General features: G+C 70.7%; 49 protein-coding genes and 1 other RNA gene (1 of these 50 running past the window's edge). 16 read left to right on the forward strand and 34 right to left on the reverse strand.

Going from position 1 to position 57,008, the window contains the following annotated elements; translation table 11 throughout:
- Window positions 1-183: 183 nt before the first annotated feature.
- The 5 genes from ADK54_RS20940 to ADK54_RS20960 all read right to left on the reverse strand — a co-directional run bounded on the left by ADK54_RS20940 (window position 184) and on the right by ADK54_RS20960 (window position 4,396).
- Window positions 184-1,026: a carbohydrate ABC transporter permease gene (locus ADK54_RS20940; protein WP_053727197.1), complete on the reverse strand. Its 843-nt coding sequence runs from the start codon at window positions 1,024-1,026 to the stop codon at window positions 184-186.
- Window positions 1,023-1,973: a carbohydrate ABC transporter permease gene (locus ADK54_RS20945; protein WP_420717343.1), complete on the reverse strand. Its 951-nt coding sequence runs from the start codon at window positions 1,971-1,973 to the stop codon at window positions 1,023-1,025. The genes ADK54_RS20940 and ADK54_RS20945 overlap by 4 nt, the downstream gene beginning before the upstream one ends.
- Window positions 1,970-3,286, reverse strand: coding sequence for an extracellular solute-binding protein (locus ADK54_RS20950; protein ID WP_053727198.1), 1,317 nt, complete (start codon window positions 3,284-3,286; stop codon window positions 1,970-1,972). Before ADK54_RS20950 ends, ADK54_RS20945 begins: the two co-directional genes overlap by 4 nt.
- 206 nt (window positions 3,287-3,492) lie before the next feature.
- Complete coding sequence (locus tag ADK54_RS20955) at window positions 3,493-3,780, reverse strand: DUF3039 domain-containing protein (RefSeq protein ID WP_078966510.1); 288 nt, start codon at window positions 3,778-3,780, stop codon at window positions 3,493-3,495.
- A gap of 55 nt (window positions 3,781-3,835) precedes the next feature.
- Window positions 3,836-4,396, reverse strand: a complete 561-nt coding sequence (locus tag ADK54_RS20960) for a YqgE/AlgH family protein (RefSeq protein WP_053727200.1) — start codon at window positions 4,394-4,396, stop codon at window positions 3,836-3,838.
- Window positions 4,397-4,690: 294 nt separating this feature from the next.
- Here ADK54_RS20960 and murA point away from each other — a divergent pair, with 294 nt between their 5' ends.
- Window positions 4,691-6,031 (forward strand): UDP-N-acetylglucosamine 1-carboxyvinyltransferase, encoded by a 1,341-nt coding sequence (gene murA, locus ADK54_RS20965; protein WP_053727201.1) that lies wholly within the window; start codon window positions 4,691-4,693, stop codon window positions 6,029-6,031.
- Window positions 6,032-6,194: 163 nt separating this feature from the next.
- Here the strand turns inward: murA and ADK54_RS20970 are convergent, their stop codons facing one another.
- From ADK54_RS20970 to ADK54_RS21015, 10 genes are all read right to left on the reverse strand, one after another.
- On the reverse strand, window positions 6,195-6,476 hold the full coding sequence (locus ADK54_RS20970) for an HU family DNA-binding protein (RefSeq protein WP_003968811.1): 282 nt from the start codon (window positions 6,474-6,476) through the stop codon (window positions 6,195-6,197).
- Window positions 6,477-6,849: 373 nt separating this feature from the next.
- Window positions 6,850-8,283 carry an NAD-dependent malic enzyme gene (locus ADK54_RS20975; RefSeq protein ID WP_053727202.1) on the reverse strand — a complete coding sequence of 478 codons (1,434 nt, stop codon included), beginning with the start codon at window positions 8,281-8,283 and terminating at the stop codon, window positions 6,850-6,852.
- 395 nt (window positions 8,284-8,678) lie between these two features.
- Window positions 8,679-11,072, reverse strand: a complete 2,394-nt coding sequence (locus tag ADK54_RS20980; RefSeq protein WP_053727203.1) for a HelD family protein — start codon at window positions 11,070-11,072, stop codon at window positions 8,679-8,681.
- Window positions 11,073-11,189: 117 nt separating this feature from the next.
- Window positions 11,190-11,951 (reverse strand): anti-sigma factor family protein, encoded by a 762-nt coding sequence (locus tag ADK54_RS20985; protein ID WP_053727204.1) that lies wholly within the window; start codon window positions 11,949-11,951, stop codon window positions 11,190-11,192.
- Complete coding sequence (locus ADK54_RS20990; RefSeq protein ID WP_078966511.1) at window positions 11,948-12,535, reverse strand: sigma-70 family RNA polymerase sigma factor; 588 nt, start codon at window positions 12,533-12,535, stop codon at window positions 11,948-11,950. The genes ADK54_RS20985 and ADK54_RS20990 overlap by 4 nt, the downstream gene beginning before the upstream one ends.
- Before the next feature lie 92 nt (window positions 12,536-12,627).
- On the reverse strand, window positions 12,628-13,188 hold the full coding sequence (locus ADK54_RS20995; RefSeq protein WP_053727206.1) for a CGNR zinc finger domain-containing protein: 561 nt from the start codon (window positions 13,186-13,188) through the stop codon (window positions 12,628-12,630).
- A 161-nt stretch (window positions 13,189-13,349) separates the two neighbouring features.
- Complete coding sequence (locus tag ADK54_RS21000; RefSeq protein ID WP_053727207.1) at window positions 13,350-13,706, reverse strand: hypothetical protein; 357 nt, start codon at window positions 13,704-13,706, stop codon at window positions 13,350-13,352.
- 402 nt (window positions 13,707-14,108) lie between these two features.
- Window positions 14,109-14,408: a hypothetical protein gene (locus tag ADK54_RS21005; RefSeq protein WP_053727208.1), complete on the reverse strand. Its 300-nt coding sequence runs from the start codon at window positions 14,406-14,408 to the stop codon at window positions 14,109-14,111.
- A 368-nt stretch (window positions 14,409-14,776) separates the two neighbouring features.
- Complete coding sequence (locus tag ADK54_RS21010; RefSeq protein WP_053727209.1) at window positions 14,777-15,124, reverse strand: hypothetical protein; 348 nt, start codon at window positions 15,122-15,124, stop codon at window positions 14,777-14,779.
- A gap of 270 nt (window positions 15,125-15,394) precedes the next feature.
- Entirely contained in the window at window positions 15,395-15,637 is a 243-nt protein-coding gene (locus ADK54_RS21015) for a hypothetical protein (RefSeq protein ID WP_053727210.1), read from the reverse strand.
- A 345-nt stretch (window positions 15,638-15,982) separates the two neighbouring features.
- On the opposite strand from ADK54_RS21015, the gene ADK54_RS21020 reads away from it, so the two are divergent.
- The gene (locus ADK54_RS21020) at window positions 15,983-17,407 is read left to right on the forward strand and encodes a condensation domain-containing protein (protein ID WP_053727211.1); all 1,425 of its coding nucleotides are present in this window, start codon (window positions 15,983-15,985) and stop codon (window positions 17,405-17,407) included.
- A 200-nt stretch (window positions 17,408-17,607) separates the two neighbouring features.
- On the opposite strand, the gene ADK54_RS21025 is transcribed toward ADK54_RS21020, so the two are convergent.
- From ADK54_RS21025 to ADK54_RS21035, 3 genes are all read right to left on the reverse strand, one after another.
- Window positions 17,608-17,901, reverse strand: a complete 294-nt coding sequence (locus ADK54_RS21025) for a hypothetical protein (RefSeq protein WP_053727212.1) — start codon at window positions 17,899-17,901, stop codon at window positions 17,608-17,610.
- 713 nt (window positions 17,902-18,614) lie between these two features.
- Entirely contained in the window at window positions 18,615-18,896 is a 282-nt protein-coding gene (locus ADK54_RS21030) for a hypothetical protein (protein WP_053727213.1), read from the reverse strand.
- Window positions 18,897-19,187: 291 nt separating this feature from the next.
- Window positions 19,188-19,661: a hypothetical protein gene (locus tag ADK54_RS21035; RefSeq protein ID WP_053727214.1), complete on the reverse strand. Its 474-nt coding sequence runs from the start codon at window positions 19,659-19,661 to the stop codon at window positions 19,188-19,190.
- 535 nt (window positions 19,662-20,196) lie between these two features.
- Between ADK54_RS21035 and ADK54_RS45015 the strand changes: the two genes are divergently transcribed.
- The 3 genes from ADK54_RS45015 to ADK54_RS21050 all read left to right on the forward strand — a co-directional run bounded on the left by ADK54_RS45015 (window position 20,197) and on the right by ADK54_RS21050 (window position 22,902).
- Complete coding sequence (locus tag ADK54_RS45015; RefSeq protein ID WP_053727215.1) at window positions 20,197-20,925, forward strand: hypothetical protein; 729 nt, start codon at window positions 20,197-20,199, stop codon at window positions 20,923-20,925.
- A 73-nt stretch (window positions 20,926-20,998) separates the two neighbouring features.
- Window positions 20,999-21,280, forward strand: coding sequence for a hypothetical protein (locus tag ADK54_RS21045; RefSeq protein WP_053727216.1), 282 nt, complete (start codon window positions 20,999-21,001; stop codon window positions 21,278-21,280).
- Between the two features lie 938 nt (window positions 21,281-22,218).
- Window positions 22,219-22,902, forward strand: a complete 684-nt coding sequence (locus ADK54_RS21050) for a DUF2637 domain-containing protein (RefSeq protein ID WP_053727217.1) — start codon at window positions 22,219-22,221, stop codon at window positions 22,900-22,902.
- Between the two features lie 78 nt (window positions 22,903-22,980).
- Here ADK54_RS21050 and ADK54_RS21055 read toward each other — a convergent pair whose 3' ends face one another.
- The 6 genes from ADK54_RS21055 to ADK54_RS21080 form a co-directional block, all read right to left on the reverse strand.
- Entirely contained in the window at window positions 22,981-24,144 is a 1,164-nt protein-coding gene (locus tag ADK54_RS21055) for a uroporphyrinogen-III synthase (RefSeq protein WP_053727218.1), read from the reverse strand.
- A 103-nt stretch (window positions 24,145-24,247) separates the two neighbouring features.
- A complete protein-coding gene (locus tag ADK54_RS21060; RefSeq protein WP_053727219.1) occupies window positions 24,248-25,585 on the reverse strand; it encodes an MFS transporter in 1,338 nt (445 codons plus the stop codon).
- 143 nt (window positions 25,586-25,728) lie between these two features.
- Window positions 25,729-26,886 carry an acyltransferase family protein gene (locus tag ADK54_RS21065; RefSeq protein WP_053727220.1) on the reverse strand — a complete coding sequence of 386 codons (1,158 nt, stop codon included), beginning with the start codon at window positions 26,884-26,886 and terminating at the stop codon, window positions 25,729-25,731.
- Complete coding sequence (locus ADK54_RS21070; RefSeq protein WP_053727261.1) at window positions 26,883-28,988, reverse strand: bifunctional polysaccharide deacetylase/glycosyltransferase family 2 protein; 2,106 nt, start codon at window positions 28,986-28,988, stop codon at window positions 26,883-26,885. The genes ADK54_RS21065 and ADK54_RS21070 overlap by 4 nt, the downstream gene beginning before the upstream one ends.
- A gap of 276 nt (window positions 28,989-29,264) precedes the next feature.
- Entirely contained in the window at window positions 29,265-30,023 is a 759-nt protein-coding gene (locus tag ADK54_RS21075; protein ID WP_159047856.1) for a hypothetical protein, read from the reverse strand.
- 154 nt (window positions 30,024-30,177) lie between these two features.
- Entirely contained in the window at window positions 30,178-31,188 is a 1,011-nt protein-coding gene (locus ADK54_RS21080; RefSeq protein WP_053727222.1) for a LysR family transcriptional regulator, read from the reverse strand.
- 103 nt (window positions 31,189-31,291) lie between these two features.
- Between ADK54_RS21080 and ADK54_RS21085 the strand changes: the two genes are divergently transcribed.
- Both ADK54_RS21085 and ADK54_RS21090 read left to right on the forward strand, forming a co-directional pair.
- A complete protein-coding gene (locus ADK54_RS21085) occupies window positions 31,292-32,518 on the forward strand; it encodes an MFS transporter (RefSeq protein WP_053727223.1) in 1,227 nt (408 codons plus the stop codon).
- Window positions 32,519-32,572: 54 nt separating this feature from the next.
- A complete protein-coding gene (locus ADK54_RS21090) occupies window positions 32,573-32,992 on the forward strand; it encodes a hypothetical protein (RefSeq protein ID WP_053727224.1) in 420 nt (139 codons plus the stop codon).
- 63 nt (window positions 32,993-33,055) lie between these two features.
- Here ADK54_RS21090 and ssrA read toward each other — a convergent pair.
- The 5 genes from ssrA to ftsE form a co-directional block, all read right to left on the reverse strand.
- Window positions 33,056-33,425: a transfer-messenger RNA gene (ssrA, locus tag ADK54_RS42690) on the reverse strand.
- Window positions 33,426-33,529: 104 nt separating this feature from the next.
- Window positions 33,530-34,042, reverse strand: a complete 513-nt coding sequence (gene smpB / locus ADK54_RS21095; RefSeq protein ID WP_053727225.1) for an SsrA-binding protein SmpB — start codon at window positions 34,040-34,042, stop codon at window positions 33,530-33,532.
- A 34-nt stretch (window positions 34,043-34,076) separates the two neighbouring features.
- Complete coding sequence (locus ADK54_RS21100) at window positions 34,077-35,273, reverse strand: S41 family peptidase (protein ID WP_053727226.1); 1,197 nt, start codon at window positions 35,271-35,273, stop codon at window positions 34,077-34,079.
- Window positions 35,274-35,365: 92 nt separating this feature from the next.
- A complete protein-coding gene (ftsX, locus tag ADK54_RS21105; RefSeq protein ID WP_053727227.1) occupies window positions 35,366-36,283 on the reverse strand; it encodes a permease-like cell division protein FtsX in 918 nt (305 codons plus the stop codon).
- 46 nt (window positions 36,284-36,329) lie between these two features.
- Window positions 36,330-37,019 carry a cell division ATP-binding protein FtsE gene (gene ftsE, locus ADK54_RS21110; protein ID WP_053727228.1) on the reverse strand — a complete coding sequence of 230 codons (690 nt, stop codon included), beginning with the start codon at window positions 37,017-37,019 and terminating at the stop codon, window positions 36,330-36,332.
- Window positions 37,020-37,283: 264 nt separating this feature from the next.
- Here ftsE and ADK54_RS21115 point away from each other — a divergent pair, with 264 nt between their 5' ends.
- Window positions 37,284-37,475: a hypothetical protein gene (locus ADK54_RS21115; protein ID WP_053727229.1), complete on the forward strand. Its 192-nt coding sequence runs from the start codon at window positions 37,284-37,286 to the stop codon at window positions 37,473-37,475.
- A 74-nt stretch (window positions 37,476-37,549) separates the two neighbouring features.
- On the opposite strand, the gene ADK54_RS43660 is transcribed toward ADK54_RS21115, so the two are convergent.
- From ADK54_RS43660 to ADK54_RS21135, 4 genes are all read right to left on the reverse strand, one after another.
- The gene (locus ADK54_RS43660) at window positions 37,550-38,509 is read right to left on the reverse strand and encodes a hypothetical protein (RefSeq protein ID WP_078966514.1); all 960 of its coding nucleotides are present in this window, start codon (window positions 38,507-38,509) and stop codon (window positions 37,550-37,552) included.
- 439 nt (window positions 38,510-38,948) lie between these two features.
- Window positions 38,949-40,055: a peptide chain release factor 2 gene (prfB, locus tag ADK54_RS21125; protein ID WP_053727231.1), complete on the reverse strand. Its 1,107-nt coding sequence runs from the start codon at window positions 40,053-40,055 to the stop codon at window positions 38,949-38,951.
- 59 nt (window positions 40,056-40,114) lie between these two features.
- Window positions 40,115-41,359, reverse strand: coding sequence for a serine/threonine-protein kinase (locus ADK54_RS21130; RefSeq protein ID WP_053727232.1), 1,245 nt, complete (start codon window positions 41,357-41,359; stop codon window positions 40,115-40,117).
- Between the two features lie 142 nt (window positions 41,360-41,501).
- Window positions 41,502-43,172, reverse strand: coding sequence for a serine/threonine-protein kinase (locus ADK54_RS21135; protein ID WP_053727233.1), 1,671 nt, complete (start codon window positions 43,170-43,172; stop codon window positions 41,502-41,504).
- A gap of 396 nt (window positions 43,173-43,568) precedes the next feature.
- Between ADK54_RS21135 and ADK54_RS21140 the strand changes: the two genes are divergently transcribed.
- From ADK54_RS21140 to ADK54_RS21160, 5 genes are all read left to right on the forward strand, one after another.
- Window positions 43,569-46,655, forward strand: coding sequence for an FtsK/SpoIIIE domain-containing protein (locus ADK54_RS21140; protein ID WP_053727234.1), 3,087 nt, complete (start codon window positions 43,569-43,571; stop codon window positions 46,653-46,655).
- Between the two features lie 232 nt (window positions 46,656-46,887).
- Complete coding sequence (locus ADK54_RS21145; RefSeq protein ID WP_053727235.1) at window positions 46,888-48,285, forward strand: ABC transporter substrate-binding protein; 1,398 nt, start codon at window positions 46,888-46,890, stop codon at window positions 48,283-48,285.
- Window positions 48,286-48,292: 7 nt separating this feature from the next.
- A complete protein-coding gene (locus ADK54_RS21150; RefSeq protein ID WP_053727236.1) occupies window positions 48,293-49,645 on the forward strand; it encodes a carbohydrate ABC transporter permease in 1,353 nt (450 codons plus the stop codon).
- 132 nt (window positions 49,646-49,777) lie between these two features.
- Window positions 49,778-50,659: a carbohydrate ABC transporter permease gene (locus ADK54_RS21155; RefSeq protein ID WP_053727237.1), complete on the forward strand. Its 882-nt coding sequence runs from the start codon at window positions 49,778-49,780 to the stop codon at window positions 50,657-50,659.
- Between the two features lie 179 nt (window positions 50,660-50,838).
- The gene (locus ADK54_RS21160; RefSeq protein WP_053727238.1) at window positions 50,839-53,082 is read left to right on the forward strand and encodes a bifunctional glycosyltransferase/CDP-glycerol:glycerophosphate glycerophosphotransferase; all 2,244 of its coding nucleotides are present in this window, start codon (window positions 50,839-50,841) and stop codon (window positions 53,080-53,082) included.
- Window positions 53,083-53,270: 188 nt separating this feature from the next.
- Here ADK54_RS21160 and ADK54_RS21165 read toward each other — a convergent pair whose 3' ends face one another.
- The gene (locus ADK54_RS21165; protein ID WP_053727239.1) at window positions 53,271-53,903 is read right to left on the reverse strand and encodes a TetR/AcrR family transcriptional regulator; all 633 of its coding nucleotides are present in this window, start codon (window positions 53,901-53,903) and stop codon (window positions 53,271-53,273) included.
- Window positions 53,904-54,107: 204 nt separating this feature from the next.
- Here ADK54_RS21165 and ADK54_RS21170 point away from each other — a divergent pair, with 204 nt between their 5' ends.
- The 3 genes from ADK54_RS21170 to ADK54_RS21180 form a co-directional block, all read left to right on the forward strand.
- Window positions 54,108-55,007, forward strand: coding sequence for an ABC transporter permease (locus tag ADK54_RS21170; RefSeq protein WP_053727262.1), 900 nt, complete (start codon window positions 54,108-54,110; stop codon window positions 55,005-55,007).
- A 40-nt stretch (window positions 55,008-55,047) separates the two neighbouring features.
- Complete coding sequence (locus tag ADK54_RS21175) at window positions 55,048-55,836, forward strand: ABC transporter ATP-binding protein (RefSeq protein ID WP_053727263.1); 789 nt, start codon at window positions 55,048-55,050, stop codon at window positions 55,834-55,836.
- A 171-nt stretch (window positions 55,837-56,007) separates the two neighbouring features.
- On the forward strand, window positions 56,008-57,008 hold the 5' portion of the coding sequence (locus ADK54_RS21180; RefSeq protein ID WP_053727240.1) for a glycosyltransferase 87 family protein. It continues 274 nt past the right edge of the window; only the first 1,001 of its 1,275 coding nucleotides appear in the window; its start codon is at window positions 56,008-56,010; its stop codon lies beyond the right edge, outside the window.

A 57,008-nucleotide genomic window follows, 5' to 3' on the forward strand; every position in this document is an offset into this window, starting at 1 on the left:
GCAGGGGACGGAGTCCCCGCAAGGGGGTCTGGGGCGAAGCCCCAGGGGCCAGCCCTTCCAACGCTGGGCAACGGGCGGGCGGGGGGGCAAACCCCCCGGGGGCTGGGGCGCAGCCCCCAGGGGGCCAGCCCTTCCAACCCCGGGTAACGGGCGGGCGGGTGGGCAACCCCGCTGAGCCAAGCCTCACTTGACCGCACCCCCCACCCCCGAAACCAACCGCCGCTGCACCAGCACGAAGAACACAAGCACCGGCAGAGTCATCACCGTCGAGGCCGCCATGATCCCGCCCCAGTCGTTCTCGTCCGGCTTGAAGAAGACCAGCAGCGCCATCGGCAGCGTGGACTGCGACGTGTCGCTGATGATGAACGACTTCGCGAACAGGAAGTCGTTCCACGCGGCGATGAACGAAAAAACGCTCGTCGCCACCAACCCCGGAAACACCAGCGGAAACAGAACCTGCCAAAGGAACCGCGTGCGGCTGGCCCCGTCCAGCGCCGCCGCCTCCTCCAGCGCCACCGGCACCCCCTTCACGAACCCCCGCAGCATCCAGATCGCGAAGGGCAGCGAGAAGGCCAGGTGCGGCAGGATCAGCGAGCCAAGGGTGTTGAGCTGGCCCAGGTCCCGCATCAGGAAGAACAGCGGGATCGTCAGCGCCTCGACCGGCACCATCTGCGCCACCAGGAACATGATCAGCAGCGTGGTGCGGAACTTGAACCGGAAGCGCGTCACCGCCGTCGCCGCCAGGAAGGCGATCAGGGCCGAGAGCAGCACCACCGAGCCCGCCACCACCAGGCTGTTGAGGAAGTACCGCCCGAAGTCCCGCTGTGTGAAGACGCGGCGGAATGAGTCGAGGGAGGGGGACAGCGTCCACGGCTTGGGGTGCGCCGACTGCACCTCCCCCGCCGGTTTGAAGGCGGAGAGCACCATCCAGTAGAGGGGGAAGGCGACCACCACCGCCGCCACCAGCGCGATCCCCTCGGCAACCAGCCGCCCCGGGCGGCGGACACGGACACGTACGAGATTCACAGCTCCTCCCTCCGGCCCCGCAGCACCCGCAGGTACACCAGCGTCGCCGCGAGCAGGATCAGCAGCATCACCACGCCGATCGCCGAGCCGAGGCTGTACTGCGAGGAAGCGAACGCCTTCTGGTACGCGTACACGTTCAGGACCAGGTTCTGGCCCGCGATCCCGCCCCCGTTCGTCATGACGTAGATCTGCGTGAAGACCTTGAAGTCCCAGATGACGGACTGGATCGTGACGACCGTGAGGATCGGCCGCAGCATCGGGACCATGACGGACCGCCAGATCCGCCACTGCGACGCCCCGTCCAGCGCGGCCGCCTCCAGGACCTCGCCCGGGATCGCGCGGATCCCGGCGTACACCGTGACCATCACGAACGGGAAGGAGCACCACACCACTTCGAGCAGCACGAGCAGGAACGCGCTGTAGCGGCCGTACGTCCACGAGTGGTCGCCGAGGCCCAGGACCCGGTTGACCGGGCCGAAGTCCGGGTCGAACAGGAACATCCACACCGTCGAGCCGGTGATCGCGGGCGTCGCCCACGCGCCGAGCGCGGCCAGCATCAGCGCGAGCCGGGGCAGCGCCCGTACCCGCGTGAGCAGCACGGCCAGCGCGCAGCCCACCGCGAGGGTGCTCAGGACGCATGCCGCCGCGAAGACGACCGTGGCGAGCAGCACCGACCAGAACTGGCTGTCCGAGAAGAGGGCGGAGTAGTTCCCAAATCCCTGGAAGCTGGTCGGCCGACCGCCGCTGACCTGGGCCTGGGTGTACTCCAGGAAGGAGATCAGGCCGAGTTGGTAGATCGGGTAGACGAGGAGCGCGCCGAGGACGGCGAGGGCGGGGGCCAGGTACAGCCACGGGGTCCAGCCGGCCCGCCGGCGCGAGCGGCGGCCCGGCGCCGGCTTCGCCACGGGCACCCGCACGGCGTCCCGCGTGGCGGTCGCGGGGCTCAACCCGCCGCCCCGAACACGTCGTTCATCCTCTTCGCCGCGTCCGACGACGCCTTCGCGACGTCCTTCTTGCCGCTGACGATCTCCTGGAACATCGTCGGCAGCACGAGCGAGGAGTCGATCTGGCCCCAACCGGGCGACGCGGGAACGAACTTGGCGCCCGCCGCCAGGGTGCGCACGAACGGCTCGACGAACGGCTGCTTCTTCGCGACGTCCGCCCGTACGTCGGTGTACGTCGGCAGGAAGCCCATCGCGTCGAACAGCTCGCGCTGGGTGGCCTTGCCGGCGAGCTGCTCCATGAGGCCGACCGCGAGCGTGCGGTGCGAACTGCTCTTCAGTACGCCGATGTTGTTGCCGCCCGCGAAGGCCGGGGCGACCGAGCCCGATGTCAGGCCCGGCAGCGGCACGACCGCGTACTCGCCCTTGACGGTGCCCGCCTCGACGGCCGCGTGGTTGAAGTCTCCGCCGATCGCCATGGCCGCCTTGCCGTTCGCGAAGGCGGTGACGGTGGCGTTGCCGCCCATCTGCGCGCACTTGGCGGCGGGGCAGTTGGCGTCGCCGAAGAGCGAGGTGTAGGCGGCGATGCCCTTGCGGGCGGCCGCGCTGTCGATCGCAGAGGTGTATTTCCCGCCGTTCTCGGTGGCCAGTTCGCCCCCGTTGGCCCAGAGGAACGGCAGCGCGCCGTACGTGTAGGCGCCGCCCACCGCGAGCCCGTAAAGGTCGGGCTTCGCCTGGTGGATCTTCTTCGCGGTCGCGATCAGCTCGTCCTGGGTCTTCGGCACGGCGAGGCCCAGGTCCTTGAGGACGTCGGTGCGGTAGTACAGCGCGCGTACGCCCACGAACAGCGGAGCCCCGTAGACCCTTCCGCCCACGGTGACGGACTGCTTCGCCGTCGGGTCGGTGTCCTTCGCCTCGGGCCAGGCCGCGAACTCGGTGCTCACATCGGCGAGTCCGCCGTCCTTCACGTAGCCGGCCGTGTCGGTGTTGCCGTACTCGATCAGGTCGGGCGCGGAGGCCGGGTCGTTGAAGGCGGCCTTGATCTTCTGGGCGCGGGTGTCGACGGGTATGTACTCGACCTGGACATCGGCGCCGTTGTGGGCCTGCTTGAAGGCGGCCACGGCCTTGTCCACCACTTGCTGTTTGGGGCCGTTGCTCACCTCCTGGAAGAGCCAGACCCGCAGGGTTCCGCTCTTGTCGTCGCTCTTGGCGCTGTTGTCGGACGTCTGCGGGGCGCAGGCGGCCACGCCGGTGAGGGCAAGTGCCGCCAGTGGCAGGGCAGTCAGAGCGGCTCGGGCAGTTCGGGCAGTGAGCTTCACGGCAGAGATCCTCCCCATGACCGTTGCAACATACGCAACGAGCGTTTCGCATACTGCACAACAGGGAGGAGGTTATGGCGGAGGCAAAGCCCCCGGCAAGAGGTCTGGACAACCCGGCACACACAAAACGGCCCCCGGGGCGTGCGTGACGCACACCCCGGGGGCCGCTGGGGCCACCTCGTCCCGGACTACCTGCTCATCCGGGGCTACTTCTTGTCCTTGCCGCCCTTGTCCTTGTCGCCACCGGCGCCCATGGACTCGTAGATCTCCTTGCACATCGGGCAGACCGGGTACTTCTTCGGGTCACGCCCCGGCACCCAGACCTTGCCGCAGAGCGCGACGACGGGCGTGCCGTCCAGCGCGCTCGCCATGATCTTGTCCTTCTGGACGTAGTGGGCGAAGCGCTCGTGGTCGCCGTCGCCGTTCGACACCTGCGGTGTCGGCTCTACGAGGGTCCCCGTACCTGCCCCGCGCTCGGGCTCAAGAGTGCTCATAACCACCAAGGGTACTGAAGGCAACCGGATCGGGTGGAGGCGCGTCGCCGGGGCGTCAATTGAGCGAGGGATCGTCCGGATAGGTGGCGACCATCGCGAGCTCGCTGCGCTGGCGGCGCAGCACCGCCCGCCACAGGCTCTCGGGTTCCGGGGACGAGACGTCACCGGGCTCCGACTCGACCACGTACCAGGCGCCGTCGGTGAGCTCGTCCTCCAGCTGGCCGGGGCCCCAGCCGGCGTAACCGGCGAAGATCCGCAGCGAGCCGAGGGCGGCGGCGAGCAGTTCCGGCGGCGCCTCCAGGTCGACCAGGCCGATCGCCCCGTACACCCGCCGCCAGCCGAGCGGCCCCTCGTCGCCCGGGATGACGGCGACGCCGAGGGCCGAGTCGAGGGAGACCGGGCCGCCCTGGAAGACCACGCCGGGCTCGCCGGCCAATCCCGCCCAGGACTCCAGGATGTCGCCGACGCCGACCGGGGTCGGCCGGTTCAGGACCACGCCGAGCGTGCCCTCCTCGTCGTGGTCGAGGAGCAGCACCACCGCGCGGTCGAAGTTCGGGTCCGCGAGGGCCGGAGTGGCGACGAGCAGCCGCCCTGTGAGCGAGGACACCTCGGTCATGCGGACATGATCCCGCATAACCGTGCCGTTCGGATAGGAAATGTGCCGCGCGAAGCGCGACGTCGAGGGGTGGCGGCCGGGTGACGGGCGGGCACACGGCAGCAAGAGGACCTCTTCCCTCGTGCGCCCCCGGAGGAGGACCGGGTACGTGACGCTGAGCTGAACTCCCTGCGCGGAGCGTGCTGTAGCGAATTCATTACCTTCGTGAACCCTCCTCGGCCTTATGGGGCAGGGGTGAAAGCCCCTTACCCTTTACCCCTGCCCCTTGCCCGACCACTCCGGAACGCGAGATTCATGACCGGCACAGACGATGTACTGCTTGTCCACGGCGGAACCCCGCTCGAGGGCGAGATCCGCGTCCGCGGCGCGAAGAACCTCGTGCCGAAGGCGATGGTCGCCGCCCTTCTCGGCAGCGGCCCGAGCAGACTGCGCAATGTGCCCGACATCCGCGACGTGCGCGTCGTACGGGGCCTGCTGCAGCTGCACGGCGTCACCGTCCGCCCCGGCGACGAGCCGGGCGAGCTGATCCTCGACCCGTCCCACGTCGAGTCCGCCAACGTCGCCGACATCGACGCGCACGCGGGTTCCTCGCGGATCCCGATCCTGCTGTGCGGCCCGCTCCTGCACCGCCTGGGCCACGCCTTCATCCCGGGCCTCGGCGGCTGCGACATCGGCGGTCGGCCCATCGACTTCCACTTCGAGGTGCTGCGCCAGTTCGGCGCGACCATCGAGAAGCGCGCGGACGGCCAGTACCTGGAGGCCCCGCAGCGGCTTCGCGGCTGCAAGATCCGGCTGCCCTACCCCTCGGTCGGCGCGACCGAGCAGGTGCTGCTCACCGCGGTGCTCGCGGAGGGCGTGACCGAACTCGCCAACGCCGCGGTCGAGCCGGAGATCGAGGACCTCATCTGCGTGCTGCAGAAGATGGGCGCGATCATCGCCATGGACACCGACCGGACGATCCGCGTCACCGGTGTCGACAAGCTCGGCGGCTACACCCACCGCGCCCTCTCGGACCGCCTGGAGGCCGCCTCGTGGGCGTCCGCCGCGCTGGCGACCGAGGGCAACATCTACGTCCGCGGCGCCCAGCAGCGCTCGATGATGACGTTCCTGAACACCTACCGGAAGGTCGGCGGCGCCTTCGAGATCGACGACGAGGGCATCCGCTTCTGGCACCCCGGCGGCTCGCTCAAGTCCATCGCCCTCGAAACGGACGTGCACCCGGGCTTCCAGACGGACTGGCAGCAGCCGCTGGTCGTCGCCCTCACCCAGGCCACCGGCTTGTCCATCGTCCACGAGACGGTGTACGAGTCGCGGCTCGGCTTCACCTCGGCGCTGAACCAGATGGGCGCGCACATCCAGCTGTACCGCGAGTGCCTGGGCGGCTCGGACTGCCGCTTCGGCCAGCGCAACTTCCTGCACTCCGCGGTCGTGAGCGGCCCCACGAAGCTCCAGGGCGCCGATCTGGTCATCCCGGACCTGCGGGGCGGCTTCTCGTACCTCATCGCGGCCCTGGCGGCCCAGGGCACGTCCCGGGTGCACGGCATCGACCTGATCAACCGCGGCTACGAGAACTTCATGGAGAAGCTGGAGAGCCTCGGCGCGAAGGTCGAACTCCCCAACGGTTCGCTGGTCTGACCCTGGGCTCCGCCCCTGGCAGGGTCGACCCTGCCAGGGGCGCGGGGAACTGCGCGAGAAGCGACCACGGCCCGCGGGCCAACGCAAAAGGGCGGCCACCCTGGAAACCCAGGGTGGCCGCCCTTTTGCGTTGCTGCTAAGCGCCTTGCAAAGCCAAAGGCGCTTACTTGCCCTTGGCGGCTTCCTTGAGCTTCGAGCCCGCGGAGACCTTCACGCTGTAGCCGGCCGGGATGTTGATCGGGTCGCCGGTCTGCGGGTTACGAGCGGTACGAGCGGCACGGTGAGTGCGCTCGAAGGTCAGGAAGCCGGGGATGGTGACCTTCTCGTCGCCCTTGGCGACGATCTCGCCGACGGTCTCGGCGAGAGCGGCCAGCACGGCGTCGGCGTCCTTGCGGGTCACCTCGGCGCGGTCGGCCAGCGCGGCCACCAGCTCACTGCGGTTCATGTTCTTACTCCCGTGTTCTTCTTGCCTGTGAGGCGTGCCACGCGGCGGAAGCCGCATGTTGGGTACAGCGAAGCCGATGCTGCCAGGGCCCTCGGACAGTCCCCGGACCCGGGTCCGCTTGCACGACCTCGCGTCCTGGGGGTCCCCCTGGACGAAGTCCTTGGGGGAGCATCCTGCCCCCACCTACGGCGGGAAAGCCAATCCGGCACCCTCCCGAGTCACCCTGCGTCACATGAAAAGCGCCACTGCCTCATCAAGGTGACGCTCCGTCGACAGGGTGTGGACTCCCGGGCCAGGGCCGGTGCGGATGCGGGTCATGGTCCGTCACCCTAAGGGGGCGTTACTGGGCCCGCATCCCGCGACGCGCCGGAGCTCAGGCCGACGTGGGCCCCGTCACAGCGCCCCCGGCGGCCTTGGCGGCGTTGCGGACGGCTCCCGCGACCGCTCCGGCGACCTTGTCGTTGAAGACCGACGGGATGATGTAGTTCGCGTTGAGCTCGTCCTCCGCGACGACGTCCGCGAGCGCGCCGGCCGCGGCCAGCATCATCTCGGTGTTGACCGTGCGGGACTGGGCGTCCAGGAGGCCCCGGAAGACGCCGGGGAAGACCAGCACGTTGTTGATCTGGTTGGGGAAGTCCGAACGGCCGGTGGCCACAACTGCCGCGCTCTGGCGGGCGATCGCGGGGTCGACCTCGGGGTCCGGGTTCGCGAGCGCGAACACGATCGCGCCGTCGGCCATCGCCGCGACGTCGTCGCCGTTGAGGACGTTGGGAGCCGAGACGCCGATGAAGACGTCGGCGCCGACCACGGCCTCCTTGAGCGTGCCGGTCAGGCCCTCGGGGTTGGTGTTGTCGGCGATCCAGCGCAGCGCGGACTCGGGGCTCGCGCTGATCAGGTCGTCGCGGCCCGCGTGCACCACGCCGTGGATGTCGGCCACGACGGCGTTCTTGACGCCGGCCGCGAGCAGCAGCTTGAGGATGGCGGTACCGGCCGCGCCGGCCCCGGACATGACGACGCGTACGTCGCCAATTCCCTTGCCCACCACGCGAAGTGCGTTGGTCAGCGAGGCGAGCACCACGATCGCGGTGCCGTGCTGGTCGTCGTGGAAGACGGGGATGTCGAGGGCCTCGCGCAGGCGGGCCTCGATCTCGAAGCAGCGGGGCGCGGAGATGTCTTCGAGGTTGATGCCCGCGAAGCCGGGGGCGATCGCCTTGACGATCTCGACGATGGCGTCGGTGTCCTGGGTGTCCAGGCAGATCGGCCAGGCGTCGATGCCGGCGAAGCGCTTGAAGAGGGCCGCCTTGCCCTCCATGACGGGCAGCGCGGCCATCGGGCCGATGTTGCCGAGGCCGAGCACTGCGGAGCCGTCCGTCACGACTGCGACGGAGTTGCGCTTGATGGTGAGGCGGCGGGCGTCCTCGGGGTTCTCGGCGATCGCCATGCACACGCGGGCCACGCCCGGGGTGTAGATCATGGAGAGGTCGTCACGGTTGCGGATGGGGTGCTTCGACTGCATCTCGATCTTGCCGCCGAGGTGCATCAGGAACGTACGGTCGGAGACCTTGCCGAGGGTGACGCCCTCGATGCCGCGCAGCTCCTCGACGATCTCGTCGGCGTGCGCGGTGGAGGTGGCCGCGATGGTGACGTCGATCCGCAGCTTCTCGTGGCCGGAGGCGGTCACGTCGAGGCCGGTCACCGACCCGCCGGAGGACTCCACGGCGGTGGTGAGCTGAGAGACCGCCGTGCCGCTGGCGGGCACCTCAAGGCGGACCGTCATCGAGTACGAGACGCTGGGCGCCGTTGCCATGACCGTGTTCCTCTGCTTTCCCTAGCTTCGTTGCTAGCACCGCCCCGGCTGTGGCGCGGCGGTGCCATCCGATGGTCGCACCTACTGGCTGGTAGCCGATAATGGGCGACCCGTTTCGGAAAGTTGTTTCCACCATACGAGAAAGTGATGGTCCGGCGGAAGACCCTCCGGGGACCTGCCGAGGGCCCGCACCAACGACAACAGGCCCACGCCATCCGGAGATGACGTGGGCCTGTCGCTCACGTTAATGACACCGACCCGCCATGCTCGCCTCGCGGCAAGTGGTCGCTCTGAGCGACTAAGGTTGGGCCCGGGGGCTTGGATCGAGCCGGTGCCACACCCAGGCTAACAAACCACCCCGGCAAGTGATCCCCGCATCGCGAGTTGACCCGGATTTAATCCCGGAGCAGATCCGGCACCCCGTCCGCGTCGGGCTCGTCCCGGTCCCCGGAGACGACCGTGAGCTGCTGCGTCGCCCGGGTCAACGCCACGTACAGGACCCGCAGTCCGGCCGGGGACTCGTCCGCGATCTCGGCCGGGGAGACGACCACCGTGGCGTCGTACTCCAGGCCCTTGGCCTCCAGGCTGCCGAGCGCCACCACCCGGTCGCCGAGCCCCGCCAGCCAGCGCGCCGCCTGCTCGCGGCGCCGCATGGCGACGACCACGCCGACCGTTCCGTCGACCTGGTCGAGCAGCCGCGCCGCCTCCTCCCGTACGGAGCGGGCGAGGTCGCCGTCGCGTACGACCGCGAACCTCGGTCGCACGCCCGTCGAGCGGACGGCGGCCGGGGACTTCATGCCCGGCATCGCCAACGCCAGTACCTTGGCGGCCAGTTCGGCGATCTCGGCCGGGTTGCGGTAGTTGACGGTCAGCTCGAACCGGCGGCGCGGGCGGGTGCCCAGGGCTTCGTCGCGGGCCTCGGCGGCCTCGTCCGGGTCGGACCAGGAGGACTGCGCGGGGTCGCCCACGACCGTCCAGGTGGCGGTGCGCCCGCGCCGGCCGACCATCCGCCACTGCATGGGCGTGAGGTCCTGCGCCTCGTCGACGATGACGTGCGCGTACTCGGTGCGTTCCTGGGCGAGCCGCTCGGCGCGCTCGCGCTGGGTCTCCTCGCGGTGCGGCATCAGCTCTTCGAGGCCGGTCAGCGCGTCCAGCGGGTCGTACTCGCGTTTCTTCTTCGGCCGGGCCGGGGCGCCGAGCAGCGTCTCCAACTCGTCGAGCAGGGCCACGTCGTGCACCGAGAAGGCGCCGTCGGCGGTGCGCGCGAGCGAGCGGGCCAGGCGGCGCACCTCGCCCTGGTTGAGGACCCGGCGGGCCCAGCGCGCGAGCCGCTTCTCGTCGGCCATCGCGGCGAGCACCCCGCGCGGGGTGAGCTCCGGCCACCACGCGTCGAGGAAGGCGACGAAGGCGTCCTCGGAGGCGATGTCGTCGTCGAAGGAGGAGCGCAGCTCGGCGGCGAGCTCGGGGTCCGTGTGCCGGCCGTTCGCGCCCGACTTCGACCACAGGGCGTCGAGCAGCAGCCTGCGGGCGCGCGGGCGCAGCAGGTTGACGGGCGCGGTGCCGCCGAGCACGTTCTGACGGATGCGGCGCAGCTCCTCGCCCTCCAGCTCGACGCGCGCGCCGAAGGCGACGACGCGCAGCCGCTGGCCGGGGTGCGGCGCGGGCGCCTGCTCGCCGAGGGCGAGCTGTTCGCCGCCGCGCCGCCGGGAGCGCCTGGGCTGCTCCCCGGGGCCCTCCAGGGCGCCCCTGGCGGCCCGGCGCAGGACGTGGAGCATCCGCGAGGAGCCCTTGATGCGGGCGACCGCCGGATCGTCGTACTCGGTGGCCTCCGCCCCGTCCACGAGGTTGCCGACCGCGCGGATCGCGACCTGGCCCTCCTCGCCGAGCGAGGGCAGCACGCCCTCGGTGTAGGCGACGAGCAGCGGGGTCGGCGAGACGATCAGGATGCCGCCGGAGTAGCGCCGCCGGTCCTGGTAGAGGAGGTAGGCCGCGCGGTGCAGCGCGACCGCCGTCTTGCCCGTGCCGGGGCCGCCCTCGACGTACGTCACCGAGGCTGCGGGCGCCCGGATGACCAGGTCCTGCTCGGCCTGGATGGAGGCGACGATGTCCCGCATGGTGTGGCTGCGGGCCTGGCCGAGCGCGGCCATCAGGGCGCCGTCGCCGATCACGGGCAGCTCTGCGCCGTCCAGGGTCGCCCTGAGCTCCGGGCGCATCAGGTCGTCCTCGACGCCGAGCACCTTGCGGCCCTTGGAGCGGATGACCCGGCGGCGTACGACGCGGCCCGGGTCGACCGGCGTCGAGCGGTAGAACGGCGCCGCGGCCGGCGCCCGCCAGTCGATCACCAGCGGCGAGTAGTCGGCGTCCAGGACGCCGATCCGGCCGATGTGCAGCGTCTCGGCGATGTCGGCCGTGCCGTCGGGGCGCACGGCGTCCTCGGCCGGGTCGACCGAGGTGTACGCGCCGTCCGGGCCCTTCTTGCCGTCCTTGCCGAGCAGCAGGTCGATCCGGCCGAAGAGGAAGTCCTCGAACTCGTTGTTGAGCCGGTTGAGATGGACCCCCGCCCGGAAGACCTGGGCGTCGCGTTCGGCGAGCGCGCCGGGCGTGCCGACCTGCCCGCGCTTGGCGGCGTCGTTCATCAGGAACTCCGCCTCGTGGATCTTCTCCTCCAGGCGGCGGTACACCTGGTCGAGATGTACCTGTTCCCCAGCGATCTCGCGTTCCCGGACCGAATCCACAGCGGATTCGGCGGTACCGGAAGCGGTATCGACAGCGGCATCCTGCGCGGCCACCGAGGCCCCCTTCTGACGTGCATTGGGCAGCCGTCAACCGTACGCGAAGGGGGACCCGATGTCAGGCCACAATTTGGTGCCGAGCCGCATGTCGGGACGGTCGTGGCGCCCCGCGGCTCACGCCGGGACGTCCACGAGCGCCTTCCCGTCGAACGTACGGACCTCGAAGTGGTCGATCTGGTCGCGGTTCATCGCGGTGCCGCCGTGCACGTACAGCGGATACTTCGCCGACTCGTGCGGGCTGTCCTTGATCCCGTAGCCCCAGTTGGGCACCGCCCAGGAGGTGACGGTCTCTTGGTCGCCGTTCTTGCCGACCGCGATCAGGCTGCACTTCAGCGGGCCCTTGACGTTCTTGAGCTCCAGGACGGTGTGGGTGCCCCACGCCTTGGCCTCGGTGCCGACGGTCGCGGTGACGTCGGTCTTCGGGTCGGTCGCGGAGACCTTCTGGGTCATGTGGTTGAAGAAGGCGTCCTCGGCCGGGCTGGTCGGGTGCGCCTCGGCGCTCTGGTGGGTGCCGGTGTCACCGGAGGTCGCCACCACCGCGATCGCCGGGCCGCCGACGATCAGCGCGGCCGCTGCCGCCACCAGGTACGTGGTGCGCCGCCGGCGCTTGGCGCGCTGGGCCGCGACCTCGTTGATCAGGGTCGTGGTCATGCTGGGCGGGGCCGGGCGCAGCGGCTGGGCCGCGGGGCCCGGGAACTCCCTGAGGGTGGCGAGCATCGGCTCCATGCCGGCCAGGCCGTCGAGTTCGGCGGCGCACAGGTCGCAGCCCGCGAGGTGCGCTTCGAAGGCGGTGGCCTCGGCGTCGTCCAGGATGCCGAGCGCGTACGCGCCGACAGCCTCGTGCAGCGAGCCCTCCGCGTATTCCCCGGTCGTCATGTCGTCACCCCCCGTTCCTCCAGTGCGAGTTTCATGGAGCGCAGGGCGTAGAACACCCGGGACCGCACGGTCCCGCTGGGTACGCCGAGCGCCTGGGCCGCCTCATTGACCGTACGTCCCTTGAAGTACGTCTCGACGAGGGCCTCCCGGTGGGCCGGGGTGAGGTCGTCGAGCGCGTCCGAGAGGGTCATCAGCCACAACGCCTTGTCGATCTCGTCCTCCGCGGGCATGACCTCCAGCGGCGACGGATCGACCTCCTGCGGCCGGGCCTGCCGGCTGCGGTGGCCGTCGATGACGATGCGGCGCGCGACCGTCACCAGCCAGGGGCGGACCGAACCGGTGGCCCGATTGAGCTGACCGGCGTTCTTCCAGGCACGGATGAGCGTCTCCTGCACGACGTCCTCGGCCCGCTGCCGGTCGCCGGCGACGAGCCGCATGACGTACCCGAGCAGCGGCCCCGCGTGCTCGCGGTACAGCGCCCGCATCAGCTCCTCGTCGGGCACGGAGCGGTGCTTGGCCCCTCGCGGACGGTCATCGGCCACGGCGGCATCCTTGCGCAACCGGCACCTCCAGGTCGAGACCATCCCGGCGCGCGGCTGCGAGCCGGTTCGTCTCTCCATACGGGCGGTTGTCCGCATCCATTCAAAGGCGGGGCGACTTTCTTCGCGCGGGTCTCTCAGAGCGCGGCCACGCGGCGCCGGTGCCGGGCCACCCGCTCGCGGTTTCCGCACACCTCGCTCGAACACCAGCGGCGCCGTCGCCCGCGCGAGGTGTCGAGATAGAGCAGCCGGCAGTTGTCGCCCTCGCACTGGCGAAGCCGGGCCCGCGCCTCGGGGTCGGTGAGCAGGTCGACGGCGTCCCGGGCGACCACGGCGAGCAGCGCGCCGCATTCGGGGGCGCGGCTCAGGGTGCGGACGAGTCCGCCGTCGGCGCCCCGGATGGCACGTACGCCCGGGGGCGGCGCGGCCGCGAGCGCGTTGACCCGCTCAAGGGCGGCGGGCCCGCAGTCGGTCGGCCCACCCAGCTCGGCATGGACCAACTCGCCTATGCAGCGTCGGAGTTCGATGAATCGGACCGGCCAGTCGCGGCCCAGTCCGGTGAGCGGGGTGCCGCGCGGGACCAGTCCGGCGCGGAGCAGCCACTGGCCCAACTGTGCGGTGCTGTCGAGCTGTTCCCTCTCGTACGCCCCGGTCGCCAGCAGATCCAGACAGATCCGCCCCGAGTCGAACCGCACCATGCGCCTGTCACCGCCTAGGGGTTACCGGTGAGTGCCACCCCCCAGAGTGCCCGCCCCGGGCCTCCCCCGGAACCCCTCCTACCGGGCGGTTGCCGCGCGAGGGAGCCGGCGCCCGCGTCCGCTCCCCCCACAGCGGAGCCGCTCCCTTCGCCGATCGCGCCTCAGAACTCGAAGTGCGGCACCTTGACGCCCTTGGGCAGCTTCACGCTGTTGGAGCAGTCCACGGTCGGCCCGACCTGCATGGTCGCCTGGTTCACCTTGGCGTCTCCGGGCATCACCACGTTCGGCCGGTCGGTCGTCGAGCATTCCTGCGTCTGCTTGATGGTGTAGCTGCCGTTCTTCTTGTCGATGTGAACGGTCTCGGTCTTGTGGATGCAGGTGGTCTCACCCGCGGGGGAGGTCTTGCACTCACCCTTGGGCTTGGGCTGCTCGGCGTGCGCCTGCGTGGCGCCGACGCAGATCACGGCGAGACTTCCGATGAGCCCCGAGACGGTTGCGATCTTCTGCCGACTGAACATGTGCTGCGTTCCTTTGCAATCGAGGCCCGGGCGCCTACGCCATTGATTCGGCGTGCACCCGAGCCTTGGAGGAAATCGAAATACGGGGACCCATCGCCCGACGCGGCTTCAACCGTGTCCGGCGACGGCAGCGGTACAGCCCGGGCGCGCACCCTGGTGGGTTTGTTGCGCGTCCGGGCTGCCCGTGCCATTGAGGGTGTTTTCCGGCGCACCGTCGAGCAGCCCGAGCCGGTCCAGGAGATGGACATTCAGATCGTGCGACTCGCATTGCGATGTTCTGCCGGATATCGATACGCCTTGTGGGGCTCAGTGCGGCGCGGGTTGAGGAATTTCCCGACCCGCGACCGCTGCGGCTACGACCGCAGCTCCCCGAAACGTGCGCACCGAGCTCGGGGAATTTCTTTACTGGCCTTCGCCGTCGTGGTCGCCGTGGTCCCCGTGGTCCCCGTGGTCCCCATCGTGGTCCGGGCCGTGGTCCTGACCGTAGCTGACACCGGCACCGTTCTCCGGGGCGAACACCGGCCCGCTGCCCCGGCCGTGCTCCGGGCCGCCGTCCCAGCCACCGTTGTTGGCCACGGCGTTGGCCTGCGAGGAAGCCACCGCGGTGACCCCACCGTCGTGGGCGAAGCTGACGCCGGCACCGAGGATGGACAGCCCCGCAACCGCTGCGGCTACGGCCGCAGCCCGCTGAAACTTGCGCATAATTCGACTCTTCCTTATCTAGGTGTGAAGCCCTGACCGGACTACTTAATGTGAGCATATACAGACGGAGTGTAGTCATTTGGGATCTTTGGTACTTTCTGTGCGCCGTGTCGGCCATGGCGAGGCGCCCTTCGTCCGCCGCGGACAAGGGAATTGAGGGAGCCGGGTCGTACTCACCCCTCTCCGGTGAAACGACATTTCCCCGGGGGTGAGTCACGGGCAGCGAGGGACGGTCACTCGTTTGCCCGCAGGCCCGGAAACTTTTGCCCGCAGGCCCGGAAAACGGCGGATGGCCGGACCCGGTCGCCCGGTCCGGCCATCCGCCGTCGAAGAGGTGAGGCAGGCGTCGGAAGATTCCGACCTCGCACTCAGCTCAGCAGGCCAAGGGGGTTGACGCCCGGCTCCTCGCCCCTTTCGGGCCCCGGGTTGGTGGGGGAACAGGTCACCTCGGGACCGATCTTCATGTTCCCGCGGTTCAACAGGCCCACCACGGGCAGCGACAGGGGCTCGGTCGGCACACAGCCCTGCGCCTGGCGGAGGATGTACCCCTCGCCCTCGGGCGCGGTGCCGACGATCCGCTGGACGCAGGTGGTGCTTTCCTGGGTGTGGGTACACACCGGCGCCGCCACGGCGTGCGCCTGGGCGGCGCCGGCACAGGTCACGACGAGGCCGCCGAGAAGCCCCGAGACGGCCGCGATCTTCTTCGCACTGAACATGTGATGCGTTTCCTTTTGTGAGGGGCGCCAGGGCGCCGCGAACCGACCGCGCCGGGCCCTGGGCAGGCCGGAGAGCCGGGCTCCAGCGTCCGACCCATGTCCGGGACGTTCGGGTCCGTTTCGCTTACGAAGTGAAGGGCTTGCCTATCGCAGGCACCGTTACTGCAGTCAGCCGCCTCGCGCTCCGGGCGGCCGCACATGAACGGGCCCCCTCGGGGATGACCCCGAAGGGGCCCGCGGAAAGCGTCGGGCTCGCTTACGCCGCCGACCTCACTTGGTGAATGCCTGGTTGAACTGGCCGCAGGTGGTGCCCAAGGTGTCGGAGAGACCGAGCACACTGAGCGGGGTATTGGCCTCGGCCCCCGCCTGCGGGCTGCACTCCTGGTAGGGGCGGTAGTGGTCGTTCTGGTGCACGCCTTCGTGGGCGGAGGCGGTACCGGCGCCGGCGCCGACTGCGGCCAGACCGCCAGCCGCCGCCACTGCTGCGATCATGGCCTGCTGAAACTTACGCATGGAACCTCGGTCCTCCATTGCCTGTACATCGAGGTTGATTGCCCACCGTTACCGGTTGAACACAAACAGTAACGATGCATCTCCCCAGAGGGTGCGCCCTCTCTCCGACAATGACTCTCCGTGGACTCGAACAAGACCGCGTCCTCAAGCTCGACCCGCTGGTGGACCGAGACGTGTCGCTTGACGCCGCCGAATGCCCGGTGGACCGATTGGCTCACATCCGCCGATCACTCAATCCACTCAAAAGTGGTAACACATCATGTTCCGGGTGCCTCCGTTCGCGCTCGCGGCTTTCCCTTGAACGGGTCCGCCCGATCCGGGCTCCAACTGCGAACGGAGACGCCCGTGCGAATCACCGACATCCAGCGTTGCGAGGTCCGGCCCGGACGGCTCGTCGAGTGGGCGCTCAGTCCGGCGACGGTAGCGGCGGCGGCGGACCTTCCGGAGGACCCCCGACCGCCCGCGTATCTCCAGGAGTCGCACATCAGGACCGCCCAATCGGTGCACGAGGACGGCCTGTTCGTGCCGACCTGGATCGGTACGGCATTCGACATCCCGGGCACGGTCGACCTCGACGCGCTGCAGGACGCGCTGCGCAGCTGGACGCTCCGGCACGAGACGCTGCGCAGCGGCTTCCGCTGGGACGGCGACGAGATGCGCCGGTTCACGCTCGACACCGAGGCCGTGTCGCTCCAGCGCGAGGACATCGGCGACTTCCCCGACGCGGAGCAACTCGTCGAGCAGCTGCAGAATCGCTTCGACACCGTGGCGAACGCGCTGCGCTGGCCCAACTTCCTCTACGCGGCCGTCATCAGGGACGACAGCACCAGTGTGTACATCGCCTTCGACCACAGCAACGTCGACTCCTACTCCATCCAGCGCATCCCCGCCGAGGTCCACGAGCTCTACGCCGCGGCCGTCGAGGGCCGCCCCGTGGAGGAGCCGACGGTCGGCAGTTACGTCGACTTCTGCGAGATCGAGCGGGCGGACGCGGACCGGATCGACGGCGGCCACGAGATCGTCGGACGCTGGCGGGAGTTCATCAAGCGGTGCAACGGGAAGCTGCCCAACTTCCCCGTCCCGCTGGGCCTGGAGCCCGGTGGCCCGCTGCCCACGCAGAAGCTCATGCGCGAGATGCTCGTCGACGCGGAGTCCGCCGCCGCGTTCGAGTCGTACTGCCGGCCCTTCGGCGGCAGCCTCGTCGGCATGCTGGCCGCGACCAGCCTCATCGTCAACGAGATCGGCGGACAGCCCGTCTACCGCGCCGTGGTCCCGTTCCACACCCGAGTGAAGTCCAAGTGGTCCAACTCCGTTGGCTGGTACGTCGGCGGTGCGCCCATCGAGGTCCCCATCGACCGGGCGCCCGACTTCCTCAGCGCCCTGAAGGTCGTACGCGCCGAGCTGCAGGCCAACAGGTCGCTGGCGCGCATGCCGCTGGCCCGGGTGCTGCGCCTGCTCGGCTCGGACTTCCGCCCGACCTCGCCCGACCTGTACTCGATCGTCTCGTTCGTCGACGCACGAGGCATCGCGGGTGCGGAGCGCTGGGACGAGCTGGCGGCCTACGGGCTGGTGCGCGTCTCCTACGGCGACCAGGTGTGCATCTGGCTGAACCGGCTCCACGAGGGCTTGTGGTTCACCTGCCGCTACCCCGACACCGACGTCGCGTACAAGAACATGCGGCTGTACACCGAGCGGTTGGGGAACGTCATCCTCGAAGTGGCCCGCGCGCAACGCGCCCGCGAACTCGCACCACATGACCTCGCAGGGTGATCGCTCCGCGGCACCCCAACGCGTCGGCCGCCACCGGCCCGAGCAGCCCGCCCGACTCGCCCCCGACCACACGTCGGGGGCTTCGAGCTGCAACACCACTGGCGCGCGGGCGACTTGACCAAGAAGGCGGCGGACGGCTCACGGCACAAACGCCTCGGCGCCCCGGCCTGTTGCCGGGGCGCCGAGGAAGGGTGTGACTTCTACTTGCTGAACGCGCTGTTGCTGCAGCCCATGCTGGAGCCCATGGAGGTCTGCTGCGAGCCCGCGTTGCCCTCGCCGTTCAGGAGGTTGCCGCCCAGGCCGTTGAGGATGCCGACCTGGCCGAGGATGTCGACGTTGCCGTCATGCGACGTGCAGGTGCTGCTCTGCTTGATGTCGAAGAAATCGCCGCCCCGGCCGCCCTTGCCCCCGTCGGCGTGGGCAGCGCCGGCGGTGAGGAGCCCGATGCTGCCGAGAGCAGCGACCAGGACGGCGGCCTTGCGAAGCTTGTGCATGTCATCTCCGATGGAGTGAAGTGGACTCGATCCGTGACAGATCGACTTCGTGTGGTTACAGAGGTAATACGACGTATCCCCAAAGCACCCGGCGGCGCGCCGAATTCATGAAATCCCTCACCACGTTGGTCGATTGCGGGATATAACCCGCCCCGTGCGCGCCGAGGTTGAACCAGGTCGAGTTCCGCCTTCATTGGTCCAACTCCAGTGTCCATAAGGGCAGTTGACGGACGGCGAATCAACGGACGCCGAACCGATCGTATATTCCGATGAACTCCCACATTCCGCCCCGCAGTTGTGCACTCGAATCGTCCCGGGCGAGAACGAGCCGTCGCGGACGGGAGCAGATGGGAGCGACGGGAACGACGGGAGCGACGGCCGGAACCGTCAACAGCGGGAGCCGGGCGTGGTGACCTTGCCGTTGCCTCGCCGAGGGCCGCAGCGGCGCCCCCACCCGCATCCCCTCACCCGGGCCGCCGCCGCCCCGTCGTCACGCTCAGAGGCCGTCACGCGGGCGCCCGGCGCGCACGGCCGCCCGTTGCCCACCAACGCTTTGCACACGCCCTGATCGGCGAATCCGCACGTCGTCGGGCCCAGCTCCCGCACCCCTGCCGAAGGACCGCTCCGGCACAAAAAAGGGCCCGGCACCGAGCCTTGGACTCGGTGCCGGGACCTGTTCCCGTTTTCGGCCGACTATGTGACCGGACACGTGTTTAGAAGGCGCTGTTGTTGCAGCCCATGCTCGAACCGATGTGGGTGTTCTGGGCACCCGGGTTGCCCTCGCCGTTGAGCGCGTTGCCCAGCAGGCCGTTGAGCAGGCCGACCTGGCCGAGGACGTCGAGGTTCAGGTCGTGCGACTTGCAGTTGCTGCTCTGGCCGATCTTGAACTGGTCGCCGCCCTTGCCGCCGTCGTGCGCCTGGGCCGTGCCAGCGGCCAGCATTCCGAGGCTGCCGAGAGCAGCGACCAGAACGGCGGCCTTGCGAAGCTTGTTCATGTCATCTCCGTTGGAGTGAAGTGGATACGATCCGTGGCAGATCGATTCCTTACGGTCACGGAAATTAATACGAAATACCCCTGAACCGCCCGATGACGCGCCGGGTTCCGCGATGTTGTTCTGGAAGCACTCTGAAGTCGTAATGCCAACCGGCGGGCCCTTCGGCGTCATCCACCACCCATACCTGCGGTCGCACCGCGGTGACCGGCCAGGTCGAAGAGTTCACGAGCCGCAGCCGCGCTTTTGATGGCTCTCGGTTAAGAGCCATCAAACGGCTTGGCGGCAAAAGCCTTAATGCTCCGCGTGGGCGAGGGCGTTCGCCTGGTTGTTGGCCTGGGTGCAGCTGACGCCGTGGGTCTCCGCGCCGGCGAGTACGGCGATGGGGAGATTCGCGTTGAGCAGGTTCTGCGGGCTGCACTCCTGGGACGGGCGGAAGAGGTTGTTCTGGTCCACCGAGCCGCCCGGCACCGGGGCCGTCTGCGGGGAGATCTGGGGGGAGATCAGCGGGTTCAGCTGCGGGTTGACCTGCGGGCTGACCTCAGAGGGCTGCGGCAGGGACATTCCCTGCGGCTGGGTGGGCGTGCTGTAACTGCGCGCGACGGCCTGCGAGGACGAGGAGGCGTGGGCGGTGTCCGGCTGCCCGATCGGGGGCGGAGCAGCGCCGTTGTACGCAACGGGAGCGACGGCGGAGCTGGAGCCGACGCCGATGGCGGACAGCCCGCCGGCTGCTGCGAAGACGAGCGCGACCTGTTGAAACTTGCGCATGGAACCCTCGGCCCTTCGTTGACCTGTGCGTGGAACGTATGGGAATGCGGATGAGCCAGTGCAGCCGTGCCGTTTCCGCTGTCCTGTGCGGCTGCGATGGGCCATCGTCCTGGCCCTGTGCGGAACGAGATGAGTACGGCTCCCGTCACGGGAACCGAGGCGCGGTCACCCATTTGCCGAAGGGTGCGAATCATCATCTGAATCGTCAACACAGGAGTGTCCGGCTCGCACTTGTTCGTGACAGGAGCGGCACGTCCTCACTCGTCCGTGGTGCGGCGGGTGATGGCAAATGGGTGACGGAATTTTGGATCCCGTGACCGGGCCGGAGGAAACGTCGTTGCCAGCAGGGAGAAGGCGGCGACCGCGAATCGGAGAGAGGGCCAACGGGATCCACCGTCGACTCCGGCGTGAAGTCCACAAGGCAGCCCCCATTTCCCCCGCTTGGGCGCAGTGTGAATATCAGACTGAGCGCACGCAAGACTGCACTGAATGCAACGGATTTCCCCTGTACAGGTATTGAAGGGCCGAGGGTTCCATGCGAAAGCTTCACAAGGCCGCGCTCGTAGTAGCAGCGGCCGGCGGTCTGTCCGCCGTCGGCGTCGGCGTCAGCCATGCCGACTCACCCGGGTACGGGTACGGAGGTCCCGGTCCGGCGCCTGGTCCCCAGTACTCGGCACCCGACTACGCGCCGCCGCAGTACGGGCCGCCCCCGCAGTACGCACCCCCGCAGTACCCGCAGTACGGGCCGCCCCCGCAGTACGCAGCCCCGCAGTACCCGCAGTACGGGCCGCCCCCGCAGTACGCGCCACCGCAGTACGCGCCGCCGCCGCAGTACGCACCCCCGCAGTACCAGCCGCCCCGGGCGCAGGCCACGTCGGTGTCCAGCGCGTCGAGCACGACGCAGTACTCAAACCAGCAGCCGTACGCCCAGCCGCTGATGGCTCCCCCGGCGGCGCCGCCGCAGGCGGCCGCCTACGCCCAGTCGACGGGTGTCGCACAGGCCGGGCCGCAGCCGCAGATCATGCCGCAGGCGGCGCCGCAGGTCACTCCGCAGGTCGCCCCCCAGGTCGCCATGCCCCAGGTCTTCAACCCGGAGCCCGCGCCTCGTGTCGCCCCGCAGGTGAACCCGCAGGTGAACCCCACGGTGAACCCGCTCATCAACCCGCTGATCGCGCCGGCCAGCGCCCCGCAGGTACCCGGGCTCGGCCTCGGCCAGCTCGCGGCGCCGCCCGTGGGTCAGCTGGGTCTGCCCCGACTCGGCTGATCGCCTCTCCGCGAATCTCCACCGCTCAACTCCATCTGTCGCACACCACATCAGCTCGACCAACGGAGAAGAAATGCGCAAGATCCAGAAGGTCGCCCTCGTCGGCGTCGCCGTCCTCGGCGGCCTCGGCGCCTTCGGCGGCGGCACCGCCTTCGCCCACGGCGAGGAGGGCGCGCACGACACCGACATCATGCAGAACTCCGAGTGCCGCTCGCACGACATGAACATCGATGTCCTCGGCAGCGTCGGCGCCCTCAACGCCCTGCTGGGCAACGGGCTCAACGGCGAAGGCGCCCCGGGCGCGCAGCCCGCCCACCTCGGCTCGGACATGGGCTGCAACAGCAAGGTCGGCTGACAAGCCGCGCCGCACGCCTTCCGTCAAGGCCCTGCCCTCGTCCTGTTCTTCGCGGTCCCGCACGAGGGCCACTGGCCTCCGGGCCCGGCGCGACTCCCACCCCCCGGCGAGCGGATGGCCCGGGGTGGTGTCACCGGGCCCGGAGGCGCAGGGGGAGATGGCTCCTGGCGCATCGCCGGCCGTTGGACCCGGCGCCGCAGGCACAGTCCGGGGCCGGGCGCAGCCGGTTGGCCGCCCGCCCATCACTCGGGCCGAGCCGCCGCGTACCGAGTACGACGCCGGTTCAGAATGCGCCCCCGTCGCCACCAGCTCCGGCGTTCCTTCCGCGCGGCGCCGCCGACCCGCGTTCGACGCGCGAACCCGGCGGACCGGCCAGGGTGGTTGAAGGGCACGGGGTCCCGGGACGACGAGCGTTCCGGGACCTCTTGTGACTTCCCTCAACCGCCCGGTTCAACGACCGGACACAGTCCCCGTCACCGTGCTCGTCCCGCCCAACGAGCCGAAACGATACGCCAGTTGAAGCTCCGGGCCGGCCCGATGGATCTTGGCTGAAAACACCCTGGGGCAAAACCCTGTAATACGTCTCGGAATTTCATCGACCAGGGACTGTAATCCGATATACAGGAGGGTTTCAGCGGCCCACATTCCCCCGAATGTACGACGCCTCGCGCCGCGTGATGCTCGTTAGGCGATCGTGACTTTGAAGGAAAAGAACGCAGAAAAGGCCCGTCCGCTCCTCTCGCACCAGGAAGACTCTGGGGAGCCGGGAGGTCTCATGCACTGCTCGGACCTGCTTGAGGAGTTCCTCGCGACCATCGGCCGGATGGAGAGTGAATACATGCAGGCCGCGACGGCGGGATGGCCGGCCCAGGGCTCGCACTCCGGCTGAGACAACCCCCACCCGCGCACGGAGAAGCAAGTGATCGAAAGGATTCGGAATGAGAGCCGATTATGATGCGGTAGACCAATATCCTGATTACACCCAGCCGATCGACGTGCAGCACATGTGGCGCACGCCAGATCCGGAGACCCCGTCGGAAGTCTGGGATCCGGACGAGGAACTGGCCCGGATCCTGCAGCCGACGCACAGCGTGGATCCGGTGCCTCCCCCTTTGGACGGCGACAGGCACTCGCACCGCCAGGTCAGCCGGCGGCGGCCTCGGTCAGGATTTCACGTCCTCGCCGGAAAACGGAGGATCATCGCCGTCTCGATCCTGATCACAATAATCACCATCTGCGCGGTGACGATACTGACCTGGTCCATCTCTTATTCGTACAATCAGCTGCGCATCATCGCGCTGCTCGGGGCATCGCCGCAGTTGGCGCGCTGGTGGCCGCTGACGGTGTACGGGCCGTGGCTGTTGGCAGGTCTGTCCATCCTGCGGGCATCCGTTCAGCACCGAACCGCCCGGCGGTCCTGGGCGGTGATGCTGATCTCTTCCGGCACTGCGGTGGCCATGTGTATCGGCCAGGCGCCGCATTCCCTCTTCGCGATGGTAGTCGTCGGAATTCCGCCGATCACCGCCCTGGTCTGTTTCCGTGAACTCGTCGGCCAGTTCTCGCCCCGGCCCGGCCCCCGGCACGCCTTCGACATGGTGAACGGACTCAAGAAGAGGCCATAGGCGGTTGAGGCGGCCGTTCGACGAGCACGCCACTTCTGGGCGGACCGTTCGACGAGCACGCCACTCGGCCGGGCCCGCTCAGCCCTCCGCGTACTTCGCGTCCGCCGCCGGGTCGAGCGCGAGCCGGTAGCCGCGCTTCACCACTGTCTGGATGACCCGGGGGGCGCCAAGTGCCGTGCGCAGGCGGGCCATCGCGGTTTCCACGGCGTGTTCGTCCGTGCCCGAGCCGGGCAGTGCGCGAAGGAGTTCGGCGCGGGCCACCACCCAGCCGGGGCGGCGGGCCAGGGCGCGCAGCAGGGCCATGCCGGCCGGAGGGACGGGTTTCAGCTCGCCGTCCACCAGAACCGCGTGGCCGCGGATCTCGACGCGGCGGCCGGCCAGGGGCAACACCCTTGCGCGGGCCGGGAGTTCGGTGCACAGGAGCTGGACGAGAGGGCCCAGCCGGAAGCGCTCGGGGGCCAGCGTGGTCACACCGCGGGCCTGGAGCGGCAACGCGGTGACCGGGCCGACACAGACGGGCAGCACGTCGTCGTGCAGGGCGAGCAGCAGCTCGGCGAGCATGCCGCGCTCCTCGGCCCGGCTCAGGAGCGAGGCCGCGGCCGGGGCGCTGGTGAAGGTGAGCGCGTCCAGGCCGTGCGAGACGGTGGCGTCCAGGAGCCGGTCCAGCGGTGCCAAGTCCTGCGGCGGCAGCCAGCGGTAGACCGGCACCCCGACGACCTCGGCGCCGCCCGCACGCAGCGCCTCCACGAAGCCCGGCAGGGGCTCGCCGTGCAGCTGGATCGCGATGCGGCGGCCCGCGACGCCCTCGGCGAGCAGCCGGTCGAGGACCTCGGCCATCGACTCGGACGAGGGCGACCACTGTTCGGTGAGCCCGGCGGCCCGGACCGCGCCCTTGACCTTGGGCCCGCGGGCGAGGAGTTCGACGCCCTTGAGGGTCTTCAGGAGCGCGTCCCCCATCCCCCAGCCGTCGGCGGCCTCGACCCAGCCGCGGAAACCGATGGCGGTGGTGGCCACCACCGTGTCGGGCACCTTGGCGATCAACTCCTGGGTGGCGGCGAGGAGTTCACTGTCGTCGGCGAGCGGCACGATCCGCAGCGCGGGCGCGTGCAGCACGGCGGCCCCGCGGCGGGTGAGCAGCGCCGCGAGCTCGTCGGCCCGGCGGGCAGCGGTGACGCCGACGGTAAATCCACCGAGGGGCCCGCCCGGACCGTGCGGTGCGGCCGCTTCTGCTTCTGCGGACATGACTCTCCAGGTGGTGCGGGGGCGTCCGAGCCTGCCAACGGGGCGTGACGCCCGGGGTTCACCGTGGTTTCCCGGGTGTTACGTCACCCCCCACCGACAAGGATCACACCTCGGCGTAGGTGGGCGCGGGCACGGCGGCGAGGGGTGTCCGTGCAGCTCGGCGTACGTATACCGCCCAGGTCACGGTGAAGCACGCCGCGTAGCAGGCCAGGAAGGCGGCGAAGGCAGCGGTGCCGGTGCCCGCGGTCTGGAAGGACTGCCGGAAGGCGAGGTTGATGGCGAGCCCGCCGAGTGCGCCGACGGCCCCGACGAACCCCATGGCCGCCCCCGAGAGCCGCCGCCCGTAGGCCGCCGCGTCCTCGCCGGACAGCCCGCGGGCGAGCGCCTTGGCCTGGAAGATGCCGGGGATCATCTTGTACGTGGAGCCGTTGCCGAGCCCGCTGAGTACGAACAGGGCGATGAACCCGGTGAGGAAGACGGGCAGCGACTTCTGGACGGAGGCGTACAGGACGACGCCGGTCGCGGCGGCCATCGCGGCGAAGTTCCACAGGGTGATGCGGGCGCCGCCGTACAGGTCGGCGAGACGGCCGCCGACCGGCCGGATCACGGAGCCGAGCAGCGGCCCGATGAAGGTGAGCGAGGCGGCCTGCAGCGGGGTCCGGCCGAACTGGGTCTGGAGCACGAGGCCGAAGGCGAAGCCGTAGCCGATGAAGGAGCCGAACGTGCCGACGTACAGGAACGCCATGATCCAGGTGTGCGCGTCCCGCAGCGCCTCTTTGGCGGCGCCCGTGTCGTTGCGTACCGGCGCCAGGTTGTCCATGCCCAGCGCCGCGCAGAGCCCGGCGATGACGATCAGCGGGAGGTAGACGGCGAGCACGATGCGCGGGTGGGTGGCTCCGGCGGTCGCGATGACGAGCAGCCCGACGAGCTGCACCACCGGTACGCCGATGTTGCCGCCGCCCGCGTTGAGCCCGAGCGCCCAGCCCTTCTTGCGGAGCGGGAAGAAGGCGTTGATGTTGGTCATCGAAGAGGCGAAGTTGCCCCCGCCGACCCCAGCCAGGGCCGCGACCAGGAGGAACGTGGTGTACGAGGTGCCGGGCTCCATGGCGAGCCAGGCGGCGCCGGCCGGGAGCAGGAGCAGCAGGCAGCTGATGACGCTCCAGTTGCGGCCGCCGAAGCGGGCGACGGCGAAGGTGTAGGGGATCCGGACGAGGGCGCCGACGAGGGTCGCCACCGAGATCAGGAAGAACTTGCCCGCGGGGTCCACTCCGTAGCCGGGGCCCATGAAGAGCACCATCACCGACCACAGGCTCCAGACCGAGAACCCGATGTGTTCGCAGAACACGGACAGGAAGAGGTTGCGCCGGGCGACGCGCTCGCCGGTCTCCCGCCAGAAGGTGTCGTCCTCGGGGTCCCACCGCTCGATCCAACGGCCAGCCATCATGCCTCCACGGTCGCTTCGCTTCACGTGACAGCGACCGTAGGGAGGGAGCATTTCGGCCGCGTGCCGCCGGGTGACCGGGGTGCAACCTTGTCTTCACGGGGTCCGGGCGGCGGCGGTGAGACCGTCGCCGCCCGGGTCCGTCAGGCGGGCCAGAGCCGGGGCCGGCGCTTGGCGGCGACGTCCTCGACCCAGCCGAAGCACAGCACGCACAGGCCGATGAGGACCCAGGTCACGGCGAGTACCGGCCACGAGCTGTTGAGGAACTTGCCCGCGCCCGCGAGCGCGTCGATGCTCCACAGGTCGTCCCAGACGGTGGCGGCGACCAGGATGCACAGGTTGTGCCACAGGTAGACCGTCACGGCCCGCGAGTTGAGCAGGGTGATCAGGCGGTCCCAGCGGCGCAGCGGGGCCGGCCACTGTTCCCACGAGGGGCTGATGTGCAGCAGCAGGAGCACCGCGCCGAGCGACCACAGGGTCTGCGCGAGCGGGATCGAGTCGAGCTCGGTGTCGCCGGTGATCGAGAACCCGCCGCGCACCGCCCACCAGTAGCCGAGCGCCATCACGATGGGGGCGAGCGAGGGGATCAGGAAGTTCGGCAACTTCCGCGTGACGCCCGCCTGGTGGGCCATGCCGAGGATCCAGCATGCGCCGAAGGTGGCGAAGTCGGTGAGAGCGGAGTCGATGCGCTCGGGCAGCCCCAGGTCCACGAAGTCCACGAGCGCGGCGATCGCGACCGGGGCGAGGATCGTCAGCCACGGCAGGCGCCGCAGCATCGTCCGGAACAGCGGCGAGAGCAGCACGAACCACAGGTAGGCGCGCAGGTACCAGAGCGGTTCGGCCAGGTTGGCGCCCCAGTTGTCGCCCAGTACGTGGTGGATGCCGGGCAGCCCGGCCCCGTACGGCGGGTCGCTCAGCGGGACCACCCAGAACAGCAGGTGCCCCCACCACCAGGCGGGGTGCCCGTCGGAGTCGGGGCCCCAGCCCTGGGCGAGCATGCCGGTGATGCCGACCGCGCCGAGCAGCCACATCGGCGGCAGCAGCCGGCGCAGGCGGCCCCGTACGACCTGGACGGCGGGCCGCTTCAGGGAGCGGGCCATCAGGTTTCCGGCGAGCGCGAACATCACGCCCATGGACGGGAAGGCGAGCGGCAGCCAGGCCCAGCCCATCAGGTGGTAGAGCACCACCCGGAACAGGGCGAGGGCGCGCAGGAAATCGAAGTACCGGTCGCGCACGGGCGCCCGGGGCGCCGGGGCGGCGGGGGTGGCCGCCGCTCCCGGAACTTCCACGTACGAGGTCATCCCGCCGCCGCCTTCCGTGCGGCCGGGTTGCCCGGCGCCTCGACCACGCCGGTGCGGCGCAGCTTCTGCCAGCGCAGTCGGCCGCCGGTCACCGCGGTGATCCAGGACTGGAGCAGCACGACGTACATCAACTGCCGGTACAGGACCTGCTGGAGGGGCAGCGAGAGCAGGTGTGTGAGCTTCTCCTTGTCGAGCCGGAAGGCGTAGGCCGCGCACACCGCCTGGATCATGAGCACGACGAGCCAGGCCACGATGGTCTGCTCGGTCTTGCCGAAGACGATTCCGTACAGGAGGAAGATGTCGATCAGCGGGGCGAGCAGCGGGGCCACCACCATGAACAGGGCGACGAGCGGCAGTCCGATGCGGCCGAAGCGGCCCGAGGCGCCGCGGTCCTTGATGGCGCCGCGGTGCTTCCAGATCGCCTGCATGGTGCCGTACGACCAGCGGTAGCGCTGCGACCAGAGCTGCTGGACGGATTCGGGGGCCTCGGTCCAGGCGCGGGCGTTCTCGCTGTAGACCACGCGCCAGCCGTCGCGGTGGATGGCCATGGTGATGTCGGTGTCCTCGGCGAGGGTGTCCTCGCTCATGCCGCCGACCCGTTCCAGGGCCTGGCGGCGGAAGGCGCCGACCGCGCCGGGGATGGTGGGCATGATGCCCATCAGGTCGTACATGCGGCGGTCGAGGTTGAAGCCCATCACGTACTCGATGTGCTGCCAGGCGCCGATGAGCGAGTCGCGGTTGCCGACCTTGGCGTTGCCCGCGACGGCGCCGACGCGCAGGTTGCCGAAGGGCTGCACCAGTTCGCGGACGGTGGACGGTTCGAAGACGGTGTCGCCGTCCATCATCACGACGAGCTCGTAACGGGCGTGCGCGATCCCGTTGTTGAGGGCGGCGGGCTTGCCGGCGTTCTCCTGGCGCACCACGCGTACGTTGGGATAGCCGAGCGCCTCGACGATGTCGGCGGTCCCGTCGCTCGAACCGTCGTCGATGACGATCACTTCGATCGGATGATCGCTCGCCATGAGCGAACGAACAGTGTTGGCGATGCATTCGCGTTCGTTGTACGCGGGCACCAGGACCGAGACCGGTTCGGTGACCGGCGGGCCCCATTGGAAGTCCTTCTTGCGCACCTTGCGGGCGTGCACGAAGGACAGCACCAGCATCAGCCCGAAGCGGGCGAAGACCAGCACGCCGACGACCGCGAGGCCGGCGACCAGGAAGTCGGTGGTGTGCTCGGCGACCTGGACGGCGCCGACGAAGGCCTCGCCCTTCCACAGGTCCATGCCCTTGACCGGGGTCAGCGCGCTGGGCGCGCCGAGCGCGGTGGTGAGGTTGACGAAGGTGTAGCCCGACTCCTGCATGTCCGGCAGGAACTTGTCGAGCGCGGCCACGGTCTGCGAGCGGTCGCCGCCGAAGTCGTGCATCAGGACGATGGCGCCCTTGTCGTCCTCCGGAGTGGCGTTGTGGATGATCTTCTTGACGCCGGGCCGCTGCCAGTCCTCACTGTCGGTGGAGTCGAGCGCCACGACGTAGCCCTTGCTGCCGACGTACTGGACGACCGGCCAGGTGTCGTTGTCCATGGCGTCGGCGAACGAGGAGTACGGCGGCCGGAACAGCGAGCTGTGCACGCCCGCGGCGCCCGCGAGCGCGAGCTGGTTCTCGGAGAGCTCGCGGTCGATGCGCGACTTCGACTGGTAGGACAGGTCGGGGTGGTTGAAGGTGTGCAGGCCCACCTCGTGCCCCTCGGCCACCATGCGCTTGATGAGGTCCGGGTAGCGCGAGGCGTTGGTTCCGGTCACGAAGAAGACGGCGTGCGCGTGGTACTTCTTCAGCTCGTCCAGGACCTTCGGCGTCCAGGTGGGGTCCGGGCCGTCGTCGAAGGTGATGACGATCTTGTGGTCCGGTATCTGCAGGCTGACCGGCTTGGCGGCGTTGCGCGCGTCGATGACCGGCCCGCCGTCGATGATCTTCTCGGGCACCTTGTCGGTGGGTGCGGGGTCGCGTACGCGGTGGTCCGCCTGGATCTCGCTGTGCACATAGCCGCGCAGCATCAGCATCGCGACGAGCGCGACGAGCAGCAGCAGCGGCAGCAGATAGCGCATGGGCAGCCGCTTGCGTCGCGCTGGCCGCGGCTTGGCCTTGGTGGTTCTCATGGCAGGTGTCGTTACGCCTTCGGGCCGGTACGCCGTGGTGGCCGTACGGGGTTGGTGCCAAGCGCTCCGCGGGATGTGGAGCGCGTCTAGTGCGGGCCGGTGGGCTGAGTGCCTGTGTCTAAACCCCGTCGCGGGCCCGGGCGGGGTTTAGACACAGGCTCTGCCTTCACCAAGACCGCTCAGGGCGCCGTCCGGACCACTGCGGGCGGGCCGGGACGGCGGTGCTCAGGCGCCGGTCTTGCCGACGGAGGGGGCGGCTGCCCGCGTGACCGGCTTGTGCGAGGTGCCGGGACGCGGGGAGACCTTGGTGTCGACCGGGCTGTGGCCCGTGACGGGGGTGGCGCCGTGCGAGGACTTGGAGGACTTCGGCGAGGGCGCCTTGGAGGCGCTGTGCACGGGGACCACGGCCTTCTTCGAGGGCGACGCCTTCGGCTGCGGGGCCTCCGAGGCGGTCGCCTTGGGCGGCGCCGTCACGGCGTCGGCCTTGTCGGGGAGGTTGAGACCGGGGGCGCGGGCGCTGCCGCCGAGCAGCGAGCCGACGAGCGCCACGGCGAAGCCGGTGGCGGCGAGCCCGAAGAGCCAGCCGAGCCAGCGCAGCTTCTTGCCGCGCTTCCCGCTGACGTCGACGAACACGGCCTGCTCGGCCGAGGCCGCCCGCAGCGGCTTGAAGATCGGGATCTTCTGGGTCATGGACCGCGAAACGGGCTCGGGATCGGGGTTGGCCAACTGTCGTGTGGGCGCGGTCGCGAGCGGATCGGGCCTGGCCGCCCGCGGATCGGGCTTGATCAGCTGCGGATCGGTCCTGACCGCCTTCGGTTCAGGCTTGACCAACCGCGGATCGGGCTTGGTCAGCCGCCGCGTGGGCGTGGTCAACTCCTCGGCGAACACGCCGAGTTGCATCGTCTGGTCGCGCGGCGGCTGGTCACCCACCGGGTGGCCGGGGCGGGGCTGTCCGCCCGGCCCGTTGGATATCCGACTGTCCATGTTCGTACGCACTCCCTGAAATGTGTTTCGCGGGTTGCGCGCACGACTCCCGGGCGCCACCATCCGGAACGGGGAAACCCCACCCGTTCCGAGCGCCCCCATATCCCGCCGCACCCGGGCGATGAATGTAGCGCACGTGGCTGTGGACATGTATTCACGTATCGCGCGATGTTCGCCTTCGGCGGGCCACATGCGGGGCATCAGCCGCCATCAGGGACATGTCGGGCTCCGGCAGCCAGCTCTCGGCGGGCTTCTCCAGCCAGCCGCGCGCCGCCGAGGCTTCGTTGGCGACCCGCCGCAGTACGTCCACGCCGGGATGTGAGAGCCCCTTGCGCCACACCAACGACACCGGCGCCAGCGGTACGGGTCCGGTCAGCGGGCGCACGACCATGCCGGGCACGTCCATGAACTCGGTGCTGGCCAGGACCGACCAGCCCTGCTTGCGCACCACCCGGACGAACTCCTCCTCCCCCGCGATCTCCGGGAACGGCGCCGCCATCTCGATGCCACGCCCCGCGAAGAGCCGGTCCGCCAGGTCGGTCCACTCGGCGGTGGCCGGATTTCCGGCCGCCGCGTACAGCGTCTCGCCGGCCAGCGCGTCCAACGGCACCTCGGCAAGCCCCGCGAGCCGGTGCTCCCGATCGAGCAGCACCGCCATCCGCTCGTAGCGCACCGGCTGGTGGCCGAGCCCCGCGAGCACCGCCGGGTCGAGCCCGGCCGCCCGGCCGAAGGACACGTCGAGCCGCCCGGCCAGGATCTCGGCGGCCGCGCCGGTGAGCCCGCTGATGAACCGGGCCACGAACTCGACGCCGGGCGCCTGTTCGCGGGCCTCGGCGAGCACCCGCGCCCCGGTGCCGACGGGCGCCGAAACGTCCACGAGCAGCGGCCGCGCGGACCCTGCGCCCGCCCACGCGGCACGCAGCTCGTCGTGGGCGGCGAGCACCTTGCGGGCGTACGGCAGCAGCCGCGCCCCGTCCGCCGTGAGTGCGACGGCCCGGGTGGTCCGCACGAAGAGCTCGGCGCCCAACTCCCGCTCCAGGCGCCGGACATCGCGGCTCAGCGCCTGCTGGGCGACGAACAGACGGGCGGCGGCGCGGGTGAAGTGCAGTTCGTCGGCGACGGCGGCGAACGAGCGAAGGAGCCGCGGGTCCAGGTCGTGGGGCACGAGGGGGAAGTCAACAACATCAAGGGCGTTGACAACAAGGGTGCGTGAATGGGCCCTGATCAGGTGTTGGACCCCATCACCAGGGCGCCGCAAGGATCGGGGCATGCCGCAAACGACCCCGCTCGCCCGCCGCCCGAACCCGTACATACGCCTCTTCCGCACCCCTGGCGCCCGTGCCTTCACGCTCGGCAACCTCGTCGCCCGGCTCCCCATGGGCATGTTCAGCGTCAGCGCCGTGATCATGATCGCGGGCGCGCGCGGCTCGTACGCCCTCGCAGGCGCCGTCACCGCCACCGGCCTCGCCGCGACCGCGCTCGTCGCCCCGTGGACGGCCCGGCTCGTCGACCGGCACGGCCAGGCCCGAATTGCCCTACCGGCAACGGCAGTTGCGGTCTGCGGCTCGCTGGTCCTGCTCCTTTGCGTGCACTTCGGCGCCCCGGACTGGACCCTGTTCGCCGCGTACGCCGCGACCGCCACCACCCCCAACACCGGCGGCATGTCCCGCGCCCGCTGGGCCCACCTGCACCGCGATGATCCGGCCGCCCTGCACACCGCCAACTCCTTGGAGCAGGCCGCCGACGAGCTCTGCTTCATGCTCGGCCCGGTCGCCGCGGCCTTCCTCTGCTCGGCACTGTTCCCCGAGGCCGGCACGCTGGTCGGCACGGTCCTGCTGATGACGGGCATGCTGCTCTTCACCGCCCAGCGCGCGACCGAGCCGCCCGCCGCACCCCGTACGCCTGCCGCCAAATCCCCCTTGAGGGCAAGGGGGTTCGCCCCGCTGCTCGCGGTCTTCCTCGCCACCGGCGTGGTGTTCGGCTCCCTGGAGGTCGTCACCATCGCGTACGCCGACGGGCTGGGCCACCCCTCAGCGGCGGGCGGGGTGCTCGCCCTCCAGGCGGCCGGATCGTGCGTCGCCGGACTCCTGTACGGGACAGTGCGCCCGGCCCGGGACATGTCCGGGCGGCTCGTCGGCTGCGTCGGGGCCATGACGGTACTGATGTGTCTGCCGCTGCTCACGGCGCGGACCGGCGGCTCGCTCGCGGCGCTCGCGGCGGCCCTGTTGTGCGCGGGCGCCGCCACCGCGCCCACCATGGTCACCGGCATGACGCTGGTCCAGCGCCGCACCCCCGAGGGCCAGTTGAACGAGGGCATGACCCTCGCCGTCACCGCGATCCTCGGCGGCATCGCGGTGGGCTCGGCCACCGGCGGCCAGGTCATCGAGCAAGCGGGCGCGGACATGGGCTACTTGGTCCCGGTCTGCGCGGCGGCCGTCGCCCTGGTGGTGAGCGTGGCCGGATCCGGACGGTACGCTGCACCGCCCCGCCGGTAAGCGGGACGTCCCCCTCCGCTTGAGCATGACCACGTATCAGGAAGGCCCATCCCCATGGCCATGAAGAAGTCGACCATCCAGCAGCAGGTCGCCGAGGCGATCGCGCAGGCCAACCCGCAGGACCGCCCGCTCGTCATGATCCAGGCGGTGGCGGGCCCCAGCGTCTGGCTGATGAGCATGCTCGGCCTCATAGGCCAGTGCTTCCTGACCTACTACTTCATCACCGTGACCCAGCAGGCCGTGCTCCTGCACCGGGCCAGCCGCTGGAACAACCGGCCGCAGGAGATCGTCACCGCGATCCCGCCGGCCGAGGCGATGCGGATGATCAGCGACGTACGGCGGAACACCCTGTGGAGCTCGTTCCGCTGCCAGCTGCCGGGGCAGCCGAAGCCGACCCGCATGAACGTGCACCGCCTGTGGCGCAACGAGATGGACCAGCTCCTCGGCATGCTGACCGGCCAGCCGGTCGCCTGACCCGGCCCCGGACACGACAAAGGCCCCGCTGTCGAAACAGCGGGGCCCTCGCCTACATGGGAATTGTGGAGATGGCGGGAATCGAACCCGCGTCCAACGGTGCAAAAACAGGGCTTCTCCGTGTGCAGTTCGCTGCGATTTTCTCGGCCCCGGCAATCACGCGAACAAGTCGCCGACGGGCCCAGCCACTGTTTGATTTCCTTCTAAACCCCGTGACCGGGTCTAGAAGTTTAGTTCCCTAGCTGATGCCAGGATCCGGGTCGGGAACAGCCCCGGGCTGACACTTCGCAAGTCGCTACTTAGGCAGCGAGGGCGAAGGAATCGCGCTTGGTGTTGGCGATTATTGTTTGCGACATATGGTTTACGAGATCATTGCCGCTTCCTCGACACGCTTCCCCTGCTTCGACATCCGCTGTCGAAACCGATCATCCCCATGTGGTGTTTTCAAAAGGCGCCCCTGCGGTGAGGGACTGATGCCATCGTACGTGACCAACGCCCGAGGGTGCCAGCCTATTCCGCGCGGGCCCCGGCGCGGGTCTAGCGCAGGCTCGCCCGCTCCTTGCGCTTGACCGCCGAGATGGCCCGGTCCGTCTCGCGCCGGTCCTGCTTCTCGCGCAGCGTCTGCCGCTTGTCGTACTCCTTCTTGCCCTTGGCCAGCGCGATCTCGATCTTGGCCCGGCCGTCCTTGAAGTACAGGGCGAGGGGCACGATCGTGTGGCCCGACTCCCCCGACTTCGACTCCAGCTTGTCGATCTCGACCCGGTGCAGGAGCAGCTTCCGCTTGCGCCGCGCGCTGTGGTTGGTCCAGGTGCCCTGCGCGTACTCCGGCACGTGCACGTTGTGCAGCCAGGCCTCGCCGCCGTCGATCTGGACGAACCCGTCGACCAGCGAGGCGCGGCCCTGGCGCAGCGACTTCACCTCGGTGCCGGTGAGCACGAGACCGCACTCGTAGGTGTCGATGATGAGGTAGTCGTGCCGTGCCTTCTTGTTCTGCGCGACCAGCTTGCGCTTGCTGTCCTTCTCTTTGTCCTTGCCCGTGTTCTTAGCCATAGTGCAGCCATTTTCGCACCCTGGCGCAACAGGTTTAAGACGTGCCGCCCAGACCGCTCAGGACGGTCTCCGCGTGTTCGAGGGGGCGGTCGGTGACCGGAAGGTCGGGGGTGATGCCCTTGCCGTCGAGGCCGTGGCCCGAGGGCGTGCGGTAGTGGCCGACGGTCAGCTCGGCGACCGAGCCGCCCGCGAGGCCGGTCGGCATCTGGACCGACCCCTTGCCGAAGGTGCGCGAGCCGACGGTGACCGCGCGGCCGCGGTCCTGGAGTGCGCCGGTGAGGAGTTCGGCCGCGCTCATGGTGCCGCCGTCGATCAGCACGACCAGGGGTCTCGCGCCGTCCCCGTCGCCGGCCGCGTACAGGGCCTGCTGCTTGCCGTGCACGTCGTACGTGGCGACCAGGCCGCCGTCGAGGAAGGCGGAGGCGGCGGTGACGGCCTCGCCGACCAAGCCGCCGCTGTTGCCCCGCAGGTCGAGCAGGATCCCGGCGTCCTTGGGGGCCTGGCGCACCGCGGCGCCGACCCGCTCGCCCGACCCCTTGGTGAAGGCCGTCACCTTGATCATGACGACCTTGGCGGAGAGCTTTTCGACGGCCACGTCCTGGGTGTCGAGGACCGCCCGGTCCAGCGTCTGCTGCCAGCTGCGCGAGCCGCGCTGGAGGCCGACGACGACCTTGCTGCCCGCCGCGTCGCCGCGGAGCCGCGAGACGGCCTCGGTGACGGGCTGCCCGTCGGCGGACCAGTGGTCGATGCTGCGCAGGAAATCGCCGGGTTGGACGCCGGCGCGGGCGGCGGGGCCGCCGGTCTGCACCCGGGTCACCTGGATACGGCCGTCGGCGGTGCGCACGACCCAGAGGCCGACGCCGGTGTAGCGGCCGTCGAGGGCGTCCGTGTACTGCGCGTACTGGTCCTTGTCGTACACCGCTCCCCAGCGGTCCCCGCTGCGGCCCACGGCCTCCTCGGCGGCGCGGGTGGCGGACTTGCCGTCGGCCTGCGCCTCGGCGGCCGCCCGGGTCACGTCCTCGGCGGTGCGGTCGCCCCTGCGGGTGGTGTGTCCCGCGCGCGGGTCGAGCGGGGCCGCCGCGGTCCCGGCCGCCAATGCGGGTGGTCTCTGCTCGACACGCGGCAGGCAGTTGGTGGCTGCCGCCGTCACCAGGACGCTCGCGAAGACCAATGCCAGAGCCGCCCCGCGGCGCACGCCGCGGGGCCTGGGACAGAGCTCCGGGCCCGACATGGCGCCGAGTCTAGGACAAACGTCGGGCGCCGTAGGGGCTGTTGCTCCTACGGCGCCCGGGGCGCATGTCACACGCGGGGTTCGGACAGGGCTCAGACCTTGAGGTACTTGCGCAGCGCGAAGAAGGCCGCGAGCGCGGGCATCAGGACGCTCGCCGCGAGCACCAGAGGCAGCTTGGCCAACACCGCGTCCCAGCCGATGAAGTTGATGAGGTTCAGCTTGTGCGCCAGGTCGAGCCCGTGGTCGATCATGAAGTAGCGGCCGACGACCAGGAAGCCCGCGGCGGCCACGCCGCCCATCAGCCCGGCGAAGGCGGCCTCCATGATGAACGGCGCCTGGATGTAGAAGCTGGAGGCGCCGACCAGGCGCATGATCCCCGTTTCGCGCCGCCTGCTGAAGGCCGAGACGCGCACGGTGTTGACGATCAGCATCAGCGCGACGATCAGCATCACGAACATGACCAGCATCGCCGCCACGTTCATGCCGTTGAGCAGCCCGAAGAGGTTCTCCAGGATGCCCTTCTGGTCCTGCACGGACTGGACGCCGTCGCGGCCGGCGAAGGCGGTGGCGACCACGGCGAACTTCTCCGGGTCCTTGAGCTTGACCCGGAACGACTCCTGCATCTGGTCCGGGGTGATGGAACCTGCCATCGGGGAGCTGCCGAACTGCTCCTTGTAGTGCTTGAACGCCTCGTCGGCCGACTCGTACGACACCGTCTGGACGACGTCCAGCTTCTTGAGGTCGGCCTCGATGTCCTTCTTCTGCTGGGCGGTCACCGCGCCCTTGGCGCACTTGGCGACGCTCTCGGCGTCGGCTTTGTTGCAGAGGAAGATGGAGACGTTGACCTTGTCGTACCAGTAGCCCTTCATGTTGTTGACCTGGTCCCGCATCAGCAGCGAACCGCCGAACAGGGCCAGCGAGAGGGCGACGGAGACGACGACGGCGATCGTCATGGTCAGGTTGCGGCGGAGACCTACCCCGATCTCCGAGAGAACGAACTGAGCGCGCATGGCGACGATTTCAGCCTTTCAGTGCTCGACGAGTGCTCTACGGCGCTCAGTGCTGGTAGCCGTAGACGCCGCGCGCCTGGTCTCGTACGAGACGGCCGGACTCCAGCTCGATGACGCGCTTGCGCATCTGGTCGACGATGTTCTGGTCGTGGGTCGCCATGATTACGGTGGTGCCGGTCCGGTTGATCCGGTCGAGCAGCTTCATGATGCCGACGGAGGTCTGCGGGTCGAGGTTGCCGGTCGGCTCGTCCGCGATGAGCAGCATGGGCCGGTTCACGAAGGCGCGGGCGATGGCCACGCGCTGCTGCTCACCGCCGGAGAGCTCACCGGGCCTGCGGTCCTCCTTGCCGCCGAGCCCGACGAGGTCGAGCACCTGCGGCACGGCCTTGCGGATCTCGCCGCGCGGCTTTCCGATGACCTCCTGGGCGAACGCGACGTTCTCCGCGACGGTCTTGTTGGGGAGCAGCCGGAAGTCCTGGAAGACGGTGCCCAGTTGGCGCCGCATGTGCGGCACCTTCCAGTTGGAGAGCCGGGCCAGATCCTTGCCGAGCACGTGGACCTGCCCGTGGCTGGCGCGCTCTTCGCGCAGGACGAGTCTCAGGAAGGTCGACTTCCCGGAACCGGAGGAGCCGACGAGGAAGACGAACTCCCCCTTCTCGATGTCGAGGGAGACTTCCCGCAGGGCTGGTCGGTTCTGCTTGGGATAGGTCTTGGAGACATTGTCGAATCGGATCACGGGTGCACCACGGTCGGCCGGGGGTATAGGTGTGCGTGACCTTACGCGAACGGAAGGAGCCCGCGCAGGCCGCGTCCGGGGATGCACCTTATGTCCCTCGGGTTACGGGGGCGGGACCGGGATGAATCAGGCGGGGCGCGCCGAAACGCGCGGGAGCTGGCACAGTGGTAGGGGGAACGGTTGCGTTTCCCTGAGCGTTGAGCGGAGAGATAGCGGTTTGACAGCTGTATGCGCCGGCTCCGCCGCGCGGGAGGAGGAGAGCGCATGACCTATGACCGATTGGTGTGCGCCAACTGCGCGGCGCCCGTGAGCGAGGGCCGCTGCCGCGTCTGCCGGGCGAACCGGGAGCGCCTGCAGCAGGAGAGCCAGTGGGGGGCCCTGAGCCCCGCGGCGCTGGTGACCCTGCTGATCGTCCTGATAGGGGCCTTTGCCCTGCTGGCCCACCAGACCGTCTGATCCGCCGGTCCGTACGCGAAGAGGGCCCCGGGTGCTTGATGGCACCCGGGGCCCTCTTGTGCGTCAGCTAGCGCTTACGCAACGTTACGGCCGCCCGCGAGGCGCGGCATGAAGCGGAAGCCGATGCCACCCGCGATCATGGTCGCGGCGCCGACCAGCAGGAAGGTGGTCCCGCCCGCACCGGTGGCGGCGAGCTCCTCCTTCTGCTTGCCCTGCTCGACCGGCTGCGACCCGACGGTGTCGGGGTTGGTGCCGGTGTTGCCGGTGGAGCCCGTGGTGCCGGTGGAGCCCGTGGTGCCGGTGGAACCGGTCGAGCCCGTGGAACCGGTGCTGCCCGTGGAGCCCGTCGAACCGGTGGAACCGGTGCTGCCCGAGGTACCGGAGATGGTGGAACCGGTGCTGCCGGTCGAACCCGTCGAACCGGTGGAGCCCGTGCTGCCGGTGGAACCGGTCGAGCCCGTGGAACCGGTGCTGCCCGTGGAGCCCGTCGAACCGGTGGAACCGGTCGAACCGGTGCTGCCCGAGGTACCGGAGGTGGTGGAACCGGTGCTGCCCGAAGTCGTCGACCCCGTGCTGCCCGACGTGGTGGAGCCCGTGGTGCCGGTGGTGCCCGAGGTCGTCGACCCCGTGGTGCCCGTGGTGCCCGAGGTCGTGGACCCCGTAGTGCCCGTGGTGCCCGAGGTCGTGGACCCCGTAGTGCCCGTGGTGCCCGAGGTGCCCGAGGTCGTCGACCCCGTGGTGCCCTCGGAGGTGGTGGAACCGGTCGTACCCGAAGAGGTGGTCGAACCGGTCGTGCCCTCGGAGGTCGTGGAACCGGTCGAACCGTCGGTGGTCGAACCGGTCGTCTGGCCGCCCGTGGTGTCGCACAGCGGCGTACCCGGGATGCAGGGCTCGTCGTAGGTGCTCTTGGCCTTGCCGTCGTTGGAGTCGAAGCCGACGGCCTGGGCCGCCCCCGCGGCGGTCAGGGACGCGCCGGCGGCAATCACCGCACCGGCTGCTATCCGCGCGACGCGGACCCGCGTGTTCTTGGTCATCTGCCTGCTACCCCCAGTAGCTGTCTCGTCGTGGAGCAGCGCCCGGGGCGGCAACGCCGGGGAGAGCGAATTGGGCCCCTCCCCCGTCACACACGCCCCAGAAATACGCATGCCGCGCGTTAGCTTTGCCAGTTTTAAAGATGACGTCAAGGTCGTTGCGCACGCAATGCCCGAAATCGCCCTACTTGCCGGGCGTACGGGAATACGACTGTGACAGAAGGCCGGAACTGACGCCCTTCACAAGAGAGTTCGGATGTCGACAAAGCGCCGAGTCGCCCAATTCCCGCTTGCGCCAGCGAATTCAGCCCCCGGACGCGCTCTCGCCCCGCTCCCCTGCGGAACGGCCACCACCGGCACACGTAACCACCACAACAGAAGACGCCGGGTCCCTTTTCGGGGCCCGGCGTCGTCGTGTGCTCAACGCACGTCGGTAACTGGCTTACTTCTCCTGCTGCTTGCGCCAGCGGATGCCCGCTTCGAGGAAGCCGTCGATCTCGCCGTCGAGGACCGCCTGCGGGTTGCCGACCTCGAACTCCGTGCGGAGGTCCTTGACCATCTGGTACGGGTGCAGGACGTACGAACGCATCTGGTTGCCCCAGGAGTTGCCGCCGTCGCCCTTGAGCGAGTCCATCAGCGCCTGCTCCTCCTGGCGGCGGCGCTCAAGGAGCTTGGCCTGCAGGACGTTCATGGCGCTCGCCTTGTTCTGGATCTGCGAGCGCTCGTTCTGGCAGGAGACCACGATGCCGGTCGGGACGTGCGTGATGCGGACCGCGGAGTCCGTGGTGTTGACGCCCTGGCCGCCGGGGCCCGACGCGCGGTACACGTCGATGCGCAGCTCGGACTCGTCGATCTCGACGTGGTCGGACTGCTCGACGACCGGCAGCACCTCGACGCCCGCGAAGGACGTCTGGCGGCGGCCCTGGTTGTCGAAGGGCGAGATGCGGACCAGGCGGTGCGTGCCCTGCTCCACGGAGAGCGTGCCGTAGGCGTAGGGCGCGCTGACGACGAAGGTGGTCGACTTGATGCCGGCCTCTTCCGCGTACGAGGTCTCGTACACCTCGGTCTTGTAGCCGTGGCGCTCGGCCCAGCGCAGGTACATGCGCTGGAGGCGCTCGGCGAAGTCGGAGGCGTCGACGCCGCCGGCCTCGGCGCGGATGTTGACCAGCGCCTCGCGGGAGTCGTACTCGCCGGACAGGAGGGTACGGACCTCCATCTCGTCCAGCGCCTTGCGCACGGACTCCAGCTCGGCCTCGGCCTCGGTGCGGGTGTCCGGGTCGTCCATCTCCTCGGCGAGCTCGAAGAGCACCCCGAGGTCGTCGATCCGGCCGCGCAGGGCCTCGGTCTTGCGCAGCTCCGCCTGGAGGTGCGAAAGCTTGCTGGTGATCTTCTGCGCCGCCTCCGGGTCGTCCCAGAGGGACGGGGCGGCCGCCTGCTCTTCGAGCGCAGCAATATCTGCCCTCATCGTGTCGAGGTCCAGGACGGCCTCGATCGACCCCATGGTCGAGGAGAGGGACTTCAGCTCTTCGGATACATCGACGACTGCCACGGGTCCAGCGTAACGGCTGCGCGCTCCGGCGTTCCCCGGGCGGCTTGATCATCCCTGGTCTAGGGGACGACGGGCGCCGAGTTCTTGGTGTCCTGCGGTGGCGGCTGCTTGCCGGAGTCGTCGCTCAGGGCCAGCCAGCCGCCGACGCCGACCGCCGCCGCGAGCGCGACCGCGGCCGTGGTCAGGACGAGGCGGCGCTTGCGGACCTGGTCGGCGCGGTGGCGGGCCGAGCCGGGACGCGGGGCGCCCGAGGAGCGGGGCGCGCGGGCGGTGCCGAGCGGGCCGCCGGCCAGCTCGTCGGGGCCGGGGACGCGCATGCTGGTGTGGGTGTCCCGGTTGGCGGAGTCGTGCTGCGCCCCGGGCACGAGCGGGACCGCGCCGCGGCGCGGGGTGGTGGGGACGGTCGGGTACGGGTCCTCGTACGCCTCCTCGTCCTCGGCGCCCTCGGCGTCCGGCTCGTCCACGTCGAGCGGGGGCATGCCCGCGACCAGGGGGAGCAGTTCGCGCAGCCGGACCGAGAGCTCGGAGGCGCGAAGGCGGGATGCCGGGGCCTTGGCCAGGCACTGGACGATCAGCTGCCACAGCTCGTCGGGGATGCCGGGAAGCGGGACGACCGTCTCGGTCACGTGGCGGCGCAGTACGGCGCCGGGGTGGCCGCCGCCGAACGGGGTGAAGCCCGCGAGCAGCTCGTACAGGACCGTCGCGAGCGCGTAGATGTCGACGGCGGCGCGCGGCGGGAGGCCCTCGACGATCTCGGGGGCCAGGTAGTCCGGGGTGCCGATGATCCGCGTCGCCTTGGTGCGGCGCGGGGTGTCGATGAGCTTGGCGACGCCGAAGTCGGTGAGGAGGGCGGGGTGGGCGCCGCCGGGGCCGAGCGGGCCCTGCATGTCCAGGAGGATGTTCTCGGGCTTGACGTCCCGGTGCACCACGCCGGCCGCGTGGGCGGCGGCGAGGCCGTCGGCGACGTCGGCCGCGATGGCCACGGCCGCCTCGGGGGCGAGCCGGCGCTCGCGGTCCAGGCGGGTGCGCACGTCGGTGCCGCGGATCAGGTCCATGACCAGAGCGAGGTCGTTGCCGTCCACCACCAGGTCGCGCACGCCGACCACGTTGGGGTGGTCGAGGCCGAGCAGCGCGGTGCGCTCCTGCACGAAGCGGCCGACCAGCTCCTGATCGGCGGCCAGGTCCTCGCGCAGCAGCTTGATGGCGACCGGGCCACCGGGCCCTTCGCCGAGCCACACCGTGCCGGCGCTGCCGCGGCCCAGGATCTGGTGGGCGGTGTACCGGCTGCCGATATTCCGTGCCAAGACTGCTCCCTCAGCGGCTGGCTGTGCACGCTGAGGCTACGCGGCCGGGACGCCAACCTTCACTTCTGGCGCCGAAATCACCCTCTGGAAGTCGACAAATCCACGAAGTCGCGTCCCGGACCGACGGGGCGGAGCCCTTTGCTCACTGCTTTCCGGAGCCGCCGATGCTCTTGATCCAGCCGGATACCGTCGAAATCCCGTCACCGATGGCCTGCCAGTAGCTCTTGCCCTGGGCGACCCAGTCCTGGAGCGGGGTGAGCTCCCAGATCAGCCAGCCCGCGACGAACAGCAGCAGGAACGTGAACAGGCAGCCCTTGAGGCAGCCGAGACCCGGGATCCGCATCCGGTTCGGGCTGCGCCGGCGCGGCTCGCGGGGCTCCCGCGGCTCACGCGCGGGGGCCTGCGGCTGCTGCGGCGGGGGCTGCGGAGGCGCGTACTGCTGGCGCTGCGGCGCGTACTGCTGCTGGTAGGGCTGCGGTTGCTGCTGGTACGGCTGCGGCGGCGGGGCGTACTGCTGGCGCTGGGGCGGCCGGCCCTGCGGCGGGCGCTGCTGGGCGTAGCCCTGGGGCGGCTGCTGGCCCTGCTGGCCGTAGCCCTGCGGGGCCTGCTGCTGGCGGTGCGGGCGGCGACGCAGCGGGTCCTGCTCGGGCGGCAGGTAGCCGACCTGGGTCTGCTCGTTGCGGTCGCGCGCCGCCTGGAGCTGGGACTGCCAGGGGTGCGGCTCCTGCGGCTGCGGCTGGCCCTGCGGGACCGGCGGCATGACGGCCGTCGGGTCGGCGTGCTGGGCCTGGCCCGTCTGCGGCAGCACCGAGGTGCGCGCGGCCGGGTCGTACGAGGCCGCGTTGCTCGGCAGGACCTGGGTCGGGTCGGCCGCGCCCGGGGCCTCCGGCACCGGGGCCGGCGCCGGGTCGGGCGCGAGCAGCGCGCCCACGCCGTCGGCCGCCTCGACCTGGGCCGGGGTGGAGTGGACGCCGATGCCGGAGGCGACGACGCGCAGCCCGCGCGCCAGGTTCTCGGCGCTGGGCCGGCGGTCCGGGTCCTTGCTGAGGCAGCGCTCGATGACCGTCCACAGCGGGGCCGGGACGGTGGTCGGCCGGCGCGGCTCCTCGCTCAGGTGGCGGTGCAGGACTTCGAGCGCGGTGCCGCCCGCGAACGGAGGCCGGCCCGTGACCAGCTCGTACAGCAGGATTCCGGCGCCGTAGATGTCGACGGCGGAGGTCTGCGGGCGGCCCTCGGCGGACTCCGGCGCGACATAGGCGGGCGTGCCCACGAACTCGTGCGTACGGGTCAGGCCCGGGGAGTCCGCCAGGCGCGCGATGCCGAAGTCGGTCAGCATCGGGTGCATCGCGCCGTCGCGCTCGTCCAGGAGGACGTTGGCGGGCTTCAGGTCACGGTGGACGACGCCGTCGGCGTGGCTCGCGGCGAGCGCGTCGGCGATCTGGGCGGTGAGCAGGGACGCGGCGACCGGGGTGAGCGGGCCGTTCTCGCGGATGTAGCGGTGCAGGTCCGGACCGTCGATCAGGTCCATGACCAGAGCGAGCAGATCGCCCTCGACGACCAGGTCGCGGGTGCGCACGATGTTGTCGTGGCGCAGCCTCAGGAGCACGGAGCGTTCGCGCAGGAAGCGCATCACCACGTCCGCGTCGTTGGCGAGCTCCTCCTTGAGGACCTTGATCGCCACCGTCTCGCCCGGCTGGCCCGCCACGGACGCCTCGGAGCCCGCGGTCTCCCGCTGGCGGGCTCGCCAGACGGTGCCCGTGGCGCCGCGTCCGAGCGGCTCCTCGAGCAGGTACTTGCTGCCTACCGGCCGCACGTCATGCGCTCCCTGCTGCTCGCGTCCATTGCTGTGTGGGTTTCCGGCCCACTCTAGTGCCGCTCCCGATCGTGCCGACGGGTCGTGGGGTCGGCGCCACCAGCTTGTTCACCGTCTTCTCATGGTTCTCATGGAAGACGCGGCCTTCGCACAGAAGGTTGCCGAACGACCGTGCCCGGCACCTCTTCGAAATGCCCCACTCGGTCGCAACCAGCCACTTTTCCGTCCACATTTGCGTCCCGAGCCGACCAATCAAGATCAATTAAAGGTGGGCGACGGGCGTGTTGTCAGTGGCAGGTGCGAGGATGCCCTCAGCACGAATTGTGTGCCGGGTGGGGGGAATCACAGGGCTGTTCCTCCTCCTTGGCACCCCGCGCAGAAGGGACCGCCGAGGCGATGCAGATCCGGCTGACCGTCCTCGCGCCGCGCAGCGGCCACGCTGCGGCGCGCGCCTGCGACGTGCTCGTCACCGCCCCGGCGGGGACGGCACTCGCGGCCGTCGCATCCGGCCTGGCCTCGGCCGCCTCGGGCGCGGAGGTCTCGGGCGCTTCCGTGGTGCTGTACGCGGGCCGCGAGCGGCTCGACGCCCAGCGCCGCATCCTGGGTGAGCCACCCCTGGTGGACGGAGCGGTGCTCTCCCTCGCCTCCCCCGCCGAGGACGAGCCGGCCCACGACGGCCCGGCCCCGGCCCGGCTGCACGTGGTGGCGGGTCCGGACGCGGGCGGCGTCCACCTGCTGCACGGCGGCCGCATCGGCATCGGCCGCGCCACCGAGTCGGACGTCCCGCTGGACGATCCTGACGTCTCGCGCCAGCACTGCGAGGTGACGGTCGGCGAGGACGGCCGGGTGAGCGTCGCCGACCTGAACTCCACGAACGGCACCCGCCTCGACGGCCGGGAGATCGGCGCCCGGCCGGTCCGGCTCGCGCCCGGCGCGCTGCTGCGGGTCGGCGAGTCCGCCCTGCGGCTCTCCCCCGGCGGCCCCGAGGCGGAGCCCTCCCTCGCCACCGTCCCGGACGGCGACGGCCACCTCCGGGTCACCCCCCGCACGACAGGCGCCGAACAGGCCGGTCCCGCCCCGCAGTTGAGCCCTCCGTCGGGCGATACGGCCTACGCCTTCGGGCACTCCGCTTCCCCTCTCAGTACGCCCGGCGGGCGCGAGGAGGCGCACGGCGGCGGGTTCGACGCGCTGGGGGCGCCCTCCGGGTACGGGCACGACGGCCGCGACGACCACCGGGAGGCGGCGCCGCCGAGCAGGCGGCAGGGCACGCCGATGCGCGGCACCCGGCTCCCCGAAGGCCTGCCCGGGCCGGACGAGGCCGAGCACGCCCGAGCGGACGCGGCCGACGGCGGCCGAAGGCGCGGCGGGATAGGGGCCTGGGCCCGGCGGCTGACCGGCGGGCGCGGCGAGGCGGCGCCCGAGGAAGCACCCGCGGAGCCGCAGCGCCCCCCGGCCGAGCCCGCGCCCGAGAGCTGGCCCGACCCGGCCGCGCTGCTCCTGACCGCGCTCGGCCCCGGCCCCCGGCTCTGGGAGCGCGAGCCGGGCCATCCCGAGGCGCTCGCCGTCCGGGTCGGCACCACGGACCGGGGCGAGCTGGCGGCCGTGCCGGTCACGGTGGGGCTGCGCGAGGCGGGCTCGCTCGGGCTCGCGGGGCCCCGCGAGCGGCTCGCGGGACTGGCCCGCTCGGCGATCGCCCAGCTGGCCGCGCTGCACGCGCCGACCACCCTGGAGATCGTCCTCATCAGTACGGACCGGGCGCGTCCCCTCCAGGCGCGGACCGCCGAGTGGGACTGGCTGGGCTGGCTCCCCCAGGTCCGCCCCGCGCACGGCCAGGACTGCCGGCTGCTCCTCGCCTACGACCGCGACCAGGCGACGGCACGCACGTCCGAGCTGGTCAGACGGCTCGACGCGGGCCCGCTCGGCCCGGCCTGGGCCTCGGCGGACCGGAGCGCGGTGGCCGAGGCCGCCGCGCGCTACGAGGGCCCGCTCACGGTGGTCGTCGTCGACGGCGACCCGGGTTCGGCCCCGCTGCGCGAGACCACCGCGCGCCTCGCCGCGGCCGGCGCCGCGGCCGGCATCCATCTGCTCTGTCTCGCCGACGCCCCGCCCGCATCGGCGGCATCCCCCGTCGCGGCGACGTACGAGACGGCGTGCGCGGCCTCGCTCGCGTTCCGCGAATGCGGGGCGGTCGCCCTGCTCAGCGGTGATGTGGCCACCACTCTGCGGCTGCTGCGCATCGCGGGCGGCCGGCCGGCCGGGCACGGCACGGTGGCCACGATGGACGCGGTGTCGCGCGCCTGGGCCGAGCGGTTCGCCCGCGCGCTCGCCCCGCTGCGGACCGGCGACGGCACGGCGGCTTCGGCCGGGCGCCTCGCCTCCTCGCTGCCCCAATCCTCCCGGCTCCTCGACGAGTTGGGCCTTGCCCGGGCCACCCCGGCGTCCCTGATGGCCCGTTGGGAGTCGGCGCCGGACGGGGCGGTCGTGCTCGGCACCGGGCCGCGCGGCCCGGTCGGCGTGGACCTCGCGTCCGACGGCCCCCACCTCCTGGTCGAAGGGCCGCCCGGCAGCGGCCGCACCGAGCTGCTGCGGGCCGTCGCCGCCTCGCTCGCCGCGGGCGCCCGGCCCGACCGCCTCGCCCTGATCCTGGTCGACGGAGCGGGCGGCGAACGCGGCGAGGGCCTTCGCCCCTGCACCGAACTCCCGCATGTGTCAACCCACTTGATCGCTTCCGACCCCGTACGGATGCGGGAGTTCGCGCAGGCACTGGGGGCCGAGCTGAAGCGCCGGGCCGAGGTGCTCGGCGGGCTCGGCTTCGCACAGTGGCAGACCCAGCGCGAGGTCGCCGGGCGCCTGGTGGGGCAGCGGCAGGCGCCCGCTGTGGAGAGCCGGGGCGACCTCGACCCGCCGGGCAGCAGCACGCTGCGGCTGCGCCCGGTGGCCCGCAGCCGCACCGAGGAGGGGCCCGCGCTGCCCCGCCTGGTCGTCCTGGTCGACGATCTGGACGCGCTGGTGGCGCCCGCGCTCGGCAGTCCCGGGCGGCCGGCCGCGGGTTCGGTCGTACGGGCCCTGGAAGCGGTGGCCCGCGAGGGCGAGCGGCTCGGGGTGCACCTCGTGGCGGCCTCGGCCCGGCCCGACCGCACGGCCGACACGGAGCTCGCGCGCGGCGCCCGGCACCGGGTCGTCCTGGACCCGCCGCCCGCATCGCCCTCGCCGGAGGAGCCGTCGCCGGGACGGGGACGGCTGCATCAGGCGGACGGGGTGTCCGTGCCGTTCCAGGGCGGCCGGGTCACCGGGCGCATACCGCGCACCGCGACGCAGCGGCCCACCGTCGTGGTCCTGGAGTGGGAGCGGATGGGCGACCCGCCGGCCCGAAGGCCGGTCCGCGAGCTCGGCAACGGCCCCACGGACCTCGCCCTGTTGGCCAGCGCCCTCGACCGCGCGGCGTCCTTGGTCAACGCGCCCTCGGTGCCGCCGCTGCCGTGACGGCGGGGCCGCCGTCCGCGGCCCCAGTGGATCAACCCGGCTGCAAAGGGAGGCAGTTGGGACATCCCGCGACGCCCAACGTCACAAGCCCATCACGATCATCAACTGGACAGCGAAGGCGGTATTGCGGCGCCCCCACACCGGGCGTAGGACTGTCGCACGGGACGAGAGCGGCGGCGCCTGCGTCACCGGGCGCGGCGGTTCGTACGCGCACGGGAGAGACGGGGCACGCATGCGCAGCACTCGTACAGGCCGCACCACCACACGCACCACGACGACAGGTCGCACCCTCATATCCGCCCTCGCCATCAGCGGTCTCGCGCTCGGCGCGGCCGCGTGCAGCAGCGACGACGGCAAGAAGAGCGGGCCGTCCGCCAGCGCCTCGACCTCCGCGTCCACGGGCGGCGGGGTCCAACTCCCCAAGCTCAACGGGGAGAAGATCGAGGTCGCCGCCGTGTGGACCGGGCCCGAGCAGGCCAACTTCGTGAAGGTGCTCAAGGAGTTCGAGGCGCGGACCGGGGCCACCGTCACCTTCGTGCCCGCCCAGGACCCCATCGTCAACTTCCTCGGCACGAAGATCGCCGGTGGCAGCCCGCCCGATGTGGCGATGCTGCCCCAGGTCGGCGCGATCCAGCAGGCCGTGGCGAAGAAGTGGGCCAAGCCCGCCGGGCCCGAGGCGAAGGCGCAGCTCGCCGCGAACTATTCGAAGGTGTGGCAGAACCTGGGTTCGGTCGACGGCACCCAGTACGGGGTGTACTTCAAGGCCGCCAACAAGTCCCTGGTCTGGTACAACACCAAGGTCTTCGAGAACGCGGGCGTCAAGGTCCCCGCGACATGGAAGGACTTCCTCGGCGCCGCCGACACCATCTCCGCCTCCGGCGTGACCCCGGTGTCCATCGGTGGCGCGGACGGCTGGACGCTCACCGACTGGTTCGAGAACGTCTATCTCTCCCAGGCCGGGCCCGAGAAGTACGACCAGCTGGCCAAGCACGCGATCAAGTGGACCGACCCGTCCGTGAAGGACGCGCTCACCACCCTCGCCCAGCTCTTCGGCAAGCCGAACCTCATCGCGGGCGGCACCAACGGCGCGCTCCAGACCGAGTTCCCGGCCTCCGTGACGCAGACCTTCACCGGTGGCGACCAGCCCAAGGCCGGCATGGTCTTCGAGGGCGACTTCGCCTCCGTCAACATCGCGGAGACCAACGCCAAGATCGGCACCGACGCCAAGGCGTTCCCGTTCCCGGCCGTGGGCGACAAGGCTCCGGTCGTGACGGGCGGCGACGCGGCCGTGGCCCTGAAGGACACCAAGGGCGCCCAGGCGCTGCTGACGTGGCTCGCGTCCACCGACGCCGCGCAGCTCTGGGCGAAGGCCGGCGGCTTCGTCTCGCCCAACAAGTCCCTGGACTTCGGCGCGTACCCCAACGACGTGCAGCGCGACATCGCCAAGTCGCTGATCGCGGCCGGTGACAACGTGCGCTTCGACATGTCGGACCAGGCCCCGCAGTCCTTCGGCGGCACCCCCGGCAAGGGCGAGTGGAAGGACCTCCAGGACTTCCTCAAGAACCCGTCCGACATCGCGGGCACCCAGTCCAAGCTGGAGGCCGACGCGGCCGCGGCGTTCAAGAACTGATCCGGCGATGACGACCGCCACGGCGGGAGGCGCCCCGCCTCCCGCCACACCTCCCGCGCCCAGGACCGTCAAGAGCGTCACCGGCACCCGCAAGTGGATCGCGGCCGCCTTCCTGCTGCCCGCGCTCGTGCTGCTCGGTGCGCTCGTGGTCTATCCGATCGGATTCTCGATCTATCGATCGTTCTTCGATCAGTCCGGCCATTCGTTCGCCGGAATCGACAACTACAAGACGCTGTTCACCGACCACACCATCCGAACCGCGGTGAAGAACAACGCGATCTGGGTCGTCTGCGCCCCGACGATCGCCACCGCCCTCGGCCTGATCTTCGCCGTACTGACCGAACGGGTGCGCTGGGGAACGGCGTTCAAGCTCATCGTGTTCATGCCGATGGCGATCTCCATGCTCGCCGCGGGCATCATCTTCCGCCTGGTGTACGAGCAGGACCCGGCGCGCGGGGTCGCCAACGCCGTGGTGGTGGGCGTGCACGACACGTTCACCGAGTCGGCCGGCTATCCCAAAGCGCATCCGCTGCCCAGCGCGCCGCTGAAGGACGGGGGCGGCGGCACGTTCATCACCCGGGACGCGGTGCACGTCGGGCAGCCCGCGCTGCTCCCCCTCGTCGGGGTGGCCGCCGACAGGATGCCGACGTCGGCCGGGACCGCCAAGCCCGCCAAGCCCGACCCGGGCAAGGTCACCGGCACGGTCTGGCTCGACTTCGCCAAGGGCGGCGGCGGCCGTCCGGGCGTCATCGACACCAAGGAGCTCGGCCTCAAGGGCATCAAGGTCGAGGCGGTGAAGGACGGCAAGGTCGTCGCCTCGGCCACCGCCGGCGCGGACGGCACCTTCACGCTGCCCGCCTCGGCCGACGGGGCCCTGCTCCGGCTCCCCGAAAGCAACTTCCACGAGCCGTACAACGGCGTCGAATGGCTCGGTCCGGCGCTGGTCACCCCGGCCATCATCGGCTCGTACATCTGGATGTGGGCCGGGTTCGCGATGGTGCTCATCGCGGCGGGGCTCGCCGGGCTGCCGCGCGAACTCCTGGAAGCGGCCCGCGTGGACGGGGCGAACGAGTGGCAGGTGTTCCGCCGGGTGACCGTCCCCCTGCTCGCGCCGGTGCTCGCGGTCGTCCTGGTCACGCTGATGATCAACGTCCTGAAGATCTTCGACCTGGTCTTCATCATCGCGCCGGGCTCCAGCCAGGCCGACGCGAACGTGCTCGCCCTCCAGCTCTACCGCTCCTCCTTCGGCACCGAGGCGGACCTGGGCATAGGCAGCGCGATCGCGGTCCTGCTGCTGCTCCTCGTGATCCCGGTGATGCTCTTCAACATCAGGCGCATGCGCAGGGAGGCCAGGCGATGAGGACCCGCCGTGTCGCGACCGCCCCCTGCCGGGGGTCCGGGGGTCGTCCCCCGGGACAGCACAGCAACATCAGGCGCATGCGCAGGGAGGCCAGGCGATGACTACCCCGGGTATGCGCAAGGAGGCCGGGCGATGACCGCTGTCGAAGGGATCGTCAAGGCCCGGCAGTCGCTGCCCGCGCGGATCGCGTCGCGTACGGGCGGCGGCGTGCTGCGCGTGTTCCTCATCCTGGTCGGGCTCTTCTGGCTGATGCCGACCGTCGGGCTCCTGCTCTCCTCGGTGCGCAGCCCCTCCGACATCGCCTCGACGGGCTGGTGGAAGACGTTCACCGACCCGTCCCAGTTCACCTTCCACAACTACGCGAACCTGCTGGACAACAGCACGATCACCGACTCCCTGCTGTCCACGGTCGCGATCACCGTCCCGGCCACGGTCCTGGTCGTCGTCATCGGCTCGCTCGCCGGGTACGCCTTCGCCTGGATGGACTTCCCGGGCCGCGACTGGTGGTTCATGGTCGTGGTGAGCCTGCTCGTCGTGCCGGTGCAGGTCGCCCTCGTGCCGGTCGCCAAGCTTTTCGGCCAGATCGGGATCTTCGAGACGACGGTCGGCGTGATCATCTTTCACGTCGCCTTCGGCCTGCCCTTCGCGATCTTCCTCCTTCGCAACTTCTTCGCGGAGATCCCGAGGGAACTGCTGGAAGCGGCCCGCCTGGACGGCGCGGGCGAGATCCGGCTCTTCACCCGGGTCGTGATGCCGCTCGGCGGCCCGGCGATCGCCTCGCTCGGCATCTTCCAGTTCCTGTGGGTCTGGAACGACATGCTGGTCGCGCTGATCTTCGCCGACTCCAAGCACCCGCCGATCACGGTGGCCCTGCAGCAGCAGGTCCGCCAGTTCGGCAACAACATCGACGTCCTCGCCCCGGGCGCCTTCGTCTCCATGGTCATCCCGCTCGCCGTCTTCTTCGCCTTCCAGCGGCAGTTCGTGTCGGGGGTGATGGCCGGCGCGGTGAAGTGAGCGTACGCACAAGGGACTTGATCACCCGATCGAACGATCATGGCCGCGCGATCGCATGACACCACGTCAAGCGCATGATCGCGCGAATACGCCGGACGGCACCAGCGGCGTAACCGGATCACTCCTTCGGACGTTCACGGGCCATCCGCCCGTGTCTTCTCACGCCCCCAGGATGTCCGTTGCCCCGGTTCAGCGTCATCGTGCCCGCGTACAAGCTCCAGGCCTATCTTCATCCCTGTCTGGAATCGGTACTGAGTCAGACGTACGAGAGTGACGAGAGCCCGGCGTTCGACCTGGAAGTGATCGCGGTCGACGCCGGCTCCCCCGACTCCTGCGGCGAGATCATCGACGAGTTCGCCGCCCGTGATCCCCGGGTCGTCGCCGTCCACCTGCCCCCGGACCCTGCCGACCCGGGCCAGGGGCCGGGCCCCGCCCGCAACGCCGGGCTCGCCCGCGCCACCGGTGAGTACGTCCTGTTCCTCGACGGCGACGACACCCTGGCCCCGCACGCCCTGCGCGACATCGCCGACCGGCTCAAGGCGTCGGGCGACCCCGACGTCCTGGTCTTCGGCCACGCCCGCACGCACTGGTCGGGCGAGACGGAGGGGCTCCACCTTCCGCCGCACCTCACCGAGTCGGGCCCCGCCCCCTTCCAACTGACCGAGCGCCCGGACCTGTTGAAGCAGCCGTCCCCGTCCTGGAACAAGGCGTACCGGCGGGAGTTCACCGAGCGCGAGGGGCTCGCCTTCACGCCCGGCCGGCACACGGACACCTTCTGGTCGTACGCGGCCCTGCTCGCGGCGGGTTCGCTCAGCACCCTGGAGCGGGTCTGCGTACACCACCGCAGACGGCGCGGCACGGACCCCGCACCCGGCCGCCACTTCGACCTCTTCCCGCAGTACGACCGCGTCTTCGACTTCGTCGACTCCCGCCCGGCACTCAGCAGTTGGCGCCCGGTGCTCGCGCGCCGGATGGCCGACCACCTCGCGGCCGCCTCCGCCACCGTGCTCACCTCGCCCGGCCTGTCCGCGCGCACCCGCGCCGAGTTCTTCCGCCTGGCCCGCGCCCACTACGGCCGCCACCGCGCGCCGGGCGCCGCCGGGCTGTGCTACGCCGGGGTCCGCTTCGCCACGTATCGCACCCACCGCGCGCTGCGGGGGATCCGCGCGCTGCGCGCCCGCGCCCGGGCATTCGCCGCGGCGGTGGTGCGCCCGGCCCGCACGACCGCCCTGCGGCTGCACTACCGCATCCAGCGCCGCCTCCCCGTACACGACGACCTGGCGGTGTTCAGCGCGTACTGGAACCGCGGCTACACGTGCAACCCGGCCGCCATCGAGGCCAAGGTCCGCGAACTCGTCCCCGGCATGCGGACCGCCTGGATCACCACGCCCGAGCAGGACACGACGGTGCCGTCGGCCACCCGCCGCATCCGCCCCGAGAGCTTCGGATACTTCGCGGCGCTCGCCCGCGCCAAGTACCTGGTGAACAACGTCGAGTTCGACCACCGCCTGGTCAAGCGGCCCGGCCAGATCCTGCTCCAGACCCACCACGGAACGCCGCTCAAGTCGGTGGGCCTGGATCTGACGGACCGTCCGGCAGCCTCACGCGGCACCGACGCCACCCGCCTTCTCGCCGACGCCGACAAGTGGGACTACGCCCTGACCGCCAACCGGCACGCCACCCTCGTCGGCGAGCGCGCCTTCCCGGCCGCGTACACCACGCTCGAATACGGCAGCCCGCGCAACGACGTGCTGCGCCGCGCCACCCCCGCCGGCACGGCCGGGCTGCGCGAACTGCTCGGCATTCCGGGGCAGTCGACGGTCGTCCTGTACGCGCCGACGCATCGCGACTACAGCCGCAGCCAGCACCTTCCGCTCGACCTGGACCGGTTCGGCCGCGCGCTCGGCCCGGAGTTCTTCCTGCTGACCCGCGCCCACTTCTCCTACCGGGCCCCGCTGAACCGGACGCCGCTGCCGCGCGTCCTGGACGTCACGGGGTACCCGAGCATCGAGGAGCTCTTCCTGGTCTCGGACGCGCTCGTCACGGACTACTCGTCCCTGATGTTCGACTACGCCGGCCTGGACCGGCCGATCGTGATCCTCGACGACGACCGCGAGGCGTACGAGGCGGCCCGGGGCACCTACTTCGACCTGCGGACCCGCCCGCCGGGCGCGGTCGCCCGCACCGAGGACGAGCTGATCGACATCTTCACCACCGGCCACTGGCGCGGCTCCCGCTCGGCCCAGCTGAGGTCCGCCTTCCGCACCCGCTTCTGCCCGTACGACGACGGGCACGCGGCGGAGCGGGTGGTGCGGCGGGTGTTCCTGAAGGCCACGGCGGCGACCCCCGCGGCCCGGAACGTGCCCGAACAGCGCGTCAGGGGAACGGAGTTCGCCCCGACGACGGCTGCCATGCGGCGCTAAGTGCGGGGCGCTGAGCATCTTCCGCTGAGGTGTGCGGTAGCGCTGCGCCCCTTTTCGGGGCGTGGCGAGGACCTGCGCAGACTTCCCGGCTCCGGCGCGGCACCACGCCCTCAGGGGCGCGGGGAACTGCGCGACCAGCCCAAGGCGGCCCGCACCCGACGGAACAAGACGCGGAAGCCCCTCTGAAGCTAGGCGACAGCCTTGAGCGCCGCCACCGCGGACTTGGCCAGATCGTCCAGGTAGCCCTTCGGCAGCGCTCCCTTGACGACGACGAGCCGCCAGTACAGCGGGCCCACGATCAGGTCGAGCGCCCGGTCGGGGTCCGCCCCGGCGGGCAGCTCGCCCCGCTCGACCGCCTCGCGGACGACAACCGCGGCAACGCCCTGCTGCCCGTCGAGCAGCGCGGCCTTGATCGCGTCGGCGATCTCCGGGTGGCGTACGGATTCGACCAGCAGGTCGGGGATGACCTGCGAGGCGATCGGATGGCGCAGGGCGAGCGAGGCGACCGCGAGCAGGGCCCGGATGTCCCCGTAGAGGGAGCCGGTGTGCGGCACCGGGAGACCCTGCTCGGCGAATGCCGACACGAGGTCCAGGACCAGACTGAGCTTCGACTTCCACCGGCGGTAGACCGCCGTCTTGCCGACCCCCGCACGGCGCGCGATGCCCTCGATGGACATCCGGGCGAAGCCGACCGCGGCGAGTTCCTCGAAGACGGCCGCCCGGATGGCGTCCGTCACGTCCTCACGCAGCACGGCGGCGCCCGCGGGGGCACGGCGTGACTGCGGGCGGTTCGCGGCGATCTCCGGGTCCGTCTTGGTCATGCCTTGAGCATAGCGTTGCGACGAGACGGTTGCGTTGCGACGTGGAGCCGTCCTACTCTCGCCGTAGCGACGATACGGGCCCGTTCCGTCGCAAGTGATCCCCCGCCCCGGGAAGCCTCCCGGGATCCCCCGGCGAAAGCGACCGTAGTGAGCCAGACCGAAGCTGCGCGCCAGACCGCAGCACCATCGGCCGCGTCGGCCTCCATCCCGACGCAGTCCGCCCGGTACACCGGCGACCAGGCCCTCAGCCCGGCCGAGCTGGCCGAGAAGTACGGCCTGAAGGTGAGCGGTGCCCGCCCCTCGCTGCCCGAGTACGTGCGGCAGCTGTGGGCCCGGCGCCACTTCATCACCGCGTTCGCCACCGCCAAGCTGACCGCCCAGTACAGCGAGGCGAAGCTGGGGCAGATCTGGCAGCTGATGACGCCGCTCCTGAACGCGGCGGTGTACTACTTCATCTTCGGCATCCTGATGGGCAACAAGTCCAGCACGCCCGACTACATCCCGTGGCTGGTCACGGGCGTGTTCATCTGGACCTTCACGGCCAACTCGATCATGGCGGGCACCCGCGCGATCACCGGCAACATCGGCCTGGTGCGGGCGCTGCACTTCCCGCGCGCCTCGCTGCCGGTCTCGCTCGCCCTCCAGCAGCTCCAGCAGCTGCTGTTCTCGCTGGCCGCGCTGGCGATCATCATCATGTGCTTCGGCCAGCTGCCCGGCGTCTCGTGGCTGCTGCTGATCCCGGCGCTGGTCCTGCAGTCGATGTTCAACACGGGCCTGTCGCTCGTGATGGCCCGGATCACCGCGAAGACCCCGGACGTCGCCCAGGTGATGCCGTTCATCCTGCGTACCTGGATGTACATGTCCGGCGTGATGTGGAACCTGGGCCCGCAGCTCAAGAAGATGAACCACATGGTGGCCCAGTTGCTCGGGCTCAACCCGGCCGCGGTCTACATCGACCTGGTCCGGTTCGCGATGATCAAGAGCTTCCACGCCAACAAGCTGCCCCCGCACGTGTGGGCGGTGGCCGCGGGCTGGGCGTTCGTCGCGCTGGCCGCGGGCTTCATCTACTTCTGGAAGGCAGAGGAGCAGTACGGACGTGGCTGACACCCAGACGCTGGACAAGTCGGCCGAGCCGGCCGACGCCGTGGCGGACAGCGCGCCGGTCGAACTCGGCGAGCCGACCGTGATCGTCGACGACGTACACATCGTCTACAAGGTCAACGGAACCGGATCCAAGGGCAAGGGCGGGGCCACCGCGGCCCTCAACCGGATCGTCTCGCGCAAGGAGACCCCGGGCATGCGCGAGGTGCACGCCGTCAAGGGCGTCACCTTCGTGGCCCGGCGCGGCGAGGCGATCGGCCTCATCGGTTCCAACGGCTCGGGCAAGTCGACCCTGCTCAAGGCGGTCGCGGGCCTGCTGCCGACCGCCCGGGGCAAGATCTACACCCAGGGCCAGCCGTCGCTGCTCGGCGTGAACGCGGCCCTGATGAACGACCTGACCGGCGAGCGCAACGTCACCCTCGGCGCACTCGCCATGGGCATGTCCCGCGAGGAGGTGCGCGAGCGCTACGACGACATCGTCGACTTCTCCGGGATCAACGAGAAGGACGACTTCATCTCGCTCCCCATGCGCACGTACTCCTCCGGCATGAGCGCGCGGCTGCGCTTCTCCATCGCGGCCGCCAAGAACCACGACGTGCTGCTCATCGACGAGGCCCTGGCCACCGGTGACGCCCGGTTCCAGCGCCGCAGCCAGGAGCGCATCAACGAGCTGCGCCAGGAGGCGGGCACCGTCTTCCTGGTCAGCCACAGCAACGCCTCGATCAGGGAGAACTGCGAGCGGGCCCTCTGGCTGGAGTCGGGCACGCTGCGGATGGACGGCCCGACGGACGAGGTCATCGCGGCGTACGAGCAGTTCACGAAGAAGAAGTAGCCGGTCCGCGGATGTGCGGGGTGCCGTCGGGGCGCCCCGCACTCTGCTGTCGCGACGCCCGACGCGAGGCCGTCACCGCGCGCCCCGCACGCCGCTGTCACCCCGCATCGCACGTCGTGCCCGTCGCGGCTCTCCTCCGAATCGGGACAAACCGCGCATAAGCTTCGCGCGATGACGCCCTCTCAGCTGCCCCCGTCGCCCGCCCGCGTCCGCATCCCCGCCCCGGCGGCCGCACCCGACCCCGGCGCGTCCGGCCGCCGCACCCGGTCCGCGGTCCTCGTCGCGAGCTGGCTCGCCACCCGCGCGGTGATGCTCCACCTCCTGGTCACCGACCGGCTCGGCGTCGGCGGGGTGACCGGCGAGGTGTACGTCCTCTACCGGCGCTGGCACGACCAACTCGGCACGGGCGCCTTCCCGCTCGGGGACCCCACCTGGCAGTACCCGCCGGGCGCCGGAGCGATCATGCTCGCCCCCTCGCTGCTCCCCTTCCTCACCTTCTTCCAGGCCTTCACCGCCGTCACCGTCGGCTGCGACGCGCTGATCGCCCGCGCGCTGGTCCGGGCCGGCGCCCGCCCCGGCGGCAGCGCGGCCGGGGCCTGGCTGTGGGTGTGCGGCCTCCCGCTGCTCCTCCACATCCCGTACGCCCGCTACGACGTGCAGGTCACCGCCCTCGCGGTGGCCGCCCTGCTCACGCTGCGCCGCCGCCCCGGGCTCGGCGGCGCGCTCGCGGGGCTCGGCGCCCTGGTCAAGGTGTGGCCGCTGCTCACGCTGATCGGCGCCCCGCCCGGCCGCGGCGCCCGCCGCGCGCTGCTCGGCGCGCTCGGCTCGGCGGCCGCCCTGCTCGCCGTGCTCGCCCTCGCCTTCGACCACACCCTGGACTTCGCCCGCCAGCAGGGCGGTCGGGGCATCCAGATCGAATCGCTCGGCGGCACCGCGCTCCAGCTCGCCCACCTGCTCGCGGGCCACCCCGGCCGGGTCGTCTACCGGTACGGAGCCATGGAGTTCACCGGCCCGTACGTCTCCGCGCTCGCCACCCTCAGCCTGGCCCTGACCGGACTCGCGCTCTGCTGGCTGCTGCTCTGGCGGGTGCGCGCCCGGCACTGGACGGCGGCGGTGCCGCTGGACGCGGCGCTCTGCGCGGTGCTGCTGTTCACCGTGACGAGCCGGGTGAT

It is taken from the genome of Streptomyces sp. WM6378 (genome assembly GCF_001279695.1).
Taxonomy (GTDB): domain Bacteria; phylum Actinomycetota; class Actinomycetes; order Streptomycetales; family Streptomycetaceae; genus Streptomyces.

Excerpts from the sequence above, each read along its gene's own strand:
- ADK54_RS21010 (WP_053727209.1), bottom strand. The coding sequence starts at position 15,124 with ATGTTCAGTGCGAAGAAGATCGCGGCCGTCTCGGGGCTTCTCGGCGGC.
- ADK54_RS20975 (WP_053727202.1), bottom strand. The coding sequence starts at position 8,283 with ATGGCAACGGCGCCCAGCGTCTCGTACTCGATGACGGTCCGCCTTGAG.
- ADK54_RS21150 (WP_053727236.1), top strand. The coding sequence starts at position 48,293 with ATGACGACCGCCACGGCGGGAGGCGCCCCGCCTCCCGCCACACCTCCC.
- ADK54_RS21155 (WP_053727237.1), top strand. The coding sequence starts at position 49,778 with ATGACCGCTGTCGAAGGGATCGTCAAGGCCCGGCAGTCGCTGCCCGCG.
- ADK54_RS21065 (WP_053727220.1), bottom strand. The coding sequence starts at position 26,886 with ATGACCTCGTACGTGGAAGTTCCGGGAGCGGCGGCCACCCCCGCCGCC.
- ADK54_RS20960 (WP_053727200.1), bottom strand. The coding sequence starts at position 4,396 with ATGACCGAGGTGTCCTCGCTCACAGGGCGGCTGCTCGTCGCCACTCCG.
- murA (WP_053727201.1), top strand. The coding sequence starts at position 4,691 with ATGACCGGCACAGACGATGTACTGCTTGTCCACGGCGGAACCCCGCTC.
- ADK54_RS21035 (WP_053727214.1), bottom strand. The coding sequence starts at position 19,661 with ATGCGCAAGTTTCAACAGGTCGCGCTCGTCTTCGCAGCAGCCGGCGGG.
- ADK54_RS21115 (WP_053727229.1), top strand. The coding sequence starts at position 37,284 with ATGACCTATGACCGATTGGTGTGCGCCAACTGCGCGGCGCCCGTGAGC.
- ADK54_RS21145 (WP_053727235.1), top strand. The coding sequence starts at position 46,888 with ATGCGCAGCACTCGTACAGGCCGCACCACCACACGCACCACGACGACA.
- ADK54_RS21000 (WP_053727207.1), bottom strand. The coding sequence starts at position 13,706 with ATGTTCAGTCGGCAGAAGATCGCAACCGTCTCGGGGCTCATCGGAAGT.
- ADK54_RS21100 (WP_053727226.1), bottom strand. The coding sequence starts at position 35,273 with ATGTCGGGCCCGGAGCTCTGTCCCAGGCCCCGCGGCGTGCGCCGCGGG.
- ADK54_RS21060 (WP_053727219.1), bottom strand. The coding sequence starts at position 25,585 with ATGGCTGGCCGTTGGATCGAGCGGTGGGACCCCGAGGACGACACCTTC.
- ADK54_RS21050 (WP_053727217.1), top strand. The coding sequence starts at position 22,219 with ATGAGAGCCGATTATGATGCGGTAGACCAATATCCTGATTACACCCAG.
- ADK54_RS45015 (WP_053727215.1), top strand. The coding sequence starts at position 20,197 with ATGCGAAAGCTTCACAAGGCCGCGCTCGTAGTAGCAGCGGCCGGCGGT.
- ADK54_RS43660 (WP_078966514.1), bottom strand. The coding sequence starts at position 38,509 with ATGACCAAGAACACGCGGGTCCGCGTCGCGCGGATAGCAGCCGGTGCG.
- ADK54_RS20990 (WP_078966511.1), bottom strand. The coding sequence starts at position 12,535 with ATGGTCTCGACCTGGAGGTGCCGGTTGCGCAAGGATGCCGCCGTGGCC.
- ADK54_RS21030 (WP_053727213.1), bottom strand. The coding sequence starts at position 18,896 with ATGAACAAGCTTCGCAAGGCCGCCGTTCTGGTCGCTGCTCTCGGCAGC.
- ADK54_RS21140 (WP_053727234.1), top strand. The coding sequence starts at position 43,569 with ATGCAGATCCGGCTGACCGTCCTCGCGCCGCGCAGCGGCCACGCTGCG.
- ADK54_RS21075 (WP_159047856.1), bottom strand. The coding sequence starts at position 30,023 with ATGGACAGTCGGATATCCAACGGGCCGGGCGGACAGCCCCGCCCCGGC.
- ADK54_RS20985 (WP_053727204.1), bottom strand. The coding sequence starts at position 11,951 with ATGACGACCGGGGAATACGCGGAGGGCTCGCTGCACGAGGCTGTCGGC.
- ADK54_RS20955 (WP_078966510.1), bottom strand. The coding sequence starts at position 3,780 with ATGAGCACTCTTGAGCCCGAGCGCGGGGCAGGTACGGGGACCCTCGTA.
- ADK54_RS21055 (WP_053727218.1), bottom strand. The coding sequence starts at position 24,144 with ATGTCCGCAGAAGCAGAAGCGGCCGCACCGCACGGTCCGGGCGGGCCC.
- ftsX (WP_053727227.1), bottom strand. The coding sequence starts at position 36,283 with ATGCGCGCTCAGTTCGTTCTCTCGGAGATCGGGGTAGGTCTCCGCCGC.
- ADK54_RS21005 (WP_053727208.1), bottom strand. The coding sequence starts at position 14,408 with ATGCGCAAGTTTCAGCGGGCTGCGGCCGTAGCCGCAGCGGTTGCGGGG.
- ADK54_RS21025 (WP_053727212.1), bottom strand. The coding sequence starts at position 17,901 with ATGCACAAGCTTCGCAAGGCCGCCGTCCTGGTCGCTGCTCTCGGCAGC.
- smpB (WP_053727225.1), bottom strand. The coding sequence starts at position 34,042 with ATGGCTAAGAACACGGGCAAGGACAAAGAGAAGGACAGCAAGCGCAAG.
- ADK54_RS21085 (WP_053727223.1), top strand. The coding sequence starts at position 31,292 with ATGCCGCAAACGACCCCGCTCGCCCGCCGCCCGAACCCGTACATACGC.
- ADK54_RS21015 (WP_053727210.1), bottom strand. The coding sequence starts at position 15,637 with ATGCGTAAGTTTCAGCAGGCCATGATCGCAGCAGTGGCGGCGGCTGGC.
- ADK54_RS21070 (WP_053727261.1), bottom strand. The coding sequence starts at position 28,988 with ATGCGCTATCTGCTGCCGCTGCTGCTGCTCGTCGCGCTCGTCGCGATG.
- ADK54_RS21165 (WP_053727239.1), bottom strand. The coding sequence starts at position 53,903 with ATGACCAAGACGGACCCGGAGATCGCCGCGAACCGCCCGCAGTCACGC.
- ADK54_RS20970 (WP_003968811.1), bottom strand. The coding sequence starts at position 6,476 with ATGAACCGCAGTGAGCTGGTGGCCGCGCTGGCCGACCGCGCCGAGGTG.
- ADK54_RS20995 (WP_053727206.1), bottom strand. The coding sequence starts at position 13,188 with ATGGTGCGGTTCGACTCGGGGCGGATCTGTCTGGATCTGCTGGCGACC.
- ADK54_RS21090 (WP_053727224.1), top strand. The coding sequence starts at position 32,573 with ATGGCCATGAAGAAGTCGACCATCCAGCAGCAGGTCGCCGAGGCGATC.
- ADK54_RS21045 (WP_053727216.1), top strand. The coding sequence starts at position 20,999 with ATGCGCAAGATCCAGAAGGTCGCCCTCGTCGGCGTCGCCGTCCTCGGC.